Source organism: Paraburkholderia sp. BR13439 (assembly GCF_040948805.1).
In the GTDB taxonomy this organism is placed as follows: Bacteria; Pseudomonadota; Gammaproteobacteria; order Burkholderiales; family Burkholderiaceae; genus Paraburkholderia; species Paraburkholderia youngii.
The window spans coordinates 57099-113915 of sequence record NZ_JBFPKN010000022.1; the positions used below are offsets into that span (position 1 = coordinate 57099).

50 protein-coding genes and 11 pseudogenes (2 of these 61 running past the window's edge) are annotated in these 56817 nt (G+C 63.2%); 43 read left to right on the top strand and 18 right to left on the bottom strand.

Features of this window, described 5'->3' with window-relative positions; translation table 11 throughout:
- The 4 genes from AB3X96_RS32960 to AB3X96_RS32975 all read right to left on the bottom strand — a co-directional run.
- On the bottom strand, positions 1 to 260 hold the 5' end (the start) of the coding sequence (locus AB3X96_RS32960; protein ID WP_368592949.1) for an NAD-dependent succinate-semialdehyde dehydrogenase. The gene continues 1219 nt to the left of window position 1, outside the view; only the first 260 of its 1479 coding nucleotides appear in the window; the start codon lies at positions 258 to 260; its stop codon lies beyond the left edge, outside the window.
- A gap of 89 nt (positions 261 to 349) precedes the next feature.
- On the bottom strand, positions 350 to 1444 hold the full coding sequence (locus AB3X96_RS32965) for a tartrate dehydrogenase (protein WP_368592950.1): 1095 nt from the start codon (positions 1442 to 1444) through the stop codon (positions 350 to 352).
- 94 nt (positions 1445 to 1538) lie between these two features.
- Positions 1539 to 2462 (bottom strand): 2-hydroxyacid dehydrogenase, encoded by a 924-nt coding sequence (locus AB3X96_RS32970; protein WP_368592951.1) that lies wholly within the window; start codon positions 2460 to 2462, stop codon positions 1539 to 1541.
- A 6-nt stretch (positions 2463 to 2468) separates the two neighbouring features.
- Complete coding sequence (locus tag AB3X96_RS32975; RefSeq protein WP_368592952.1) at positions 2469 to 3350, bottom strand: GNAT family N-acetyltransferase; 882 nt, start codon at positions 3348 to 3350, stop codon at positions 2469 to 2471.
- A 290-nt stretch (positions 3351 to 3640) separates the two neighbouring features.
- Here AB3X96_RS32975 and AB3X96_RS32980 point away from each other — a divergent pair, with 290 nt between their 5' ends.
- The 11 genes from AB3X96_RS32980 (at position 3641) to AB3X96_RS33030 (ending at position 14046) form a co-directional block, all read left to right on the top strand.
- Positions 3641 to 4255 (top strand): cupin domain-containing protein, encoded by a 615-nt coding sequence (locus AB3X96_RS32980; RefSeq protein WP_368592953.1) that lies wholly within the window; start codon positions 3641 to 3643, stop codon positions 4253 to 4255.
- Positions 4256 to 4716: 461 nt separating this feature from the next.
- Positions 4717 to 6210, top strand: coding sequence for an aldehyde dehydrogenase (locus tag AB3X96_RS32985; protein WP_368592954.1), 1494 nt, complete (start codon positions 4717 to 4719; stop codon positions 6208 to 6210).
- 106 nt (positions 6211 to 6316) lie between these two features.
- Positions 6317 to 6985 carry a haloacid dehalogenase type II gene (locus AB3X96_RS32990; RefSeq protein WP_176381843.1) on the top strand — a complete coding sequence of 223 codons (669 nt, stop codon included), beginning with the start codon at positions 6317 to 6319 and terminating at the stop codon, positions 6983 to 6985.
- 79 nt (positions 6986 to 7064) lie between these two features.
- A complete protein-coding gene (locus tag AB3X96_RS32995) occupies positions 7065 to 8342 on the top strand; it encodes an NAD(P)/FAD-dependent oxidoreductase (protein WP_368592955.1) in 1278 nt (425 codons plus the stop codon).
- A 77-nt stretch (positions 8343 to 8419) separates the two neighbouring features.
- Complete coding sequence (locus AB3X96_RS33000; protein WP_368592956.1) at positions 8420 to 9232, top strand: ABC transporter substrate-binding protein; 813 nt, start codon at positions 8420 to 8422, stop codon at positions 9230 to 9232.
- A 114-nt stretch (positions 9233 to 9346) separates the two neighbouring features.
- Positions 9347 to 10003, top strand: a complete 657-nt coding sequence (locus AB3X96_RS33005; protein WP_129958560.1) for an amino acid ABC transporter permease — start codon at positions 9347 to 9349, stop codon at positions 10001 to 10003.
- Positions 10004 to 10021: 18 nt separating this feature from the next.
- Positions 10022 to 10798 carry an amino acid ABC transporter ATP-binding protein gene (locus AB3X96_RS33010; protein WP_368592957.1) on the top strand — a complete coding sequence of 259 codons (777 nt, stop codon included), beginning with the start codon at positions 10022 to 10024 and terminating at the stop codon, positions 10796 to 10798.
- Positions 10795 to 11106, top strand: coding sequence for a (2Fe-2S)-binding protein (locus AB3X96_RS33015; RefSeq protein ID WP_176381850.1), 312 nt, complete (start codon positions 10795 to 10797; stop codon positions 11104 to 11106). The genes AB3X96_RS33010 and AB3X96_RS33015 overlap by 4 nt, the downstream gene beginning before the upstream one ends.
- Entirely contained in the window at positions 11085 to 12461 is a 1377-nt protein-coding gene (locus tag AB3X96_RS33020) for an FAD-dependent oxidoreductase (protein ID WP_368592958.1), read from the top strand. The genes AB3X96_RS33015 and AB3X96_RS33020 overlap by 22 nt, the downstream gene beginning before the upstream one ends.
- Complete coding sequence (locus AB3X96_RS33025; protein ID WP_368592959.1) at positions 12458 to 13630, top strand: NAD(P)/FAD-dependent oxidoreductase; 1173 nt, start codon at positions 12458 to 12460, stop codon at positions 13628 to 13630. The genes AB3X96_RS33020 and AB3X96_RS33025 overlap by 4 nt, the downstream gene beginning before the upstream one ends.
- A gap of 11 nt (positions 13631 to 13641) precedes the next feature.
- Entirely contained in the window at positions 13642 to 14046 is a 405-nt protein-coding gene (locus AB3X96_RS33030; RefSeq protein WP_368592960.1) for a helix-turn-helix domain-containing protein, read from the top strand.
- A 35-nt stretch (positions 14047 to 14081) separates the two neighbouring features.
- Here AB3X96_RS33030 and AB3X96_RS33035 read toward each other — a convergent pair whose 3' ends face one another.
- The 3 genes from AB3X96_RS33035 to AB3X96_RS33045 form a co-directional block, all read right to left on the bottom strand.
- Entirely contained in the window at positions 14082 to 14585 is a 504-nt protein-coding gene (locus tag AB3X96_RS33035) for an Lrp/AsnC family transcriptional regulator (protein ID WP_176110758.1), read from the bottom strand.
- An 88-nt stretch (positions 14586 to 14673) separates the two neighbouring features.
- Positions 14674 to 16074, bottom strand: coding sequence for an aspartate aminotransferase family protein (locus tag AB3X96_RS33040; protein ID WP_368592961.1), 1401 nt, complete (start codon positions 16072 to 16074; stop codon positions 14674 to 14676).
- A 196-nt stretch (positions 16075 to 16270) separates the two neighbouring features.
- Positions 16271 to 17161, bottom strand: coding sequence for a GNAT family N-acetyltransferase (locus AB3X96_RS33045; RefSeq protein WP_368592962.1), 891 nt, complete (start codon positions 17159 to 17161; stop codon positions 16271 to 16273).
- Positions 17162 to 17656: 495 nt separating this feature from the next.
- Between AB3X96_RS33045 and AB3X96_RS33050 the strand changes: the two genes are divergently transcribed.
- The 6 genes from AB3X96_RS33050 (at position 17657) to AB3X96_RS33075 (ending at position 24796) form a co-directional block, all read left to right on the top strand.
- Positions 17657 to 19237 carry an ABC transporter substrate-binding protein gene (locus tag AB3X96_RS33050; RefSeq protein ID WP_368592963.1) on the top strand — a complete coding sequence of 527 codons (1581 nt, stop codon included), beginning with the start codon at positions 17657 to 17659 and terminating at the stop codon, positions 19235 to 19237.
- 73 nt (positions 19238 to 19310) lie between these two features.
- Positions 19311 to 20264 (top strand): ABC transporter permease, encoded by a 954-nt coding sequence (locus AB3X96_RS33055; RefSeq protein ID WP_368592964.1) that lies wholly within the window; start codon positions 19311 to 19313, stop codon positions 20262 to 20264.
- A complete protein-coding gene (locus tag AB3X96_RS33060) occupies positions 20261 to 21250 on the top strand; it encodes an ABC transporter permease (RefSeq protein ID WP_368592965.1) in 990 nt (329 codons plus the stop codon). Before AB3X96_RS33055 ends, AB3X96_RS33060 begins: the two co-directional genes overlap by 4 nt.
- Positions 21250 to 23199, top strand: a complete 1950-nt coding sequence (locus AB3X96_RS33065; protein ID WP_368592966.1) for an ABC transporter ATP-binding protein — start codon at positions 21250 to 21252, stop codon at positions 23197 to 23199. The genes AB3X96_RS33060 and AB3X96_RS33065 overlap by 1 nt, the downstream gene beginning before the upstream one ends.
- Positions 23200 to 23293: 94 nt before the next feature.
- The gene (locus AB3X96_RS33070; RefSeq protein WP_176381870.1) at positions 23294 to 23674 is read left to right on the top strand and encodes a helix-turn-helix transcriptional regulator; all 381 of its coding nucleotides are present in this window, start codon (positions 23294 to 23296) and stop codon (positions 23672 to 23674) included.
- Between the two features lie 501 nt (positions 23675 to 24175).
- Positions 24176 to 24796 (top strand): glycine zipper 2TM domain-containing protein, encoded by a 621-nt coding sequence (locus AB3X96_RS33075; protein ID WP_368592967.1) that lies wholly within the window; start codon positions 24176 to 24178, stop codon positions 24794 to 24796.
- Between the two features lie 126 nt (positions 24797 to 24922).
- Here the strand turns inward: AB3X96_RS33075 and hcaR are convergent, their stop codons facing one another.
- Complete coding sequence (gene hcaR / locus AB3X96_RS33080) at positions 24923 to 25834, bottom strand: DNA-binding transcriptional regulator HcaR (protein WP_368592968.1); 912 nt, start codon at positions 25832 to 25834, stop codon at positions 24923 to 24925.
- Positions 25835 to 25958: 124 nt separating this feature from the next.
- On the opposite strand from hcaR, the gene hcaE reads away from it, so the two are divergent.
- The 12 genes and pseudogenes from hcaE to AB3X96_RS33140 all read left to right on the top strand — a co-directional run bounded on the left by hcaE (position 25959) and on the right by AB3X96_RS33140 (position 35748).
- The gene (gene hcaE, locus AB3X96_RS33085) at positions 25959 to 27323 is read left to right on the top strand and encodes a 3-phenylpropionate/cinnamic acid dioxygenase subunit alpha (protein WP_368592969.1); all 1365 of its coding nucleotides are present in this window, start codon (positions 25959 to 25961) and stop codon (positions 27321 to 27323) included.
- Positions 27316 to 27858 (top strand): 3-phenylpropionate/cinnamic acid dioxygenase subunit beta, encoded by a 543-nt coding sequence (gene hcaF, locus AB3X96_RS33090; RefSeq protein WP_368592970.1) that lies wholly within the window; start codon positions 27316 to 27318, stop codon positions 27856 to 27858. The genes hcaE and hcaF overlap by 8 nt, the downstream gene beginning before the upstream one ends.
- Before the next feature lie 10 nt (positions 27859 to 27868).
- Complete coding sequence (gene hcaC / locus AB3X96_RS33095) at positions 27869 to 28189, top strand: 3-phenylpropionate/cinnamic acid dioxygenase ferredoxin subunit (protein WP_176110767.1); 321 nt, start codon at positions 27869 to 27871, stop codon at positions 28187 to 28189.
- The gene (hcaB, locus tag AB3X96_RS33100; protein WP_368592971.1) at positions 28186 to 29022 is read left to right on the top strand and encodes a 3-phenylpropionate-dihydrodiol/cinnamic acid-dihydrodiol dehydrogenase; all 837 of its coding nucleotides are present in this window, start codon (positions 28186 to 28188) and stop codon (positions 29020 to 29022) included. The genes hcaC and hcaB overlap by 4 nt, the downstream gene beginning before the upstream one ends.
- Before the next feature lie 17 nt (positions 29023 to 29039).
- The gene (gene hcaD, locus AB3X96_RS33105) at positions 29040 to 30266 is read left to right on the top strand and encodes a 3-phenylpropionate/cinnamic acid dioxygenase ferredoxin--NAD(+) reductase subunit (protein WP_368592972.1); all 1227 of its coding nucleotides are present in this window, start codon (positions 29040 to 29042) and stop codon (positions 30264 to 30266) included.
- Between the two features lie 694 nt (positions 30267 to 30960).
- Positions 30961 to 31236, top strand: a complete 276-nt coding sequence (locus AB3X96_RS33110) for a transposase (protein WP_368592973.1) — start codon at positions 30961 to 30963, stop codon at positions 31234 to 31236.
- 165 nt (positions 31237 to 31401) lie between these two features.
- Positions 31402 to 32484 carry a purine nucleoside permease gene (locus AB3X96_RS33115; protein WP_368592974.1) on the top strand — a complete coding sequence of 361 codons (1083 nt, stop codon included), beginning with the start codon at positions 31402 to 31404 and terminating at the stop codon, positions 32482 to 32484.
- A 13-nt stretch (positions 32485 to 32497) separates the two neighbouring features.
- Positions 32498 to 32710 (top strand): annotated as a pseudogene (locus AB3X96_RS33120) (integrase); the annotation flags it as partial.
- Positions 32711 to 33375: 665 nt separating this feature from the next.
- Positions 33376 to 34518, top strand: a complete 1143-nt coding sequence (locus tag AB3X96_RS33125; protein WP_368592975.1) for an ATP-binding protein — start codon at positions 33376 to 33378, stop codon at positions 34516 to 34518.
- Between the two features lie 60 nt (positions 34519 to 34578).
- Complete coding sequence (locus AB3X96_RS33130) at positions 34579 to 34998, top strand: sensor histidine kinase (RefSeq protein ID WP_368592976.1); 420 nt, start codon at positions 34579 to 34581, stop codon at positions 34996 to 34998.
- Positions 34929 to 35234, top strand: a pseudogene (locus AB3X96_RS33135) (sensor histidine kinase); the annotation flags it as partial. The gene AB3X96_RS33130 and the pseudogene AB3X96_RS33135, both read left to right, overlap by 70 nt.
- A 247-nt stretch (positions 35235 to 35481) precedes the next feature.
- Positions 35482 to 35748, top strand: coding sequence for a response regulator (locus AB3X96_RS33140; RefSeq protein WP_368592977.1), 267 nt, complete (start codon positions 35482 to 35484; stop codon positions 35746 to 35748).
- A 130-nt stretch (positions 35749 to 35878) separates the two neighbouring features.
- On the opposite strand, the gene AB3X96_RS33145 is transcribed toward AB3X96_RS33140, so the two are convergent.
- On the bottom strand, positions 35879 to 36346 hold the full coding sequence (locus AB3X96_RS33145; RefSeq protein ID WP_176111069.1) for a response regulator: 468 nt from the start codon (positions 36344 to 36346) through the stop codon (positions 35879 to 35881).
- Between the two features lie 852 nt (positions 36347 to 37198).
- Between AB3X96_RS33145 and AB3X96_RS33150 the strand changes: the two are divergent.
- The 3 genes and pseudogenes from AB3X96_RS33150 to AB3X96_RS33160 all read left to right on the top strand — a co-directional run.
- Positions 37199 to 38116, top strand: a pseudogene (locus tag AB3X96_RS33150) (MFS transporter); the annotation flags it as partial.
- Between the two features lie 513 nt (positions 38117 to 38629).
- Entirely contained in the window at positions 38630 to 39097 is a 468-nt protein-coding gene (locus AB3X96_RS33155) for a PRC-barrel domain-containing protein (RefSeq protein ID WP_368593028.1), read from the top strand.
- A 384-nt stretch (positions 39098 to 39481) separates the two neighbouring features.
- Positions 39482 to 39709, top strand: a pseudogene (locus AB3X96_RS33160) (response regulator); the annotation flags it as partial.
- Between the two features lie 165 nt (positions 39710 to 39874).
- Here the strand turns inward: AB3X96_RS33160 and AB3X96_RS33165 are convergent.
- From AB3X96_RS33165 to AB3X96_RS33175, 3 genes are all read right to left on the bottom strand, one after another.
- Entirely contained in the window at positions 39875 to 40000 is a 126-nt protein-coding gene (locus AB3X96_RS33165; RefSeq protein WP_368592978.1) for a hypothetical protein, read from the bottom strand.
- Positions 39984 to 40919 carry a hypothetical protein gene (locus AB3X96_RS33170; protein WP_368592979.1) on the bottom strand — a complete coding sequence of 312 codons (936 nt, stop codon included), beginning with the start codon at positions 40917 to 40919 and terminating at the stop codon, positions 39984 to 39986. The genes AB3X96_RS33165 and AB3X96_RS33170 overlap by 17 nt, the downstream gene beginning before the upstream one ends.
- A 505-nt stretch (positions 40920 to 41424) precedes the next feature.
- Entirely contained in the window at positions 41425 to 41799 is a 375-nt protein-coding gene (locus tag AB3X96_RS33175) for a phage holin family protein (protein WP_368592980.1), read from the bottom strand.
- Positions 41800 to 42218: 419 nt separating this feature from the next.
- Here AB3X96_RS33175 and AB3X96_RS33180 point away from each other — a divergent pair, with 419 nt between their 5' ends.
- From AB3X96_RS33180 to AB3X96_RS33215, 8 genes and pseudogenes are all read left to right on the top strand, one after another.
- Positions 42219 to 42629: a hypothetical protein gene (locus tag AB3X96_RS33180; protein ID WP_368592981.1), complete on the top strand. Its 411-nt coding sequence runs from the start codon at positions 42219 to 42221 to the stop codon at positions 42627 to 42629.
- A pseudogene (locus AB3X96_RS33185) lies at positions 42630 to 42882 on the top strand (DUF892 family protein); the annotation flags it as partial.
- A 646-nt stretch (positions 42883 to 43528) separates the two neighbouring features.
- A complete protein-coding gene (locus AB3X96_RS33190; RefSeq protein WP_368593029.1) occupies positions 43529 to 43954 on the top strand; it encodes a CopG family transcriptional regulator in 426 nt (141 codons plus the stop codon).
- 38 nt (positions 43955 to 43992) lie between these two features.
- Positions 43993 to 45096 carry a PHB depolymerase family esterase gene (locus tag AB3X96_RS33195; RefSeq protein WP_368592982.1) on the top strand — a complete coding sequence of 368 codons (1104 nt, stop codon included), beginning with the start codon at positions 43993 to 43995 and terminating at the stop codon, positions 45094 to 45096.
- Positions 45097 to 45384: 288 nt separating this feature from the next.
- A pseudogene (locus tag AB3X96_RS33200) lies at positions 45385 to 45713 on the top strand (helix-turn-helix domain-containing protein); the annotation flags it as partial.
- A 263-nt stretch (positions 45714 to 45976) separates the two neighbouring features.
- Positions 45977 to 47167: a sigma-70 family RNA polymerase sigma factor gene (locus AB3X96_RS33205; protein ID WP_368592983.1), complete on the top strand. Its 1191-nt coding sequence runs from the start codon at positions 45977 to 45979 to the stop codon at positions 47165 to 47167.
- 125 nt (positions 47168 to 47292) lie between these two features.
- Positions 47293 to 47646 (top strand): annotated as a pseudogene (locus AB3X96_RS33210) (isochorismatase family protein); the annotation flags it as partial.
- A 263-nt stretch (positions 47647 to 47909) separates the two neighbouring features.
- Positions 47910 to 48089, top strand: a pseudogene (locus AB3X96_RS33215) (sigma factor-like helix-turn-helix DNA-binding protein); the annotation flags it as partial.
- 156 nt (positions 48090 to 48245) lie between these two features.
- Here AB3X96_RS33215 and AB3X96_RS33220 read toward each other — a convergent pair.
- The gene (locus AB3X96_RS33220) at positions 48246 to 49628 is read right to left on the bottom strand and encodes a hypothetical protein (protein WP_368592984.1); all 1383 of its coding nucleotides are present in this window, start codon (positions 49626 to 49628) and stop codon (positions 48246 to 48248) included.
- A 365-nt stretch (positions 49629 to 49993) separates the two neighbouring features.
- On the opposite strand from AB3X96_RS33220, the gene phaP reads away from it, so the two are divergent.
- On the top strand, positions 49994 to 50506 hold the full coding sequence (phaP, locus tag AB3X96_RS33225; RefSeq protein WP_368592985.1) for a TIGR01841 family phasin: 513 nt from the start codon (positions 49994 to 49996) through the stop codon (positions 50504 to 50506).
- Positions 50507 to 50756: 250 nt separating this feature from the next.
- On the opposite strand, the pseudogene AB3X96_RS33230 reads toward phaP, so the two are convergent.
- From AB3X96_RS33230 to AB3X96_RS33245, 4 genes and pseudogenes are all read right to left on the bottom strand, one after another.
- Positions 50757 to 50997 (bottom strand): annotated as a pseudogene (locus AB3X96_RS33230) (sodium:calcium antiporter); the annotation flags it as partial.
- A 192-nt stretch (positions 50998 to 51189) separates the two neighbouring features.
- Positions 51190 to 52326, bottom strand: a complete 1137-nt coding sequence (locus AB3X96_RS33235) for a diguanylate cyclase (RefSeq protein ID WP_368592986.1) — start codon at positions 52324 to 52326, stop codon at positions 51190 to 51192.
- Positions 52327 to 52940: 614 nt separating this feature from the next.
- On the bottom strand, positions 52941 to 53210 hold the full coding sequence (locus AB3X96_RS33240) for a DUF1488 family protein (RefSeq protein ID WP_368592987.1): 270 nt from the start codon (positions 53208 to 53210) through the stop codon (positions 52941 to 52943).
- A 130-nt stretch (positions 53211 to 53340) separates the two neighbouring features.
- A pseudogene (locus AB3X96_RS33245) lies at positions 53341 to 53754 on the bottom strand (tyrosine-type recombinase/integrase); the annotation flags it as partial.
- 149 nt (positions 53755 to 53903) lie between these two features.
- On the opposite strand from AB3X96_RS33245, the gene AB3X96_RS33250 reads away from it, so the two are divergent.
- Together AB3X96_RS33250 and AB3X96_RS33255 are read left to right on the top strand one after the other, a co-directional pair.
- Positions 53904 to 54680, top strand: a complete 777-nt coding sequence (locus AB3X96_RS33250; RefSeq protein ID WP_368592988.1) for an arylmalonate decarboxylase — start codon at positions 53904 to 53906, stop codon at positions 54678 to 54680.
- Between the two features lie 243 nt (positions 54681 to 54923).
- Positions 54924 to 55097 (top strand): annotated as a pseudogene (locus AB3X96_RS33255) (IS5/IS1182 family transposase); the annotation flags it as partial.
- 6 nt (positions 55098 to 55103) lie between these two features.
- On the opposite strand, the gene AB3X96_RS33260 reads toward AB3X96_RS33255, so the two are convergent.
- Positions 55104 to 56817, bottom strand: the 3' portion of a protein-coding gene (locus AB3X96_RS33260) for a penicillin acylase family protein (RefSeq protein WP_368592989.1). Its footprint extends 821 nt past the window's final position; only the last 1714 of its 2535 coding nucleotides appear in the window; the start codon falls outside the window, past its right edge; the stop codon is at positions 55104 to 55106.

The window sequence follows — 56817 nt, forward strand, 5'->3', positions numbered from 1 at the left end:
ATCAGCGCGTGCCAGCGGTGCAGCACGGCCGCGCGTTCGTTCGCGAGCCTTGCACGCCATGCGGGCAGCGCTTTGGCGGCGGCGTCGGTGGCCGCGCGCGCGTCGCTGGGACCGCTGTCGGCCACCTCGGCGATCAGCTTGCCGGTTGCCGGATCGGTGACTGCGAAGCGGCGGCCGCTCGCGGCCGCGACCCACTCGCCGTTGATGAAGTTGTCCGTGCGGATCAGCGCGCGGGCCTGTTGTTCGAGATTCGTGCTCATCTGGGATCTCCAGTGCGGTTGGCATGCGGCGGCGGAGCGCCCGACACGCGCCGGGCAGGCATGCGGTCTGCGCTGTCAGTGATCGGTGCCTATCGACGGCTCGCGCTGGCGACGCGCGCCGCGATCGCCGCGCCGACTTCCGTGGTCGATGCGCTGCCGCCCAGGTCGCCCGTGCGCGGGCCGTCCTTCAGCACTTGCGTAATCGCGGCGACGATGGCGTCGTGCGCATCGCGCTCGACACCGGTGCTGTTGCCGAGAAAGTCGAGCATCATCGCGGCCGACCAGATCATCGCGACCGGATTGGCGATGCCTTTGCCGGCGATGTCGGGCGCCGAGCCGTGGACCGGCTCGAACAGCGACGGAAAGCGCCGGTCGGGGTTCAGGTTGCCTGACGGCGCAATGCCGATCGTTCCGGTGCACGCCGGACCGAGGTCGGAGAGGATGTCGCCGAACAGGTTCGACGCAACCACCACGTCGAAACGATCGGGGTTCAGCACGAAGCGCGCGCACAGAATGTCGATATGCTGACGGTCCATTTTCACGTCGGGGTAGCGTGCGGCCATTTCATCGGCGCGCGCATCCCACCACGGCATGCTGATCGCGATACCGTTGCTCTTCGTCGCAACCGTGATCTTCTTCGCACGGCGCTGCGCCAGCTCGAACGCGAACTTCATCACGCGCTCGGTGCCGTGGCGCGTGAAGATCGACTGCTGCATCACCACTTCGCGCTCGGTGCCCTCGAACATCGTGCCGCCCACCGACGAATACTCGCCTTCGGTGTTCTCGCGCACGATCATGAAGTCGATATCGCCGGGCTTGCGGTTGGCGAGCGGGCTGGGCACGCCCTCGAACAGGCGAGCGGGGCGCAGGTTCACGTACTGGTCGAATTCGCGGCGGAACTTCAGCAGCGACCCCCACAGCGAAATATGGTCGGGCACCTTGTCGGGCCAGCCGACCGCGCCGAACAGAATCGCATCGCAGTCCTGCAACTGCTGCTTCCAGTCGTCGGGCATCATCTGGCCATATTGCGCGTAGTAGTCGCACGACGCCCATTCGATATGGCGGTAGTCGATGCCGATGTCGAAGCGCTCGCAGGCGGCGTCCAGCACGCGCAGGCCTTCGGGCATCACTTCGGTGCCGATGCCGTCGCCGGGAATGACGGCAATGCGGTATTTGCGGGTCATACGTGTCTCTCCTTGCGTTGATCGCGCGCTGTCTGCCGACGCCGCGCGGATCGCCAATTGAGGGTGCGTTCTGGTGTCGGGCCGTGCATCGGTATCAGTAGCCGCGAGTCCGGTCGATCAGGCCGTTCATGCGCTCACCGGCGCGATGCAGACGCAGGTTTTCCAGCACCGCATCGACAGCCGATTCGGGCCGCGTCGCGCTCGCGATATGCGGCGTGATGCGCACGCGCGGCTGCGTCCACAGCGGATGGTCCGCGGGCAGCGGCTCGGGGTCGGTGACGTCGAGCACCGCGCTATGAATCTGCCCGCTTCGCAGCGCATCGAGCAGATCGCCGCTGACGAGTTGCGCTCCGCGCCCAACGTGCACCAGCGACGCGCCTCGTGGCAGCACGTCGAATAGCCGGCGGCACAGCAGCCCGCGCGTCGCGTCCGTCAGCGGCAGCAGGCAGATCAGCACGTCGGTGCGGGCCAGCATCGCATCGAGCCCGGGCTCGCCCGCATAGCAGGCGACACCATCGATGTCGTGCTGCGAGCGGCTCCAGCCCGCGCAGGCAAAGCCGAACAGCCGCAAACGCTCGAGTACCGCGGTGCCGAGCATGCCGAGGCCGAGCACACCGACGCGGCGCGACGCGGCGGCGCAGAGCGGCAACGGCTGCCAGGCGCGCGCCTGCTGTTGCAACGCGTAGTCGAACAGATCGCGGTGAATCGCCAGCACCGCCTCGGTCACATACTCGACCATGCCTTCGACGATGCCCGGTTCGAGCATGCGCACCACCGGCAGATGCGCTGGAATCTGCGACAGATCGAGTTGATCGACGCCTGCGCCGACCGAGAACACGACTTCGAGATTCGGCAGCGTGAGCGCGAGGTCGCCCGGCTGCCACGCGACCAGATAGCGCACGGCCGCGCGATCGCCGAGGTCCGGCCAGACCCGGAACCGGATCTCGGGCGCGAGCTGCGCGAAGCGCTCGGCCCATAGCGCTCCACGCACCGGATCGGCCTTGTAGAGGACCGTCATCGCCGTTTATGCCATCGCCTGATTGATGATGCCGTACGCGCGCCAGGTCGCGTCGGGGGCCGCCTCGCGCGCGTCGGCAGAAGCGTTGCGCACCATCTTTTCGACCGAATCGACGCGCGTCAGGCCGAGGCTCGTCAGCCAGTCGTTGATGCCGGCGTCACCCGGCACGTCGATCCGCACCAAATCGCCGGCATGCTGCGCGAGCCAGTACGAGATCAGCGCGCGGGCGCGCAGGTCGTCGGCGGAGCGTTGCGCGACGACCGGCCCGATCGAGTAGCCGCGTCCGAACGGGCGGAACAGCGAGAAACCGAGCACTTCGCCGTCGCGTTCGAGCACCACGGCTTGCGAGAATGCGAGCAGCGACGGGATCGTCGCGCTGCGCTCGAGGCCGCTCGCACGCGACGCGATTTCGATCAGGCGGGGCGTGTCCGCGGGCGTCGCCGCGCGCAGATGCTCGCCGGGCGGCGGCGCGACGGCGGCCACGCTGCCAGGCGTTCCCTGATGCTGGGTGAGTCCGCCGCAGGCGACGAAGCCCAGCTTTTCGTAAAGCGGCTTGCCGGCGACCGTTGCATGCAGGAAGGTCACGCGGTTGCCGAGTTCTTCGAGCACCAGTTCCATCAGCTTGCGGCCGATGCCGCGTCCCTGTTCGTCCGGCGACACGATCACGAGGCCCAGCGTGCCCCGGTCGGCGCCGAATTTCCAGCACAGCGCGGTGCCGATCACGGTGCCGTTGTCTTCGGCGACGAAGCCGCATCCGGCGTCGAACATGAAACGCCAGTCCTCGGCGCGGTGCGGCCAACGCACCGCAACGGAGAGGCCATGCGCGGCCGCGATGTCATCGGAGGTGAAACGGCGGTAGCCTGGTGATTTCTTCACTATTTTGGACACTGCAAACTCCTGCTGGCGGCGTGGTCAGCCTAGACTTTCGCATTCCCAGCGCCCGCTTCATAGGACGATCTTTTTGTTATTGGGGCGCGCGCGTGGTCGGGCTCGACTCGCGGCGGCCAGTCACGCGCAACGCAACCGCGCAGGTATTTTGTCGTTCACTCCGATGGTGCTATATTCAATATAATGATGGAAATTGTACGACCGTTCGGTGTGGTGAAGTGGTTGAAGCCTCTTCGCATGCCACGGGGCGTGCCCGGCACAACAACCGTAACGTCATCGACAGGACACCCATGCAGCGAACACAGATCAACAGGAAGCGCGCGGCCGACCCGGCTCATGGCGACGTCGGCACTCGTCTGCGCGCGCTGCGCGTCGCGCAGGGGCTGTCGATCAACGAGCTGGCGATGCGCGCAGGCGTATCGGTAGGCACGGTCAGCCAGGTCGAGCGCAACAAGGCCAATCCGTCGGTGCGGATTCTCGAACGCCTGCGCCAGGCGTTGGAGGTTCCGCTCACCGCGCTGCTCGAAGAAGACGACGCGGTCTCGGACCCGGTCACCGGCGATTTCGTGCGCAAGGCGGCCGAGCGGCCGCTGTTCGAAGTCGGCACGAACGGCATGCAGAAAGAATTGTTGTCGCCGCACGGCGATCACGATTTGCAGATGATGATCATCATGCTGCCGGCCGGTTCCGGTTCGGAGGAAGTGCTGGTCGGCATCGGCGAGAAGGCGGGGCTGGTGCTGGAAGGCACTGTCGTGCTGAACGTCGGCGACCGGCGCTCCGAACTGCGCGCGGGCGACAGCTTCCAGTTCAAGAGCACGGTGCCGCACAGTGTGCGCAACGAAAGCAAGAAGACCGCGCGTTTGCTATGGATCATGAATACGCAGCCGCCCGTGATTCATCTTTGATCCGTCCGTAGTTCGAGCCGCGTGCCGTGTGGCGCGCGGCTCTGTCCTTCCTCTGTTTCCTCCGATCGTTCCGATGCGTCGCGTCCGGTTCACCTGGACCTCGGCTGACGTCGACGCCTTTCCTTCCCTGTTGTCCTTTTCGCTTTTGCGTTGCACGAACGGGTGGACGTGACGCATGGCCTTGCTCGCCCGCCGCGCTCAGGCGGGCCTGCCGCTTGTGTGCGCCGGTGCCGCAGCGCCTTCTGCGCGGCAGGCAACGTATCGCAGCGCACAACGAACTTTTCACAAAGTTTATTTTTGACCACTAGTATTTCATTTGATGTTCATTAAAATGAACTTCATCCGATGTTCGTTCATTCGGTGGTCGCGATGGCGAACAGCAGTGCCGGGTGGTGCCCGGGAATCATCAGTGCGTTGACGCACGCGGCACCACACACTTGAACCTACTGATCAGGCCAGGCATGTCCACTCCGTCACTCGATTTCGATCCTTCAGCCGTTCCGTTGCCGCAGGGGCATTTCATTGGCGGTGCGTACTATTCGGCGGACGAGGCGCAGATCGCCGTTCACCGGCCCTCGGATGGCGCTCTGCTCGGCCATGTGCCGGATGCGTCGGACGCGACCGTCGATTACGCAGTGAGCAATGCGCTTGCCGCATGGAAGACGAGCGGCTGGGGCACGCGTTCTCCGCGTGAACGCGCGAAGGTGCTGAGCCGCTGGGCCGAGCTGATCGATCGCGATGCGGTGAGCCTCGCCCAACTCGAGACGGTCAGCTCGACGCGCCCGGTGGCGGAAAGCTACGCGTCCGACGTGCCGTTCACCGCCGAGGCGATCCGCTTTTTCGCGGAGCTGGCCGACAAGCTCGGTGGCGATATCGCGGCGACGCGCCGCGACAGTCTCGGCTTCATTGCATCGGAGCCGTACGGGGTGATCGGTGCGATCACGCCTTGGAATTTCCCGCTGTCGATGTGTTCATGGAAGTGCGGCCCCGCGCTCGCGGCGGGCAACGCGGTCGTGATGAAACCGTCGGAAATGACGCCTTATTCGACCCTGCGAATTGCGGAACTCGCGATCGAAGCCGGCATGCCGCCCGGCATCTTCAACGTAGTGAACGGCCGGGGCGCGACGGCGGGCGCCGCGCTGACGCGTCACCCGGGCATCTCGAAGATGAGCTTCACGGGTTCGACCCGCACGGGCGCCGCGATCATGAGCGACGCCGCGATGCACGGCACCAAGCCCGTCACGCTGGAACTCGGCGGCAAGAGTCCGCAACTGGTGTTCGAGCACGTGCGGGATCTCGAACATACGGCGCGCTGCGTCGCCCGCGGCTTTACGGCCAACGGCGGCCAGGCCTGCGTGGCCGGTACGCGGCTGATCGTGCATGAGCGCATCGCGGAGCCTCTGATCGCCGCGATTGAACGGCAACTGCAGCCGATCAAGCCTGGTCCGCTGTGGGACAGCCGCACCGCTTATTCGCCGATCATCAGTGCGCCCCAGGCGCGGCGCATCGAAGCGCTGGTCGAGCAGAGCCGCGAGGGCGGCGCGGAAGTGATCTTTGGCGGCGGCTTTTTCGAAGGCACCGCAGAAGGCTATTTCCACCGCCCCACACTGATCGCCAATGTGACTGCGGAGACACCCGCCGTGCGCGAGGAGCTGTTCGGCCCGGTGTTGACGGTACAGACATTCAAAGACGAGGAAGAGGGCATCGCGCTCGCCGCACATCCGATCTACGGTCTCGCGGCGGGTGTCCATAGCAGCGACATCGGCCAGGCGCTGCGGGCGATGCGCCGCATCGCGGCGGGCACGATCTGGATCAACCGCTACGGCCGCAGCGGCGACATGATCATTCCGACCGGCGGCTTCGGCCAATCCGGTATCGGCAAGGATCTCGGCCGCGAGGCAATGGTGGCCAGCATGCGGCACAAGAGTGTGCTGATCGATTTCGAAACGTTGTGAACAATCGCGCTACACCGGCTTTACGCAAGCAGCAACCGCATTGATTCAACCCGAAACTGAACCTCGAACCTGCGAACAGGTTCGCCACGACGACAGGATGTTGACCATGATCGATTTCGAACCGAAGTACATCACTTTCGACTGCTATGGCACGCTGACCAACTTCCAGATGGGCCAGACCGCGCGGCAGCTTTACGGCGACAAGCTGGACAAGGCGAAGATGGATGAGTTCGTCGAATTCTTCCGTGGCTACCGCCTCGACGAAGTATTGGGCGCATGGAAGCCCTACCGCGACGTGGTCGTGAACTCGGTGCGCCGCACCTGCGAACGCACCGGCGTGCCGTTCGACGAAGCGACCGCGCAGAAAATCTACGAAGCCGTGCCAACTTGGGGCCCGCACGCGGACGTGCCCGAAGGGCTGTCGCGACTGGCCAAAAAGTACAAGCTGGTGATCCTTTCGAACGCGTCGAACGACCAGATCCACAGCAACGTCGACAAACTCGGCGCGCCGTTCCACAAGGTTTACACCGCCCAGCAGGCGCAGGCGTACAAGCCGCTGCAGAAAGCCTTCGAGTACATGTTCTCGCAACTGGACTGCAATCCCGAAGACGTGCTGCACGTATCGTCGAGCTTCCGCTATGACCTGATGACCGCGTACGACATGGGCATCAAGCACAAGGCGTTCGTCAACCGTAACCACGAGCCGCTGAACCCGTACTACGGCGTCAACGAAGTGTCGGGCATTCCGCAACTGGCTTCGCTGCTCGGTCTCTGATCCACAGCTTCGGCCCTTTGACGACATCGCTTCCCGTGCGCCGCCGAGCGGCGCAACCAACCGACAGGAATGCATCACGATGAAGCTCGACTCGTACTGGCTCGACACCGCGCCACGCTTTAGCCGGGGCGCCCAGGGTCCATTGCCCCAGCGGGTGGACGTGGCCGTGGTCGGCGGCGGCTTCACCGGGCTGTCGGCGGCGTTGGAGCTTGCCAAACGCGGCAAGTCGGTGGTCGTATTCGAAGCGGGCAGGCTCGCGGCGCAGGCATCGGGCCGTAACGGCGGCCATTGCAATACGGGCGTCGCGCAGGACTACGCCGCGTTGTCCGCGCGCATCGGCAGCGAGCGCGCGGCGGAGTTCTACCGCGCGTATGCCGGCGCCGTCGAGACGGTGAAATCGATCATCGCGGAAGAGAGAATCGATTGCGATCTGCGCCACTCCGGGAAGATCAAGCTCGCGGCGAAGCCGCAGCATTTCGCGTCGCTCGCGAAGTCCTACGAGGTGTTGCGGCGCGAAGTCGATCCCGATGTCGAACTGGTGCCGCCCGAGCAGATTCACAAGGAGATCGCGTCTGACAGCTTCTTCGGCGGGCTCGTGCAGCGCAACGGCATGCAGATGCACATGGGCAAATTCGGCGTGGGTCTTGGCACGGCGGCGGCACACCGCGGCGCGCAGATCTACGAGAACGCGCCGGTGACGGACCTGAAGCCGCTCGGCGGCAACGCGTTCGACGTGCAGTGTCCGCTCGGCACGGTCCGCGCCGGGCGCGTGCTGATCGCCACGGGCGCGTCGCAGGTAGGTCCGCTGCAATGGTTCCGGCGTCGCATCGCACCGGTCGGCAGCTTCATCGTCGCGACCGAGCCGCTCGGCAAGGACCGCCTGGATGCGTTGTTGCCGACGCGCCGCTCGTATGTGACGACGCTGAACATCGGCAACTATTTTCGGGCCACGCCCGACGAGCGTTTGCTGTTCGGCGGCCGCGCGCGCTTTGCGATGTCGAACCCGCGTTCGGACGAAAAGAGCGGGCGGATTCTGCGTGACGGGCTCGCCCGCTATTTCCCGCAACTGGCCGATGTGCGCATCGATTACTGCTGGGGCGGCCTCGTCGATATGACGGCCGACCGCCTGCCGCGTGCGGGGCAGCATGAAGGACTGTTTTATTCAATGGGCTACAGCGGTCACGGTGTGCAGATGTCCGTGCACATGGGTCGACTGATGGCCGACGTGATGTTCGGCGCCGCCGCGCGCAATCCGTGGCGAACGCTCGAATGGCCCGCGATTCCAGGACACTTCGGACGCGCGTGGTTTCTGCCGCTGGTTGGCGCGTATTACAGGTTGCAGGATGTACTGCATTGAACGGATCGACTGATCGCCACTGTCAGATGCCAGGGCAGCGCGCAGATTGAAAATCACTATTCCCAAAGGAAATCCCCATGTTGCGTTTCATGTTCCAGCCTGCTTCCGCCGTCCGTTTCAACACCGTGCAGCGCTTTGCCGCTGGCGCGGGCCTCGCGATGACGATGATGTTCGGCGCCGCCCACGCCGCCCACGCGGCCGAAGGGGCGACGCTGACCGCAGGCTCGCCGCCGTCGAGCGCGCCGACTACATTCATGGACGTGAAGACCCAGAAGATCGAAGGTCTGATGCCGGACGTCGTGAAAGAGATCGGCAAGCGCGAGGGCTTTAACGTGTCGTACGACGCGGTGCCGTTCTCGGCGCTGATCCAGTCGGTGGTATCGGGCAAGATCGACATCATCGTGGCCGGCATGACGCCGACGCCGAAGCGCGCCGAAGTGGTCGATTTCTCGCAGCCGGTTACGGCGTTCGGCGAAGGCATCATCGTGAAGGACTCGAACAAGGCCGTCTATCGCTCGGTGCAGGACATGAAGGGCATGACGGTCGGTGCGCCGACCGGCACCGACTATGGCGATCAGTTGAAGAAGCTCGGGATCTTCACCGAAGTGAAGATGTACGACAGCCCGGCCGACATGACGCGTGACGTCGCGCTTGGCCGCATCGTCGCGGGCTTCAACGACTATCCGATCCTGAAGGCCCAGGAGGCGGCGGGCGCGATGGCGGGAACGCGGGTCGAAGATGCCTATGTGCCGATGGAAAAGTTCGACATCGCGATCGCAGTGAAGAAGGGCAACAGCGCGCTGATGGCGAAGATCAACGACGCGCTGACGAAGATGAAGGCCGACGGCACGCTCGACACGATCCTGAAGAAGTGGCACCTCACGAGCTGATTCGCTTCTCGTGACAAGAGGCGGGCCCGCCACGACGCGGGACCCGCCCTGCGATGTTCGCCGCCCAGCGGAGCGGCGGACTGAACGAATGCAAAGAGCAAGGGAAGGCACGACATGCGCTGGCAAGATATAGCCGACTTTGTACCGATTCTGCTGCAAGGCGCGATGATGAGCATCATCATCACGCTGGGTTGTCTGCTGTTGAGCACCGTGCTCGGCCTGACCTGGGCGCTGTTGAAGATGTCGCGCTATCCGCACGTGGTACGCGGTGTGAGCGCGATGATCAACGTCGTGCGCGGTCTGCCAATGATCGTGCTGCTGTTCTACATCTACTTCGTGCTGCCGGATATCCACATCCAGGTGTCGGCGTTGCAGGCCAGCATCATCGGGCTGGGTTTCGGTTACTCGACTTACGTCGCGGAAATCTTCCGCGCGGGTATCGAGGCGGTCGATCCGGGCCAGTACGAAGCCGCGCAGTCGATCGGCATGGGTCGCGTGAAGACGATGGTACGGGTGATCCTGCCACAGGCGATCAAGGTCGCGCTGCCACCGTACAGCAACACGCTCGTGATGATGCTGAAGGACTCATCGCTTGCATCGACGATCACGGTCGCCGAAATGACTCGCGAAGGCCAGCTGATCGCGTCGTCGACGTTTCAGAATCTGACGGTGTACACACTCGTCGCGCTCGGCTACCTGGCGATGAGCCTGCCGCTGATGAGCATGACCCGCAATCTGGAACGACGATTCGGTCGACACAGGGCCAGGTAAGTGCGAAGTGAGGATGCGATGATCGAAATCACGAATGTGCACAAGAGTTTTGGCTCCGTACCTGTTCTCAAGGGCATTTCGCTCAACGTGAACCAGGGCGAAGTGGTCTGCCTGATCGGTGCGTCGGGCTCGGGAAAATCAACCCTGCTGCGCTGCATTAACGCGCTGGAGTCCTACGACGAAGGCGAAATCCGCCTGCTCGGCGAGCGCGTCGAGCAGCGCGCGCGCAACATCAACCAGTTGCGCACCCAGGTCGGCATGGTGTTTCAGCGCTTCAATCTGTTTCCGCATCGCACCGCGCTCGAGAACGTGATGGAAGGGCCCGTGCACGTCAAACGCCTTGCGCGTGCGCAAGCGCAACGCGAAGCGTCCGAACTGCTCGACAAGGTCGGGCTCGGCCACAAGCTGCACGCCTATCCTCATCAGCTTTCGGGAGGGCAGCAGCAACGGGTGGCGATTGCCCGTTCGCTCGCGATGAAGCCAAAGGCGATCCTGTTCGACGAGCCGACCTCGGCGCTCGATCCCGAACTGGTCGGCGAAGTGCTCGGCGTGATGCGCACCCTTGCGCGCGAAGGCATGACGATGCTGGTCGTCACGCATGAAATGGGCTTTGCGCGTGAAGTGGCAGACCGGGTGTGCTTTCTGCACGCGGGACTCATCATCGAGGAGGGCACCGCGCATCAGGTGCTGGGTTCGCCGCGCGAGGCGCGTACCCGCGAATTCCTGCGGCACGTGCTGAGCAATCGCAGCGACGCTCACGTGTCACCGGACGGCATGGCGGGAGCTGCGGCATGAACGGCAGATTCGTACGCTTGGGCGAGACGGCTCGCGCCAAAGTCGAGCTGACGATCGACGGTGACACCGTCGAAGCGCTGGCCGGCGACACGTTGCTCACCGCGATGCTGTGCTCGGTGCGGCATGTGCGGCAGTCCGAATTCGGTGCTGAAAAGCGCGCCGGCTTTTGCCTGATGGGCGCGTGCCAGGATTGCTGGGTATGGACCGCGGACGGCGAGAGGCTGCGCGCCTGCACCACCGTGGTCGAAGCAGGCATGCGCGTCGTCACGACGCAACCGGAGGGCCAATGGGCGAACCTCGCATCGTAATCGTCGGCGCAGGACCCGCAGGGGTACGCTGCGCGGAAACATTGCTGGCGGCCGGCATCCGCCCGATCGTCGTCGATGAAGGACGGCGCGATGGCGGGCAGATCTACCGGCGCCAGCCCGACGGCTTCACGCGGCCGTACGCGAAGCTGTACGGCACCGAAGCCGCGCGCGCGGAGGACCTGCATCGCAGCTTCGAGCGACTGCGCCCGCAGATCGATTACCGTCCTCAGACGCTCGCGTGGAACGTCGCGCAAGGCAAGCTGCATATCGTGCATGAAGGACACGCGAGCGCGTTGCGCTATGACGCGCTGATCCTCTGCCCCGGCGCGACCGACCGGCTGATGCCGGTCAAGGGCTGGCAGTTCGCCGGGACCTACAGCCTCGGCGCCGCGCAGATCGCGCTGAAGTCGCAGGCCTGCGCGATTGGCCGCCAGGTCGTATTCATCGGGACCGGCCCACTGCTGTATCTGGTCGCGAACCAGTATGTGCAGGCGGGCGCCAAGGTAGCGGCAGTACTCGACACGTCGACGACCGGTGCGCGGCTGCGTGCGCTGCCCAAATTGCTGGCGCGCGTCGACGTCCTGCGCAAGGGCCGCGCGCTCGTGGCGGCGTTGAAGCGCTCGGGCGTGCGGGTAGAAAACGGCATCGAGCCGCTCGAAATTCTCGGCACGCCGGACGACGGCGTGCTTGGCGTACGCTTTCGCGATGCGCGCGGCAAGGTCGCACAGATCGATTGCGACGCGGTGGGTCTCGGCTATCACCTGCGCCCGGAAACTCAGCTGGCCGACCTCGCGCGCTGCGCGTTCCATTTCGATGCGCTGACGCGGCAATGGGTGCCGCAAATCGATCAACTCGGCCGCGCGACCGAAAAGGGCGTCTATATCGCCGGTGACGGTGCGCGCGTGCTCGGCGCGGATGGCGCGGAGATCGCCGGACGGCTCGCGGCCTATGCTGCGTTGAGCGATCTGGGGCGTGCGGTGCCGGCCGCGACGCTGGCCACGTTGACGCGCGAACAGCGCAAAATGGATCGCTTCCGGCTCGGTCTCGCTGAAGCGTTTGCGTGGCCTGCCGGGCAGGCGGCCCGGCTGTCGGACGATACGATCGTTTGCCGGTGCGAAGGCATCACCGCGGGCGAACTGCGCCGCGTGGTGCGCGACGAAGGCGCGCAGGAAGCGAACCGCGCCAAAGCGTTCAGCCGCGTCGGCATGGGGCGCTGCCAGGGACGCTACTGCGGCCATGCGGGCGCCGAGGTGATCGCGGCGGCCGCGCACGTGCCGCTCGAGCAGGTTGGCAGGCTTCGCGGGCAGGCACCCGTGAAGCCGCTGGCCATCGCAACCGTGGAGGATACCGAATGAACCGCGCACAAGCCGATGTGCTGATCGTGGGCGGCGGGTTCATGGGTGCTTCCGCCGCATTTTTTCTGAGGCAACGGGGCCGCTCGGTGATCCTGCTCGAGCGCCAGCTCGTTGGTCAGCAAGCGAGCGGTACCAACTTCGGCAACGTGCGCCGGCAAGGGCGCTTTCTGCCGCAACTGCCGCTTGCGAACCGTTCGCGCGAAATCTGGGGGCGTCTGCCCGAACTGATCCAGCACGACGCCGAGTTTCTGATGTCCGGCCATGTGCGCGTCTGTTATCGCGAAGAGCAGGCCGACCAGTTCGAAACCTACGCGAAGGAGGCCGCGCACTATGGTCTCAAGCTCGATCTGCTGCGCGGCGACGCGCTGCGCGCACGGTTTCCGTTTCTCGGTGCCGAGGTGCTGGCGGGCTCGTACTCGCAAATGGACGGACACGCGAATCCGCGGCTCGCTGCGCCCGCGTTTGCTCGCGCGGCGGCGCGGCTCGGCGCGCAGATCGTCGAAAACTGCGATGTCGTGACAGTGGAAAAAGAGGGCGCCGAGTTTCGCGCGACGAGCGCCGACGGCCGTACCTTCCATGCCCCGGTGCTGCTGATCACCGCGGGTGCGTGGGGCAATCTGCTCTCGGAGCAGTTTGGCGAAGCGGTGCCGATCGCCGTCAACGGCCCGCAAATGGCTGTGACCGAACCCGTGCCGTATGCGATCCAGCCGGTGGTCGGCGTGTCGTCGCCGCAGATCGAGGAGGTCGTGTACTTCCGCCAGGTCGCGCGCGGCAATATCGTGATCGGCGGCTGCGCGCGTGCGCCGGCGTATCTCGACGAACGCCGTGCGAAGGTCCTGCCGCAAAGCACGTTGCTGCAGTTCAGGCAATTGCAGCGCGTCGCGCCGATGCTGCGCAGGCTGAACATCATCCGGGTATGGAGCGGCGTCGAAGGCTATATGCCCGACGACCGGCCGATCATGGGCGCGAGCGGCACGACGAGCGGCCTGTTCTATGCGTTCGGTTTTTGTGGCCATGGCTTCCAGTTGGGTCCGGGAGTCGGCGACACGATGGCCGAACTGATCGACACGGGCGCGACCAGCACGCCGCTCGAGCCGTTCGATATCCGCCGCTTCGCGGCCAGCCGGGGTGCGGCGCCTGCGGCTGCGGCCAGCTCGCGTGTTGCTTAAGCGAAGCGTCGATGCTGAGCCTGACTCCAACCTCGTCGTCATCATCCGCGCCCGATCTCGCGGGCGCGAACCGTCATGCGGCACGCGTGCCGGATCGAGTGAGCCGCGCCGTCGAGCGCGCGGTCAACTTCATCGATGCATGTTTCGCCGAGCCGATCAGCCTATCCGAACTGGCCGCCGTCGCGGAGCTGAGCATTTCGAGGTTTGCGGTGCGCTTCAGCGCGGAGATTGGCGTGTCGCCGCAGCAATACGTGAGGCTGGTGCGCGTACGGCATGCGCAACGCCTGCTGCGGCGAGGCATGCCGCCGTCGATCGTCGCGGCCGAGGTGGGCTTCTTCGATCAAAGCCATCTATGCCGGCATTTCAAGCGCGTGCTCGGCATAACGCCGGGTGAGTGGCTGAGCACCAACGGCTGATTGCGACCTGAAGGCTCATCGGGCCCGCGACCGCTTCATTGATGCCGTTGCGAGAACAGTGTTTCCAGCGGGTATTCGGATTTCACGAATGGCGTCTTGATGATCACGTAGCTGAAATACTTCTCGATGCCGATGTCGCGCTCCAACAGTCCTTCGATCACACTCTGATAGTGATTGACGCTGCGCGTGACGAACTTCAGCAGATAATCGTATCCGCCGCTCGCCAGATGGCATTCGATGATCTCCTCCACGGGGCGGATCGCCGCCTCGAACTTGGCGAAGTCTTCGCGGCGATGGTCGGCAAGTGTGACCTCGGTGAACACGATCTGCACGTCGCCGAGTTTCTGCAGCTGGATGTGTGCGCCGTAGCCGACGATATAGCCGGCCTTTTCGAGCCGTTTCACGCGGATGAGACAGGGGCTCGGCGAGAGCCCCACGGCGTCAGCAAGCTCGACGTTCGTGATGCGGCCTTTTTTCTGCAGTTGCGAAAGAATACGCAGGTCGATCCGGTCCAGCTTCGTGTCGCCGCTTGTCGTCATGTATCGGTCTGCCCGTCGAAGGTTCTGCTTTTCGCTGCATGGCGCAACGCCAAAGTCAAGCGACGCGCAGGCCGATGTTATCACGCGCTCAGGCGGCTGCGCGGCTTGCGCCGCGCAACGCGGCACGCACCTCCGCATGGTCGAGCACTTCGTCGAGCGTGCGCCGCAAACGGCCGAACAGCTGGTCGAATTCCGCCTCGCCGAAGCAAAGCGCGGGCGCGAAACCGAGGATGCTGTCGCCGAACGCGCGGAACACGAGCCGGTTGCGGTAGGCCGCTTCGGCGATCCGGTCCGGCAGCTTCAGCGACGCATCGAAGCGTGCGCGCGAATCCTTGTCGGCGACGAGTTCGAGCGCGCCGAGCAGGCCCCGATGACGCGAGTCGCCGACCAACGGATGATCGAGCAGCGCGTCGAGTCCGGCGGCAAAACGCGGCGCCTGCGCAATACCGTTAGCGAGCAGACCACCCTCCTGATAGAGACGCAGCACTTCGAGGCCGATCGCGGCGCTGACTGGATGCGCGGAGTAGGTCTGGCCGTGACCGACGACCGCGGTATCGTGCGCATCGCCCGCGATGCCCTGGTAGATTTCGTCGGACATCAGCACCGCGCCCATCGGCGCATAGCCCGAGGTCAACCCCTTCGCCACCGTCATCAGATCCGGCTCGACCTGTTCCGCCTCGCATGCGAACAGCGGACCGGTACGACCGAAGCCCGTGATGACTTCGTCGGCGACGAACAGGATGTCGAGACGGCGGCACGCGTCGCGCATCGCCTTCAACCAGCCGACCGGCGGCACGATCACGCCGCCCGACCCCTGGATCGGCTCGCAGAAGAACGCGGCGACGTTCTCCGCGCCGAGTGAGGCCACCTTCGCTTCGAGCGCGGCGACCGACGCGGCGATCAGCGCTTGCGCGTTGTCGCCGTGCGGCTGACGGTATGCATAGGGCGACGCCAGGTGGTGCTGGTGCGGCAGCGGCAGATCGAAGTTGCGGTGAAACGCGGGCAGCGCGGTGAGCCCCGCGCCGACGCTCGACGATCCGTGATAACCGCGCTCGAGCGCGATCATCTGCTTTTTCGCCGGACGCCCCGTCGCGTTGAAGTAATGCGTGATGAAGCGTACCGCCGAGTCGATCGCATCGGAGCCGCCGAGCGTGAAGTAGACGTGCTGCAGCGAAGCGGGGGAGAGCGCAACCAGCTTTTCGGCCAGTTCGATGGCAGGTTCCGACGAGAAGTGGAAGTATGTGGTCGCGTAGGGGAGCTTCGTCATCTGCCGCGTCGCCGCTTCGACGATGCTCTGCTGGCCGTAGCCGACGTTCACGCACCACAGGCCCGCGAACGCGTCGAGCAGTTCGTTGCCGTCGATGTCGCGCAGATACGCGCCGTGTCCGGACTCGAGTACGGTGGTGCCCCGCGCTTCGTGCGCGCGGTAGTTGATGACCGGGTGAATCAGATGCTTGCGGTCGGCGTCGATGAGCGATGTTCTTGACATGGTGGTATTTCCCCGCAGGTTGCGATCAGGTGAGCGTCACCCCTTGATAGTAGCGAGAGCCGCATGCGAGCCGTTCCGCCAAAAAAATGCTCAAAGAGCGCAGGCGCAGCGTTTTCTACCCCACAGACAGCATTTTCTGCCGCGCGTGCTTAATAGCGGCGCGAACGGGAGTTCAGCCCGAGCGTTCGTGGCCGCGTCAGGTCAACGACTGCGCGATCACCGCGTACTGATGCAGCGAGCCGTCGGCGCGCGTCGGCTCGGAACGGGTTTGCGCGGATGCGATCCGCCGCATCCTGACGACCGTCTCCGTGGGTGCGAGGCCGAGGCCGGTTAGCCACGTTCGCAGGCCTTGCCCGTGCGGCACGTCGATGCGCACCAGCGCGCCTTCGTTCAGCGCGAGCCAATGACGGATCAGCGCTTTGGCGTGCACGGCGTCCGGGCTCGCGCCGGCGACCACGGGGCCGATCAGGAAACCGCGTCCGAAGCGGCGGAACAACGAGAAGCCGAGGAGTTCGCCGTCGCGATCGAGCGCGATACCGTCGGCCAGATCGAGCAGCGGTGGCAGCACGTGGCTGCGGTCGAGACCGCTCGCGCGCGATGCGAGCTCGACGAGCTGCACGGCGTCGCTCGCGCCGAGCGGGCGCAGCCGCTCGTTGGCGGCCAGCGCGACGAGCGGCGGGCGGAACGCCGCGCCCTGCATCTGGTCGAGTGTGCCGCAGGCCTCGAAGCCGAGCGCGTCGCACATGGGCTGGGCAGCGTCGGTCGCATAGAGCGTGATGTCGCGCTTGCCGATCTCGTCGAGCGCGCAAGCGAGCAGCGTGCGGCCGATACCCAGGCCGCGATGCTCCGGCGCGACGAGCAGCATCCCGAGCGTCGCCTGATCCGCGCCGAACTTCCAGCAAACGACGGTGCCGACCAATGCGCCTGCCGTCTCGGCGACGAAACCGATTCCCGTGTGCGCGGAGAACCCCCAGTCTTCACGGCGGTGCGGCCAGCCGATCGCGGCGGACAGGCGTTGTGCGGCGGGCAGGTCGTTGGCGGTCAGGCGTCGGTAGGTGAAAAGTGCGTGCTTGGTTGAATCGGGCACGGGGTGCTCCGTGATTTGTCGGCCGTGCCGCGACTGTTGCACGTTGCTCGCGCGTTGACTAGTACGAACTTCTCATCGTCGTGCGTGCCGCGCCCGGCGAGGCGCCGCTGCGCCCGTGCCGGGCATGCCACGCGAAATGTGTGGTTCGGTCGTGCAGATTGCGTGCGGCGTGCTGAAACGGCCAATTTTGTCGGTGCAATCCGCGGTGCGCTCGCCGCTACGATGATGTGCATGCGCCGACGCCTCGCTTCGAAGATCGCGCACGGCGCCGGGCTCGCGCGTCAGGGTCAATGCCAGGGGCGGCAAATCATGCTGTTTGGACCACTCAAAACCATGTTTTCGAATGGTCGAATCCAGCGATACGCGATCAAAGCCATTTTTGGCAGTGCTTAAATCGATTCATGCAGTGCCGCCGCGCCGCGACCAGCACGCGGAGCGCCGTCGAACACCAATGCTGGATATCCCACGTTCAATCACCAGTGAGGAGCAGTTCGCATGTACGACGACGAAATCAAAACGGGCGGTTTCAGCCGCCGCGACATGATGCGTTTGCTGGCTGCCGGCGGCATGCTCGCCACCGGCGCGGGAGGCTTGCTGGCGGGCGCTCGCCCCGCGCTTGCGGCGACCGCGCCGAAGAAAGGCGGCAAGATCCGGGTCGCCTACGACTCATCGTCGACCGCGGATACGCTCGACCCGGCCAAGGGATCGGCAGGCGCCGACTACATCCGCTTCTTCATGTTTTACAGCGGCCTGACGCAACTCGACAGGTCGCTGACGCCGCGGATGAATCTCGCCGAAGCGGTGGACACGAGCGATGCGAAGGTGTGGGTGATCAAGCTGCGCAAGGGTGCGACCTTCCACGATGGCAAGCCGCTTGCGCCCCCCGATGTCGTCTACTCGCTGATGCGTCATAAGAATCCGGCCACTGCTTCGAAGGTGAAGACGCTGGCCGATCAGTTCGTGGAAGCGAAGCAGACCGGCCCCAACGAAGTCACACTGACGCTCGCGTCGCCCAACGCGGACTTGCCGGTGATTCTCGCCACGCCGCAATTCGTGATCATCAAGGACGGCACGACGGACTTCACGACGGCCGTCGGTACCGGCCCGTACAAGGTGAAGACGTTCAAGCCCGGCGTCTCGACAGTCGGCGTGCGCAATGACAACTTCTGGAAGACGGGCGGCGGCCCCTACCTCGACCAGATCGAGCTGATCGGTATCGGCGACGACGCGGCGCGCATCAATGCGCTGCTGTCCGGCGATGTCCAACTGATCAGCGCCGTCGATCCGCGCTCGACGCAGCGCATTGCCGCGACGCCGGGCTATGAGGTGCGCGAGACCAAGTCGGGTCTCTATACCGATCTGATCATGCGACGCGACAATCCGCTGACCGGTAACGCCGATTTCGTACAGGGCATGAAGTATCTGTTCGATCGTGACCAGGTCCGCACGGCGGTGTTTCGCGGCTATGCGGTGGTCGGCAACGATCAGCCGATTCCGCCCAGCCACCGTTACTTCAATGCGTCGCTGCCGCAGCGGCCGCACGATCCGGACAAGGCGAAGTTCTACTTCCAGAAAGCCGGAGCGATCGGGACGGCGTTGCCGCCGATCTATGCGACGACCGACGCGAACGGCTCGATCGAAATGGGCGTGCTGCTGCAGCAGTCCGCCGCGAAGATCGGCGTGAACCTGAACATCAACCGCGTGCCGGCCGACGGTTACTGGTCGAACCACTGGATGAAGCATCCGCTCGGGTTCGGCAGCGTCAATCCGCGCTCGAGCGCCGATGTGCTGTTCACGCAGTTCTTCAAGTCGGACGCGCCGTGGAACGAGTCGGGCTGGAACAACCCGAAGTTCGACCAGCTGCTGGTCGCCGCGCGCTCGGAAACCGACGATGCGAAGCGCAAGCAGATGTACGGCGACATGCAGGTGCTGGTAGCGGAGCAGGGCAGCATCGGCATTCCGGCCTTCCTGAGCCTGCTCGATGCGAACGACAAGCGCCTGCAAGGGCTTCAACCCATACCTACCGGCGCGATGATGGGCTTCAACTTCGCCGAGTACGTGTGGTGGAACGCGTAACACGCTGAAGCGCGCGCACGCGCCGGGCGCGCCCGGCGCGTGCCCCAAAGCCTCAACCGAGGAGGTCATGCCTATGAACGGGAATATCGCCCAGTTGATCGGCCGGCGCATCGCCGTCACCGCGCTGACGCTGGTGATCGTCTCGATCATCATCTTCGTGATCACCAATCTGTTGCCCGGCGATGCCGCGCAGGCCGCACTCGGCCAGTCGGCGACGCCCGAAACGGTCGCGGCGCTGCGCCAGCAGTTCGGTCTCGACCAGCCGGCTTACCTGCGGTACTTCCATTGGCTCGTCGGTCTGCTGCACGCGAACTTCGGCGTGTCGCTATCGAATAATCTGCCGGTCTCCGAGCTGATCGAAGGGCGCTTGCCGAAGTCGCTGACCCTCGCGGCGATCACCACCGCGGTGTCGGTGCCGATCGCGGTGTCGGCGGGCATCCTGGCGGCGGTCAAGCGCGACTCGCTGATCGACCGCATCGTGAGCCTCGGTACGCTGTCGCTGGTCGCCACGCCCGAGTTCCTGATCGCGACGCTCGCGGTGCTGGTGCTGGCCGTCAAGCTGCACTGGCTGTCCGCGCTGTCGTACAGCGGCGACATTGAGAGCCTGCACGACTTTCTGCGCGCGTATGCAATGCCGGTCGTAACCCTCTGCGCAGTCGTGATTGCGCAGATGGCCCGCATGACCCGCGCCGCGGTGATCGAGCAGCTCAGTTCGTCGTACGTGGAAATGGCGATGCTGAAGGGTGCGAGCCCCGCGCGCGTGGTACTGCGCCACGCACTGCCGAATGCAATCGGCCCGATTGCCAACGCGATCGCGCTGAGCCTGTCTTATCTGCTGGGCGGCGTGATCGTCGTCGAGACCATCTTCAACTATCCGGGCCTCGCGAGCCTGATGGTCGACGCGGTGAGCAACCGCGACTTCCCGCTCGTGCAGGCCTGCACGCTGCTGTTCTGCCTCGGCTATCTGATGCTCGTGCTGCTAGCCGACCTGTGCGCCATCATCTCGAACCCGAGGCTGCGGACATGACGACTCTTCGACCTTCCGATTCGTCTCACCAACTCGGCGCGCTCGAGCCGGTGCAGCGCAGCAGCATGCTGCCGCAGGGCGCGGAGCCACCACGGTCATGGCGTGGCGGCGGCGCTCCGGCGCCGCGGCCGGTGCGCCGTCGCAGCGTCGCGCAGCGCATGAATCTGTCGACCGGCGGCTGGATCGGTCTCGCGATGGTGAGTTGCGCGCTGTTCGTCGCGGCGTTCGCGCCGTGGATCGCGCCGCACGCGGTGGGCGCGATCATCACGCCCGACGTCTTCGCCGGCTTCAGCGCGAAGCTGCCGCTCGGCTCCGACTACCTGGGCCGCGACATGCTGACCCGCATCATCTACGGCATGCGGCTGACGGTGGTGCTGGCGCTCGCCGCGGCGCTGCTCGCCGCGCTCACGGGGACGATGCTGGGCTTGCTCGCGGCCGTCGCCGGCCGCCATATCGACGAAACCATGAGCCGGCTGCTCGATGCGGTCACCTCGATTCCGTCGAAGATGTTCGCGCTGATGATCGTCGCCGCGTTCGGCTCGTCGCTGCCGTTGCTGATCGCGACAGCGGCCATCAGCTACATGCCGGGCTCGTACCGGATCGCCCGCTCGCTCGCGGTCAATATCGGCACGCTCGAATATGTGCAGGTCGCCCGGGCGCGCGGAGAAAGCGCGCTTTACATCGCGTGCTTCGAGATGCTGCCGAACATGATCCACCCGATGCTCGCCGACACCGGGCTGCGTTTCACGTTCGTCGTGCTGCTGCTGAGCAGCCTGAGCTTTCTCGGCCTGGGCGTGCAGCCGCCGTATGCCGATCTCGGTTCGCTGGTGCGCGAGAACATCGCCGGTCTCGGTGAAGGCGTGCCCGTGGTGATCCTGCCCGCGATCGCAATCGCGGTGCTGACGGTCGGCGTGAACCTGCTGATCGACGGACTGCCGCATCGTGGGCGGCGCAAGAACATGCCCGATGCCGATGGAGGTCATTGATGAAGGGACACCTGTTCAGACGTGATCACGCGGACTTTACGGCCGTCTCGCAGACCACGTCGTCACCGTCGTCCAACCTGGTCGAAGTGCGGGGCCTGCGCGTGGTGGGAAGCCGCCCCGGCGAGCCTGATACCACGATCGTGCATGACATCGACTTCGAGATTGCGCGCGGCGAGGTGCTCGCCTTGATCGGCGAATCGGGCTCGGGCAAGACCACGATCGCGCTGTCGCTGATGGGCCATGCTCGCAGCGGCTGCCGCATCGCGGGCGGCTCGATCCGGGTCGGCGACACCGACGTGCTCGGACTCTCGCCGAAACAGCTCGAGGGATTGCGTGGCCGCAAGGTTGCCTATATCGCGCAAAGCGCGGCGGCCGCGTTCAACCCGGCGCGCTCGATCATGGACCAGGTGATCGAAAGCGCGCTGATTCACGGCACGCTCAGCAAGCGCGCCGCGCAGGCAAAAGCGGTCGAACTGTTCCGGGCGCTCGCGCTGCCGGACCCGCAGAAGATCGGCCAGCGTTACCCGCACCAGGTGTCGGGCGGCCAGTTGCAGCGGCTGATGGCGGCGATGGCGCTGATCACCGACCCCGCCCTCGTGATCCTCGACGAACCGACCACGGCGCTCGACGTCACGACGCAGATCGACGTGCTGCAAGCGTTTCGCGGCGTGATCCGGCAATGCGGAATGACCGCCGTCTATGTGTCGCACGATCTGGCGGTGGTCGCGCAGATGGCCGATCGGATCGTGGTGCTCAGTAACGGTGAGATTCGTGAAACGGGCCGCACCGAGCAGATTCTGCATGCGCCGGCCCATCCATATACGCAGAGCCTGATTGCCGCGGTGACGCCCGTTGCACCCGCTGCGGCCGCGCTGGACGCGTCGCAATGCAACGCGGCGCCGCTGCTCGAACTGCGCGGGCTGACGGCCGGCTACGGCGGCACCGACGCGCACGGCTGGCCGCACAAGGTCATTCTGCGCGACGTCGACCTCGCAATCGGCCGTGGCCAGACGGTGGGCGTGATCGGCGAGTCGGGTTCGGGCAAGACGACGCTCGCGAAGGTGATCGCGGGGCTCGTGCCGATGGCGCGCGGCAAGCTGCTGCTCGATGGTGAGCCGCTTGCCGCCAACCTGAACCGTCGCAGCCGCGAACAGTTTCGCTGTATCCAGATCGTGTTCCAGAACGCCGACACCGCGCTCAACCCGACGCATACCGTCGAGCGCACGCTGGCGCGCCCGTTGAAGTTCTATCACGGTATGAAGGGCGAGGCCGCGCGGCGCCGCGTCGCCGAACTGCTTGGCCTGGTGCGCCTGCCTGCCGAACTGGCGCAGCGTCGCACCGGGGAGTTGTCGGGCGGGCAAAAACAGCGCGTGAATCTGGCGCGGGCGCTGGCCGCCGAACCCAAGCTGATCCTTTGCGACGAAGTCACCTCCGCGCTCGATACGGTGGTCGGCGCAGCCATTCTCGAACTGCTGCGCGATCTGCAGAAAAAGCTCGGCGTGTCGTATCTGTTCATTACGCACGACATCGCCAAGGTGCGCGCGATCAGCGACGACATCGTCGTGCTGTACGCGGGGCACCGCGTCGAGGCGGGTAACCGCGACGCGTTGTCGGCGCCGCCGTACCACCCGTATTCGCATCTGCTGGTGTCGTCCGCGCCGGAGCTTCGCGCCGGCTGGCTCGAAGAAGCGGGCGAGCGCTGTCATCAGACGCTGCCGCCGATCGCCGAGCCGGCCGATGAGCCGCAGCTATGCACGTTTCTCGCGCGCTGCCCGCTGCGCATCGATGGGGTCTGCAACCGCACACCGCCGGCCGCGCGCACGCTCGCGAGCGGCGCTCAGGTGCTGTGCCATCGCAGCGAAGCGGAACTGGAGCAATACCAGAACGGACCGCCGGACGGCGCTACTGCGGCTGGTGGGCTCGCGCAGTCTGTCACGCTGCGCGTCTGATGGCGAACTCGCGCGACGCGATGACGGCATCGGCCTTGCCGAATCGGTGTCGTCCGAGCGGCGCGCATGATTTTGTGGCCCGAAGGGATACGACATGACTGGAGTCTTCGACTACACCGCCAGCGGCACGACCGTGGTGATGTCGCGTGCGATCAGGCGGGCCGTGGCCTTTATCGACAGCTCGTTCGCGCAGCCGGTCAGTCTTGCGACGCTCGCGGCGACGGCGGGCTTGAGTGTGTCACGTTTTGCGACGCTGTTCCGCAAAGAAGTTGGAATCTCGCCGCATCGTTATGTGTGTTTGGTGCGGATCCAACACGCCAAGCGGCTATTGCGCGACGGCGTCCCGCCGTCTGAGGTCGCGACCGAGGTCGGGTTTTTCGATCAGAGTCACCTTGGCCGACATTTCCGGCGCGCGGTCGGCGTGACGCCGGGGCATTTCGTCGCTTCGCCGGAGGCGGTCAGCGCATGCCGATAAAGCGGTCGCGCAACGGCAATGCTGTCGATCAATGGAATCGCGGGCGGTCTCGAACGCGCGCAACCTACGACGTCACAAGGCAGAGCCGACCCAGATAGACCGGTTGAGCATCGGCGTCTCAGGGCGCGAGAAATCTGCCGGCGTCAGGGCATTGTGATGACGGAAGGCTCGATGCGCGCTTCGGCAAGGCGCTCTGTAGCGAATGCTAACGTGCAGCGCACTCCTCGTGCCGAGTGCGGCACCAGCAGACGTCCCGTCAGGCCGGGGGATAGCGGGAGTCGTCGATCACATCACAAGCGCATTCCAACAACCGCCAGAGTGTTCGCAATGCCGTCGTGATCCGGATATGCCGTCCGCCCGTCGCCATTCACCCGGCAACGGACTTTACACGTTGTTACCGTCGCGCAGCGGACGTTTGGGCGGGCTTTCCTTATACTGCCGCGCAACCGCCTTCCTCTTTATGCTCGCCGTGCCCGGCGCGGCGGAAATGCCAACCATACCTTGATGCCCATGCTCTCTACCAGGTTCGCCCTGACCGCTGCGCTTGTCGTTGCAGCAAGTCTTTCGTTGTCGGCGTGCGTTGCCCCGGGCTACGCGCCGTACGGCTCGCAGCAAGGCTACCAGGGCCAGTATGCAGCGCCCGCGTATAGCCAGCCCGTCTACGCGCAACCGGGCAACGTGCAGCAACCCGGCTACGCGCCGCAGCCTGCGCCGCAACAGCCGTATGACACGCAAAACGGCGGCCAGTACGGGTCGCAGTACAACCCGCAATACGGCAATCAATATGGCACGCAGTACGGCACGATCTCAAGCATCCGGCCCTTGAGTACTGCCACGGGTACTTCGGGTATCGCGGGAACCGTCGTCGGCGCGCTGGTTGGCGGCGTTCTCGGTAATCAGATCGGGGGCGGCCACGGTCGCGACGCAGCGACCGTCATCGGCGCGCTCGGTGGAGCCTACGCGGGCAACCAGATCGGCCAGCAGATGGGTCGGCCCGCCGGCTACCAGATCGACGTGCAGCTGAGCGACGGCTCAACGCGCGCGTTCGACGTGCCGACGCCCGGCGACCTGCGTCCGGGCGAGCGCGTGCAGGTCAACGGCAGCCAACTCTCCCGTTACTGATTGCGGGGACTGTCGGCTGGCGTCACGACCCGCGGAGCGGCCAGGCGAGAGACCACGCCAACACGGGCGCTCTACGCCATAGCTGGCCATCTTGTTGCGACTAAACCCGCTTTACTGTTGCGCCGCTTAGCTGGCGTTGCGGGATTCCCCCGGATTACTGTCCGAGTGGTGCGCCACCAGCTCCAGCAGTGCATCAAGCTGGGGCGAGCGGTTGCCGGCGCGCCATGCCATCAACAGTTCGATCTCGGGCACCGGTCCCACGAGCGGCCTCGTGCAGATCGATGGATTCGTCAGCGATGCGGTATAGGCGGGCAGCAGTCCGTAACCGAGTCCCATGCCGATCAGGTTCAGGTTCAGCAGGATATTGGTCGCCACCTGAATGACCTTGGGTTGCAGCCCATGTTGTTTGAAGTAGCCGTCCACGACGTCATACACATCGCCCGAATAAAGCGGATGCGTGCTGATGAACGCTTCGCCGTCCAGCTGCGCCGGCTTGATCCGCTTGTATCGCGCGAGCGGATGAGCGACCGGCAGTACGACCAGAATAGGTTCTCGGAGCACGACTTCAGAGAGGATGTCGGGCGAGCGAATCGGCTTGCGCATGAAGGCGACGTCGATTTCGTTGTCGAGCAGCATCTGCTCCTGCTCGGAAGTGGGAATGCTGCGCAGATCGACGTTCAGTTCGGGAAAGCGTAGCCGCAGCCGCGGCAGTATGCCCGGGAAAATCCGCACTTCGGCGGCCGGCACGAAGCCGATGGTGACAGTCGAGCTGCTTTTGCGCCCTATGTGACGCGCCCGCGTCACTGCGCGTTCGGCCTGCGCCAGCGTCAGGCGCGCTTCGATCAGAAAGACTTTGCCGGCTTCGGTCAACTCCACCTTGCGGCGCGTGCGCTCGAACAGCGGCGTGCCGACCTGCTCTTCGAGATCGCGAATCTGCTGGCTCAGCGAGGGCTGAGCCGTGCGAAGCCGCTCGGCCGCACGTGTGAAGCTCAGCTCCTCCGCCACGGCAATGAAGTAGCGCAAGTGTCGAAGTTCCATGGCGAGGGGGTCTCCAGTTATCGTTTAAACGTCTTAAACCAAACAAACAAAATATTTTACAGCGTGACTGGCGCCGTCGATCATTTGCCCCATCCCCAAAAACCTCCATTGGAGGAGACGCCAAATGTCTCAGAAAGAGATCGACTTCGACGCGCTGGTCGATGCCCGCAATGGCCGCGTTGCATCCTCGATTTACTCGGACCCCGACCTGTACGAGCTTGAACTCGAACGCATCTTCGGCCGCTGCTGGCTGTTCCTCGCGCACGTCAGCCAGATTCCGAAAGCCGGCGATTACTTCAACACCTACATGGGCGAGGACCCGATCATCGTGGTCCGCCAGAAAGACGGCTCCGTCAAGGCATTCCTGAACCAGTGCCGGCATCGCTCGATGCGCGTGAGTTACGCCGATTGCGGCAATACCCGCTCGTTTACGTGCCCCTATCACGGCTGGTCCTATGGGACCGACGGCGCGCTCGTCGACGTGCCGCTGGAGCAGCGCGCTTACCCGCATGGCCTGTGCAAGGAGAAGCTCGGCTTGCAGGAAGTGACGCGCGTCGCCGAATACAAGGGCCTCATATTCGGTAACTGGGACGCGAGCGCGCCCGACCTCGAGGCGTACATGGGCGACATCGCGTGGTATCTGGACGGCGTGCTAGACCGCCGTCCCGGCGGCACCGAAATCATCGGCGGCGTACATAAGTGGGTGATCGACTGCAACTGGAAGTTTCCGGCAGAACAGTTCGCGAGCGATCAGTATCACGCGCTGTATTCGCATGCGTCGGCCGTGCAGGTACTGGGCGCGAAGGCAGGCGAGGACGACAAGGCGCTCGGCGCGGGACAGACCGCGCGCCCGGTGTGGGAGACCGCGAAAGATGCGCTGCAATACGGCCAGGCCGGCCACGGCAGCGGCTTTTTCTTCACAGAGAATCCGGACGCGAACGTGTGGGTGGACGGCGTCGTGTCGCAATACTTTCGCGATACGTATTCCGAAGTCGAGGCGCGTCTCGGCAAGGTGCGCGCACTGCGGCTCGCCGGCCACAACAATATGTTCCCGACGATGTCGTGGTTGAACGGCACCGCCACGTTGCGCGTATGGCACCCACGCGGCCCGAACCAGGTCGAGGTGTGGGCCTTCTGCATTGCCGATAGGGATGCCTCCGACGAAGTCAAACAGGCCTTCGAACGCAGCGCGACACGCGCATTCGGGCCGGCGGGCTTTCTGGAGCAGGACGACTCGGAGAACTGGGTGGAGATCCAGAAAGTGCTGCGCGGCAAGCGCGCGCGGCAGACGAAGCTGGTCGTCGAAATGGGACTCGGCAACGAGAAAGTCCGCGAGGACGGCATTCCGGGCATGACCAACTACATCTTCTCGGAGACGGCTGCGCGCGGCATGTATCGCCGTTGGGCCGATCTGCTCGCCTGCGATAGCTGGGACGAAGTACTGGAGCGCACGCGCGCCTACGAACAGGAGGTGCTCGAACATGACTGAAACCACGCTGAACCGTCCGGCAACCGTGCCGCTGGCTTTGCATCACGAGATCGAACAGTTTCTCTATCACGAGGCCGAACTGCTCGATGACTGGCGCTTTCGCGACTGGCTCGCGCTGATGTCGCAGGACGTGCATTACTCGATGCGCACGACCGTCAACGCGCAGACGCGCGATCGCCGCCGTAGCGTCCAGCCGCCGACCACCTGGATCTTCAACGATAACCATGCCCAGCTGGAACGCCGCATCGCGCGCCTAGAAACGGGCATGGCCTGGGCGGAAGAGCCGCCTTCGCGAACGCGACACCTGGTGAGCAACGTCGTGGTGACGGCCACCCAGGACCCCGGCGAATTCGATGTGCGGCTCAACTACCTGTTGTATCGCTCGCAGAAAGAGCGCGACGAATCGATCTATGCCGGCAAACGCCTCGACCGCGTGCGCCGCGCGGATACGTCCGCGGCCTGGCAGATTTGCCGCCGCGAGATCACGCTCGATCAGGCGACCCTGAACTCTCATAACCTCAGCGTACTTTTCTGAAGCGAATATCATGGCACGCATTCTTGTTTGTGAAGACACCGCCTTATCCGACGGCGAGGCTATCAAGGTGGACGCCCCTGGCGAGGCCGTCGCGGTGTTCCGTTCGAATGGCGAGGTCTATGCGCTCGCCGACCGTTGCAGTCACGGCAATGCTTCGATGTCTGACGGATACGTGGAAGACGACGGCACTGTCGAATGTCCACTGCATGCGGCGCGCTTTTGCCTGAAGACGGGCGCGGCGCTGTGCCAGCCCGCGACCGAACCGCTCAGAACGTTTCCGATCGCTGTGGTCGAGGGGAAGATCTACGTCGACATGCCGGAGGTTGCATGAGCGCGGCGAAGATCGAGGGTAGCGGTTGGCTGCGCGACCAGGTCGCGCTGATTACAGGCGGCGGCTCGGGACTTGGGCTCGCGCTTGTCGAACGGTTTCTGGGTGAAGGTTGCCGGGTTGGCGTGCTGGAGCGGTCGGCGGAAAAAGTGGCCGCGCTTCACGAGCGCTTCGGCGCGCAGGTCGTGGCCGTGCAGGGCGACGTCCGCTCGCACGAGGACAATGCGCGCGCCGTCGCGGCCACGCTGGAGCGGTTCGGCTCACTCGACACGTTCATCGGCAACGCGGCGATCTGGGATCATGCGTCGGGCCTGCTCGATCTGAGCTCCGAACAACTGGACCATGGATTCGACGAACTGTTCGCGATCAACGTGAAGGGTTACCTGCTCGGCGCGAAGGCCTCGGCGCCCGCGTTGATCGCAAGCGAAGGCAGCATGATCTTCACGCTGTCGAATTCGTCGTTCTATCCGGGCGGCGGCGGCCCGCTCTACACCGCCAGCAAGCATGCGGCCGTCGGCCTGATCCGCGAGCTTGCTTACGAACTCGCACCGAAGGTGCGCGTCAACGGCGTCGGCCCGTGCGGGATGGCGAGCGATTTGCGCGGTCCGACCGCACTCGGCCAGGAGGACAAACGCATCATGGATTCGCGCTCTCCCGAGGCGATCGCCAGCATCCTGCCGCTGCAGTTCTTCCCCGAGCCCGCCGATTTCACCGGCCCTTACGTAATGCTGGCTTCGCGCGCGAACAACCGCGTACTGAGCGGCGTGATGATTAATGCTGATGCCGGTCTCGGCATTCGCGGCATTCGTCACGTCGCGGGTGGTCTTCATCTTTGATTCGCGAGAAGGGATTCATGAATCGTCCCGTTTATGTGATCGTCGGCGCAGGGCAGGCTGGCGCAAATGCGGCCGCCGAACTACGCCGGCAAGGTTTCGAGGGGCGTGTCTTGCTGGTGGGTGACGAAGCGCATCCGCCTTACGAGCGTCCGCCACTTTCGAAGGACGTGCTGTTGCGTCCCGAGCAAACGCGCTGTGCCGTGCATGCGGATGATTTCTACGCCCAGCACGATATCGAATTGCAGATCGGCGTGGCTGTCAGCACGCTCGATCGGCAAACGCGCAAGCTGACACTGGCGAACGGCACATCGATCGCATATGACAAGCTGCTGCTCGCGACCGGTGCGCAGGCGCGCCGGTTGCCGCTACTCGATGCTTTAGGCGAGAACGTGCATACGCTGCGCACACTCGACGATGCGCGCAAGCTCGCGAGCGAATTGCGCCCCGGCAGGCGCATTCTGCTGGTCGGCGCGGGCGTGATCGGACTCGAACTCGCGTCGAGTGCGGTCGATCTCCGCGCGCAAGTCACCGTGATCGAAGCTGCGCCATTGGCCATGAGGAGATGCGCGCCTGTGCTGCTCAGTCAGTTCCTGTGCGATGTTCATCGCCGGCGAGGGGTGACGTTCCACTTTGGCGCGACGCTCGCGAACGCCACGCGCGAAAACGGCGAGATCGTTCTGAATCTTCAGGACGGCACGCGAATTGCCGGCGACGCGGTGATCTACGGTGTCGGCGCGCAACCCGACATCGCACTGGCGCGGTCCGCTGGGCTCGCGATCGATAACGGCATCGTGATCGATGCGGCGTGCCGTACTTCTGACGTGCATATCTACGCGGCGGGCGATGTCGCGAGCCGGCACGACGCGAGCAGCGGGACTTATCGACGCCACGAAACCTGGGACAACGCGCAAAAGCAGGGCATTGCGGCAGCGCGCGCCATGCTCGGCCTCGCGCCCGACGCGCAAACCGCGCCGTGGTTCTGGACCGATCAGTGCGGCCTGAACGTGCAGTTCGTCGGCGACATGTCCGCGCCGGACTGGATCGTGCGCGGGCAACTCAACGAGCCACCTTGCATGTTGTTCGGGCTTGACGAAGCGGGCGCGCTGGTTGGCGCGATCACCGTGAACTTCGGCCGTGAAATGCGCAGCGTGCGGCAGTTGGTGGAGCGTCGCGCGAAGCTGGCGCGCGAGGTACTGCTCGATCCAGGGCGGACGATGCGCGAGATCGCCAAAGAAGTTGTTTGAAGGGGATTTGTCGAAGTAGGTCTGCTACGCTCAAAGGCTCAAGACGAACAGTGTGATCGATGAAGGCGAGCCTGGATGCCGCGTTGCGGCAGTCGAACATTGTGTTTGAGCCACTCGATCGGCAGCTCGTGCCAACTGCGCATTCGACGCTTGCATCGGCACAGCAGGTGTCTCGCGTGGCGAACGAGATTCTGGACCGTGGGTTCTCCATTGCAGAGTGACGCTCATTGGGCGGCGTCCGAGCATCGACGCACGCTGACCAGCCTGCGTTCGCTCTCCGATTATCTCGAACGTCACCCGGAGGCCTTTTAGTCGGGGAAAAGGCAGCGATCGACGATGATGAAGGTCCGATGGGAATTGCTCGACGAAAAAGCGGCCAACAAGCGCAAGCACGTCGTTTGACTCCGAAGGAAATCCTGACAAGCAGGCCAGCCATTTCCGACGGCATAATCGGCCAGCACCGATGGAAGTCGGATTTACGGTTGCCTACGATGTTTTCGACCGAGTTGCGGAGGCAATGGCGGAACCCCCGAGGGCGAGATATAACTCCGTGGTTGCATCGGCCGTTGGCATGAACACGCCGTGGCAGAGGGACTGGTGCGTCGCACCCGATTCGGAAAAAGGAGGTCGATGATGCGATCAATATTTGACGGGACGGAGTTGGAGCCCGCAGCAAAGAAGACGATTCAATGATATGTCCGCATCCATACCACTGAGCGACGCGGACTGGGCCCGTATCGCCAGTCTTTTCCGGTTCGACGAAGCAAGGCGGTATGGAAAGACACCCAGGCATCCGCGCGAAATATTGAACGCGATACTATGGGTCTCGACACACCAAAAGGCATGGAGCTATTTGCCGCCGGACATGCCACCCGCACGGACCTGCTACATAAAGTGCCTGCAATGGCGACGCGATGGGACCTTGAGACAGGTGGAAGCCCTCCTCGGACTGCGCATCGATTTCCGCTAACGCTTGCCAATTCATATCTTTCTCTGCTTATACTCATAGTCGCCTGAACGGCTCACGCCCAGGTCCCACGCTGCACGCCGATAAGAAACCACGACGTCAGTCGACAATACGGCACGCGATCCACGTTTTGGAACCGCAGTTCTTACATATCGGGTGGGACCACTTATGCGAAATCGTGCTTTTGGTGCTGCAATTTCATCGTTGCTGCTGGCAGGCGCAGCAGCTTCACCGGCCATCGGGCATGCCGACGACGGCTTCGCGCAGGACGACGGCGCATCGCATGGCCGTCCGGTCAAGGTGATGATCATTTCGATGTTCGGTCCGGAAGGCCAGGTGTGGCTCGATCATCTCGGACCGTGGCAGGACATCCCCGTCGCGGGCCTGTCTCCTGACTATCCCGCAGTGCACTGCAATCGCCAGGAGGTGTGCGTGATGACGACGGGCATGGGGCACGCGAATGCCGCCGCGTCGATCATGGCGCTGACGTTCTCGCCTCGTTTCGACTTGCGTCATACGTACTTCCTGGTGGCAGGCATCGCGGGTATCGATCCGCTGCAGGGAACCGTCGGTTCCGCTGCGTGGGCCAACTGGCTCGTCGACTTCGGGATTCAATGGGAGATCGACGGGCGCGAAATTCCGCCGGGCTGGAACACCGGCTATCTCGGCATCAACACGACGGGCCCGACGCAGAAGCCGCCGCTCGACTATCGCAGCGAAGTGTTCCAGCTCAATCAGGCGCTTTCGAACGCGGCATTCGCGCTGTCGCGCAACGTGACGCTCACCGACGACGCACAGGCGCAGGCTGCCCGCGCCAAATACAACTATGCGCCCGCGAACCGTCCGCCCACAGTGATCCAATGCGACACGCTGGCGGGCGACACCTGGTGGTCGGGCACCGATCTCGGCGAGCGCGCGCGGCAATGGACGAAAATCCTGACCGACGGCAAGGGCACCTATTGCACGACGCAGCAGGAAGACAACGCCACTTTCGAGGCGTTGACGCGCGCGGCGAGCGCGCATCGCGTTGACCTGGAGCGTGTAGCGGTGCTGCGCGCCGGCTCGGACTTCGACCGGCCTTACGCGGGCCAGTCGAGCGCGGACAATCTGCTCAACTACGCGTCACAGGGCGGCTTCACGATCGCGATCAACAATCTGTTCCTGACGGGCAATTCGCTCGTGCAGGACATCGTCACGCATTGGGGCGAGTGGCGCGACGGCGTACCGACACAATCGATCTTCCTTCGTTGAAGAGGAGGTTGATATGGAAACGCTTAATCCTTCGAGCGGTCGGCGGCCGCCGTGGAACAAAGGCAGGCTTACCGGCCAGAAGCCACCATTGAAGCTTCGTGAAATCTGGGCGATCCGTACGAGACTCCGGATGTCCAGCAACGTCCGCGAGCTGGCATTATTCAACCTCGCGATTGATAGCAAGCTGCGAGCGTGCGATTTGACGAGGCTGCAAGTGCAGGACATCGCTCGTTATGCTAGCCGACTGCTGCGGTGCGGCCCGTAAGAGGCTCGGCGGAGCGCACATTGAAAATGCCACACAAGTTGCAGGCGCCAGCAGGGGGCCCGGTACGGGGAGTGGTATTCGGGTCCAGCGAGCCAGACGAGTCCTGCTATCGCCGCAGTATTGATAGGCGTGATGTCGGTTGTGCATGCCGTTCGCAACGCGGGTCGTGGCAACACTGATGGTTGCGTCCGGCGAATGGTGCCGTGCCCTTCCCACATTGACAGCTTGGGGCAGAAAAAAAGCGCCGCCCGCGAAGCAGAGGGATCGTTCGGCGGGTCGGGTATACGTGGGATTCGAGGCATGGGCCACGCGCATGCCCTCCTTCAGGGGCGGTCAGCCTGCTTGCGTCGCGTAGCTTCGAACGGCCTGGTTGTGCTGAATTTCGACTGCCCGGCTCGGTATCCGAAACGCTGCTCGGCGCTGCATGACGAGCCGAACCGGAGCAAAAGCTCGATTCGCGCCGACTGTCGTGGAGCTCAAAGGCGCCCACGACGCGTTGATCGGCAACGCTGCCCGAAAGCCGCTGGCCGACGCAGCGTAAACCCGATGGAATCGCGTGACGAATCCGCGCGTAATATAAATTCGGTAAAAAGATCTCCATGATTTCTGTTCGAACAGGAGCGGGCATGCGACTGGCCGACTTTATCTCGCGGGACATCGAGCTCATTCTGGCGCAATGGGAGGCCTTCGCGGCGACGCTGCTGCCGGCTGCAGGTAAGATGGGGTCGCTCGCGTTGCGCGACCATGCGCAGCAGATTCTCGAAGCAATAGCCAGAGATTTGCGGACTTCGCAGACGAGGGAAGCGCAACGCGAAAAATCTTTGGGGCGGGCTCCCACGCTGATTGATGCGACGGAGACAGCGGCACAAACGCATGCCGTTCTACGCGCGCGAGGCGGCTTCAACATCAACCAGCTGGCTGCCGAGTACCGTGCGTTGCGCGCCAGTGTGTTACGTTTGTGGATGGACGATTGCCAGCCCGATGCGCCTCATCTGGATGACATCATCCGCTTTAACGAGGCCATCGATCAGGCGCTCGCCGAATCACTCGGCTTTTTCAGCACGCAAGTCGATCAGGCTCGCAATCTGTTGCTTGGGATGCTCGGGCACGACATGCGCAGCCCGCTTCAGACGATTCAGATGACAGCCTCATATCTGTCCGCGCTCAATGCGGGAGAGCGCGTATCGGAAGCGGCGGCGCGTCTGGTTCGCAGCGGCGCTCGCATGCAGGCGCTGCTCGATGACTTGTGCGATTTCAATCGGACGAGGCTTGGACTCGGTATCAACGTCACACCGGCCGACGTCGATCTGGCGGACATATTCACCGATGAGCTGGACCAGTTGCGCGCGATACATCCAGACCGGCAGATCGAGCTCGAATTGCATGGTGACACTCAGGGTGTCTGGGATGGTCCGCGTCTGCAGCAACTGTTGGGCAATCTTGTTCTGAATGCGATCAGATACGGTGCGCCAAACGCGCCGGTGCGTGTTGCGGTGACTGGCGAGAAGGCCGGGGTGCGCGTCGAGGTCAGGAACAGCGGACCGGCAATCGAAGGACAATTGCTTGAGCGCATCTTCGATCCTCTTCAGCGTGGCTCCGATCGTGAAAGCGGCCCAGAAGGCCACGGCAGCCTTGGGCTCGGTCTGTATATCGCGAGCGAAATCGCCAAGGCGCATGGCGGCGCGATTGAGGCGCGGTCCGACGAGGAAGAAACTGCTTTCTCTGTCCGCCTGCCGCGCCGTGTCCAGGTAGAAGGCGAGCGTGTGTAAAGGGCGCGCCAGGACTTCGCTGGGAGGCTACGCGCCAGCAGGGATTATTTCTGATGGCGCGTGAACATTCAAAAACGCAACAATGTGCATGTCAGCGGCGCGCATAAGGATGAATTCCTCGCCACGCTCGCCCATGAACTGCGTAATCCGCTGGCTCCCCTTCAGGCGGCCGTCCGCCTTTTGCGGCTTGGGAAAATCCCGGTTCATCGGCTTGGCTGGCTGCGGGATGTCCTTGAGCGCCAGGTGGCCCATCTGGTCAGGCTCGTCGATGATCTGCTCGACCTCTCCAGAATCGCAGAAGGCAAGTTCGAACTCCGTAAGGAGCACATCGATCTGTCATCCACGATCCGTCGCGCGATCGAGGGCGCAAAAGATCTGCAGGGCGGGGAGCGGCACGACCTCGCCGTGCAGTGCCGGTCTCACCGGCGTATGTCGATGTCGATCCGGTTCGGCTCGCGCAGATCGTCCAGAACCTTCTGAACAATGCAGCCAAGTACACACCGGCGGGTGGCAGGATAGCACTCGACGCTCGCTGCGAAGGTCAGGAGGCGGTCATCCGCGTCTGCGACACCGGGATCGGCATCGCACCGGAAAATCTTGCAGCAGTGTTCGGCATGTTCTCCCAGTTGCCGCCCGGGCGCGCCCGCTCGCAAGGTGGCCTGGGCGTCGGGCTGTCCCTCGTCCGGGCATTGACGGGAGCACATGGCGGTACCGTAACCGCGGCCAGCCCTGGGTTGGGGCAGGGCAGCGAGTTTACCGTCCGGCTTCCGCTTGCACCGATCCAGGATCCCTCAAAGAGCCTGGCCCTCCCGACGATATCTGAACCTGATCTTCGGCGCCGCATCCTGCTCGTAGACGACAGCGAGGACGCGGCCGTCAGCCTTTCGATGCTGCTTGAGAGCGACGGACACCAGACGAGAATCGCAACAACCGGCGCCGCCGCGCTCGTGATGGCATACGAATTTGAGGCCGAGGCGCTGCTCCTCGATATCGGCCCTGCCGGACATCTCGGGGTACGACGTCGCGCGCCGCCTGCGTCACGATCCTCGCGGCAAGCGCATGCTTCTTATCGTCGTCACTGGCTTGAGTCAGGAGCACGACAAAGGCGCGGCTTTCGAAGCCGGGTTTGACTATCATCTCGTCAAGCCGGTTGACTACGATCGGTTGGCGATGCTCCTGAACGGGATGCCGGGACACCGGCATGATCCGGGCAGCGCGGACGGTGGCTGAACCTGCACACAGCGTACGGATGAGCTCTCCGTACGCCTGATTCGGATGGTATGCCAGAAATAGCCTCGCATCCGGTCGACAGGCCAGCGGCGGTGATGCTCCGAAAACCCCTTTGCTCTAATGCAGCAGATCACGGCCAGCACCCGGAATGAACGGCCGGCAAGCGCGAGGCGGCGGGACAAAGGTATCTCAGGGCCGAGCTCACAGAGGCGCCAGACGAATAGTGAGCGCGCGCGGCGGTCAATCGGATCGCGACGTGAGCGTCGATAGCCTCTATGAGATCGCCCAGACTGACGGGCTTCCGAAGAAAACGGTTCCAGCATTGCGCGCCCCTCAGCGGCTCCGGCGCGGCCGACAGCATGAGCACTGGCATCTCATTACGTGCGGGATGCGCCCGTACCCAGCAGCTTAGTTGCGCTCCGTCGATGTCCGGCATCTCATAGTCCGTGATGAGGATCTCGATGGTATGGCGACGCAGGATATCCATTGCGCGCTGCGCATTGTCCGCCACGCTTACGCGGTGGCCGTGGCTCTCCAGCGCGATCTGCAGGGACCACAAGTTTTCCGGGTCGTCGTCGACCAGCAGTACATTTGCCACGATTCACCCTTCCACGCTTATTGCTTGTCGGCCGACCGCGCCCTCGCTCATCCGCTGCTTCTTCCGGTGCGTGGTAAGCCTTAATTGCCTTTGTCTTTCCTTCCGCTTCCGGCTCATCCTTCCTCTGCGACGATCTCTGCGGCCTGCCTGTCTGCCTGCGTGCATGCCGGGCCGGGCGGATCGTTCACTACCGTCAAGCCGGGGACATGCCATGTTTAGCAACGACCGTGCACGAAACGCAGAAACCGATACGTCCTGCCGAGCGGCGGTGGACATGAGCTTGAGTTGATTGCGACAAGAGGTCGTCGCGGCTCCTTCACAATGAAGCCCGCCGACCTGGCGATGGTTTATGCGTTGCCGCGTGCGTAATCGGCAGCGCAGCGTTGCCGGGGGAGAACGCTGTCTCGTGGACAGCAGCCCGGTCGCATCCAGGCCGGTACGCCTCGTCTCGACGTCCGGCGACTCCACGCCCGCGCGAGCTACTCGCGCCCGACTGCTCTGTGTACCTGCTGCGGCACGCTGGAGCAATAACTGCTTGACGCGCCCAGCACCTGCATTTCACCCTTGCGTATGCTCGTCATATGGCACCTACCGGAGTCCAACGCGAAACTGAGCGGTTCCTCGGTACGTTCTGTTTGATCGTCCGAGAAGCGATCGCAGCCAGGTGTCGCATTCGGCACGCGGCTTGCCATCAGCTTGCTCATTGCCGCACGTCGCTTCGAGATACGGGAACTAGCGCAACGCTCGTCGATTCCTGCTCGTGCGGTGTTCCCGGTATCCCGCTGGGACTCGCTCCAATCGAGCATGCTGCACCCCCATGCTGACGCCTCTTCGATCCGGATGGAGATCGCAATGATTCATGAGCGCCCCCGCGACTACGCCTTGTGGATTCTCACATCTGCCTACCTGTTGAGTCAGTTTTTCCGCAGCTACGTCGCAGTGATCGCGCCTCAGCTAATCGCGGACTATGGCTTCACGGAGAAGATGTTTGGGTGGTTCGCGGGAGCCTTCTTTCTTGCCTTCGCCCTTATGCAGATACCGCTCGGCCTTGCATTCGACCGCTTTGGCGTGGGCCGGCCAACGACGATCTGCATGGCTGTGGGAACGGCCGGCGCAGTGGCGCTTCCCGCTACGCACGACGCCACGGTCGCGCTCGTGTCGCAGGCCGCGTTGGGCTTCGGATGCGCACCGATCTTCATGGGACTGCTCAATCATGTCCTGGTCGCCGGCGGCGGGCAGCGGCAGGTAAGAGCGGTGACGATTGCAAGCGCCATCGGCATTTTTGGCGCACTGATCGCGGCGCTACCGTTGGCGTGGGCCACGTCGAAACTCGGCTGGAGGCCGGCGATGGGTATCGCTGCGGCCGCAATGGCCGTGATCACAGCGGCGGCGGCTGTTACCCTTCTGGGGGTTCCGCGCCCGGTGCCGAAAAGAGAAAGTCTTGAGCAAGGGCAGATCGGCGATGGCGGCTCGTCGCGCAACGGTGCATTCGTCACGCTGTTGCCGGTCTGCTTCGCAATGTCGGCCGGCGGGACGTTCAGAACTTCCTGGGGCGGTCCCTTTTTCGCGGAGGTATTTCATCTGAGTACCATTGCAATAGGGCGGGTGATGACCGCTGCGAGCGTGACGGCGCTATTCGTATCGGTCGTCATTCCGCTGCTCGTGCGGAAATTTCCGCTGAAGACGCTGGCGCTCGCCGGTATGTCGCTAGGCGTGCTGGCGGCGGCGCTGCTGGTCGCAATGCCGTCGTATAGCGCGCTTTTGAGCGCGTCTCTTGTGTGTGCTATTCAGTGTCGGCGCGATTCATCCGCTGGTGATGTCGCAGGCACGGGCCATTTCCGCCGCGCACAGTCTTGGATTGCGGCTCGGCATACTGAACAGCACGGTATTCCTCGGCGTCGCCGTGACGAGCAATTGCTTCGGCTGGCTCGCGCAGAGTGGGACCCGACAGGGGCTGTCAGCCCCCGACAATTTTTCGCGACTTTTTCTCTTCACGATGGTGGTCCTCGCGGTTGGCCTTGCGACGTACGTGTTCAGCCCTCGCGCGGCCGGCGAACAGCGCGGACCGAATGCGGCGAAGTTGTCCTGTTTCGACAATCGTGGATGAGCAACCGGCTAGCGGCGATTGCGGCTCATGCCCTGCGTAGCCAATGTCTGCCGGCTTTGCCGGGACGCCTTCATCGTAGCTTCGTCAGCACGCCTCCCGGCGCGCCGGCGCTGTGTCGCCTCGCGAGCGGGCACAGCTGTTGCGGCGCTCGTACCGCACAATCGTTGGAGGACATCATGAGCACACTAGACCCGCAAGGCGCCGCGTCCGGCGGAGGGGCCGAGATTGTCGGTGGCGGCAGGGGCGATGGCCCCGGTCCGGAGGTTATGGCCGCAGCGACGCTCAAAGGCACGCAGGTGATTTCATCGGACGGCGAGGACGTCGGTAAGATTTCACACATCATGCTCGACGTGCGCAGCGGCAGGATTGCATACGCGGTTCTATCCGAAGGCGGATTTCTTGGGATGGGCTCTAACCTGCATGCGATCCCGTGGAACGCACTTATGCTTGATACGGACGCGGAGTGTTTTCGCGTCAGCATTGCTGCCCAACGAATCAAGGATGATCCCGGCTTCGACAAGGATCACTGGCCGGCAATGGCGGATGCGTCGTGGGGCAACACGCTTCATGAGTACTACAACCGCGACCCATACTGGTCGCCGACGCGCCGCGGGGTTGACGAATTGCCGCCCACTGACATCTGAAAACGAGGCGTAAGGGAGCGAGCGCGCGCGCTGTGCCGCCACGATGCGTCGGTGCCCGCGGAAAGTTGCCCGCGGGTTTCCGGCGCTGTGGGTTGTACCGTTCGGCCCACAGTCCGACGTCGTTCGCGACCGCCAGCACGCGTTAGAACCGGCCGCGCCACGGCGCTGATTTCGAGCCATGAGTCGAAGCAGCTGTTCGCGCCGCTGTTGTAGCAGGCGCTCGCACGTCGACTGCATCGCTGAGGCCCCTGCCGTCCGACCGGCAACGAGCGAGTCGCAGCACTTCCCTTCTCCTATCCACCGCTCGGCAAGCGCGCCGAGGGGCGGCCGCGATCCTTCGGTCGCTGCCGTTGCGCTGAGACGCACATAACCGACCGCGTGCCTCGCTTCGAGCCGGACGTGGCGTTGCCCGATATCGGCTTGTCGGAGATCGACGGTTACGAACTCGCGAGACAGGTTCGCCGAAAAGGCAATACGCAGCCACTGCTCGTCGCGATTACCGGATACGGCCAGACGGAAGACCGGCTGCGCGCGCAATCGGCCGGTTTCGATTACCACTTCGTCAAGCCGGTCGACATCGACAGCCTGCTGAAGGTGCTTGCGTTGCTGTAGGATGCGGCTCATGTATCAAGCCGAGCGCTTCCAATCCTCATGTTTTATCCAGCGCCGCGGGAAGCCTCGCTTGCGACTTCGCTCCAGGCCATAACAACCTGGGGGTACCAGCACCGGGGCGCTGAAAATCGTCCGTCCCGAGCGCGACGGACGATCGCAACGCATTCAATGCCAGAACAATGCGATCAGGATGATGATCGGAATCGGCACACCGAGCAGGTAGAGAAGAATCGAGCGCATGAAAATCCCCTTGTTGAAGTGACGAAAGCTCGCATTAGAGCTGGCGCACACGGCCACCATAGGTTGCCGCGAGACTGGCCGAGAATGCACCCATCAGCAACGATACGAAGAGCCACAACGAAGCTCCGATAGCGGCCTTGCGAGCCCTGTCGGCGGCTTGTTTCGCAGCGGCATCGAATGCGCTGATTTTCTGCAATAGCCTTGCGTAGGTCGTCGTGACTCTCGCTTGTGCCGCTTCCGGCGCCATTCCTGTTTGTTGCGCGACCAGGCGGCTCAGGTATGCGGTGTCATCCGGCGACAACGGATCACCTGTCGCGGCGCTATTGAGAAAAATGCGCGCCGTTTCCGCGCGCGGTATCTCGCCGCGTGACGAGGCTCCCTCAGCTGGCGTGGCCTGCGCTCCGGCAGGCATACGGAACAAGGAGTCGATCAGGTAGCCGAGCGGCCACGTATTTATTGCGGCGGCCGCGTTCCCACGCTGCATCGTCTCGGTCGCGAGCGCGGAGCTTCCGGACGCTACCGGCGCAGCAGTTTGTGCGCCGGTTCGTGCGATGCCCGAGACCGCCGAAGTCAGGATGGCCGCGATGACGAGCGTCGCTATGGCCCAGCTAAGGAAGCCATGCGCAGTGTCGCGAAAGTGCATCTCGTCGACGTGGACGTCGAGCCATCGTCGGCGCAGCCGTCCGGCGAGATAGCCGCCAAGCCCGGACGTGAGAACGGATGTGACGCAGACCCAGATCACCGCAGCAAACCCGAACGCCTTCGCGTTAGCGGTGCCCGACGACCATGGCGAGAGGGACGTCAAACCGAGGCCCGTGCCCAGCGTCAACAGAATCAGTGCGAATGCTGCTGCGCCGACGCCGCCAGCGAATATCGCACCCCATGAAACTGCGCTTTCGTTTCGATGCTTTAGGGCGGCGGCATCGTTTGCTGCAAAGCTGTATTCCGTCGGGTTATTCACTGATTCCATATGCCGCCTCCCTGAACTTGTCTACGCTGAAATAAGCGCTTATCCGCTACGCTGGGCACGGCCGCCATGCGGGACGTGGCCGCCTCGTTCGTCGCATTTATTGTGCCGCGTCAGATGGCGTCTACCGGCTAGCGGATAAAGGCTTCGAAAGAGAGTGATAACGCATGTCGGGCCAGCGGCGATTGAGAGCGACGGCACGCTATTCGTCAGAAGCCGACTGACCTTCGCACATTGCGGGCGATCCAGGCGGTAGCACCGGCCCGGCCAGCGATCGTCACCTTGCGTCGTGACCTAAGCGCAATGGCGCCGACCACCAGAGCGAGCAGCAGGGCCACACGCGGCGCCTCGGCGAGCGCAGCGAGCACATTGCTGGAGGATGACCGCGGCCCCGTAGGCGCTGCCGGCAACGCGACAGTCCGGTTCGCCACGACCAATGCGGTCCGTGACACCTCCATGCGTTCCAGAACGATTGGCCGGGCAAGCTCATGTGCATGATGTCGCGGGTTCATTTGAGCGATTCGCTGAGAGCGTCGAGATCGCGATGTATCTCGGTCTGGAGGACGTAAAGCGATTGCGCCGGTTTCTGCAGGCGCAAGACGAGGAAGGAAACGATGCAGATCAGCAGCCACGCCGCAGCAACGCCCCAGACTACCGCAAGAAAGTAAGGCGTCGGCCATGCGGTGGCAATGATCGCGATGCAAAGGAACGACAGCGTGAAGAGTCCCGCGACGGCCAACGCCACGAGGGCGCTCAGCTCGCGCACCAGGCGCTTTCGGGTTTCCTCGATTTCCAACGTGATCAGCTCGCTGTAGTCCGTGACGCGCTCGACGCAGAATCGGCCAATGTTGTGCCACGTTGTGACCTTCGCATGGATCGACATTCGGTCCTCCTGCCGACGTTGTGCGGGCGGCAACGCTTTAGTCCAAATTTCTCGAGTCACGCCTGCGATGTTTTCTGACGCGACGGTTCGCTCCGCGCAGCGCGCCCCAAAACAAAGCCGACGCCAGCGGCAATGGCGAGCGTGGCAAGCGGCCGTTCCAGCGTCGCCTGCCGCAACAGTTCGGCGAAATCGGAGTAAAGCTTCTGTGCTTCTGCTGCCAGCTGGTTTGCATTCCCCTAAATTGGCTCGCTCGCGTCGCTGAGACGCGTGAGGCTGTCCGCTCAGGGTTCAAAGAGGGGAGCGCCCAAAGTTGTGTGCGTCTTTCCCGATTCCATTTTCTACTCCTCACCTCACACTGCACCCGTGCGCGATGGCTTTCCGTTGGGGCGAATATCGTCGCGAAGACGGCCGTGTGGCTCATGCGCACGGTCGCCGCATCGCAGCCGAATGCGGCGCAAAAGCCGGGCCCGCGCCAACTGAAAATATCGGCGGCTGATCCGCACAACTCGGCCTGGGGCGTATGCATTGCTCCGGAAGGAGGGACTTGCATAGTAAAAACGCGTGCGCTGCGCAAAAAGTACAAGCTCAAGCGAAGTAAGGTGGGAGCTGTCGATCTTCGCATCTCTGCGCCCACGTCGGTCTCTCTCGAGACATTGTCGCTGCCGATCATGCTCGTCTCGATCAATGTATTGCGCTACCTGCCGACCGGCTCCCGGAATGCTTTGACTTCCCCTACTCAGATCGGTGACGCAGCCGGCGGGCAACGTGCGAATTGGGCCGTGCCGATGCGCGGCAAGGAGGCGGATCACAACATGAGCACATCCGGATGAGTCGAATCCCGCGGTATCAAACTGAAGCGAATCAAATGCGCCGCGATGGAAGAACTTGTCGAGGAGGGCGGCGAGCAGATTGGGAAATTGAGAAGGGGCCTGTCCTCGACCTCGCCCTTATCGGAGCCGCTCAAAAGGTGGATCTGCCGCTCAGAAGCTCCTGCTCGATACGCTGGAGGAAGCGAAGTCCGCCGATGAAAAGCTGACGGTGTTGGGACAAGGAACCAGCGTCGAAGAGGCAGCGACTCAATAACCGTTGCGACATCTAAAAGCGTCGGTACCATCGGACAGGGGCTGCGTCCCAATAGTCGACATAAAGCCCACCGGGCGTAACACCGCTTATCCTCAGGCCCGGCCTCCTGGGCCTGAGGACTCCTTGGACCTGAAGTCCGCCTACGACTCAATTTCTATCATCAGCTTCCACCCGAGGCAGGGTTGGTAGCTGACGAAGGCGTGGCGGGTCCGGCCTTCTTATGCATCTTGTTGTGAGAACTGGTCGTCGCCGGTGCCATGGTGTTAGCCCCTGACGCGCCTGAGACCGTATCGGTCGACCCGCTAGAGTTTGGCTTGCTCATTCCAGTACCGCCTTGTCCTCCAGCGGCACCGCCGCCCGCGCCTTGGGCGAAAACGCTGCCCGATGTTCCAACTAAAAGCGCCGAAATCAAAACCCCTATCGTCGCAACTCGCATGGCAGTCTCCTCAAGTACGAACCGGTCAACACCGGACGGCGTTAATCCGTAGGTCCGTGACCGCAATTCGCATACCGTGCCGGCGGCAAAGCAGCTTGGAACCAGGAAACGACGAGCCCCACTGTTGCAGTCGCCTGAAGCGAAAATTATGTTGCGGTGCAGCGAAAATACGCCTATAACCATCCAAATGGATGTCCACCGGATGGAAAAATGGAAAACCCTGCATCCCGCGGCACGAGTCGCCCGAAGGGCGGCGAGTCGGAAAAAATCACGATCAACCTCGGCCCTGTCGACCTCGGCCAGATCGATCTGCTGGTGGAAGAAGGCTTTTATTCGAACCGGACGGACCTGATCAGAACCGCCATTCGCAATCAGTTGGCGCTGCATGCACAGGTCGTTCAGGAAACGGTGACACGCCGTGCGCTTGTGCTCGGCCTACAGCATTTTTCGCGGCAGGATCTGGAAGCGGTTCGTGCCGCTCATCAGCGCCTCACCATCCAGGTGCTGGGACTCGCCAGCATCGCTGGCGACGTCACCCCGGAACTCGCACTCGCGACCATCGAAAGCGTCGTGGTGTTGGGTGCCTTTCACGCATCGACTGCCGTCAAGACAGCGCTCGCCGACAGAATCCGCTAGCAGCGCGTCCGACGCTCAATCCTTAACGGACCACCACTATGAAACTCGAACAAGGTTTTCTGAACTCCATGCGCGAAGCAATGACTTTGCTGCGCACCCGCGGCCCCGCCGAAGCTACGCAGGCGATACAACGCGCCCTGCGCGGGGAGACCGGAGGTGTCGTGAACGGGGCGGTGCCACGCGAGGTGACCCCGGAAGCCGCTACCGTTGTATTCGAGGCGCCGGCGAAAAGGAACGCCGAAACGCTCAAACCGCGAGAAGCCCGCGTTGACGTCGAGAACCGGGGACATTTCAGCACGCATATGTATTCGAATGCCGTGGGCCGCCGGCAATATCGACTGTATGTGCCGGCAGGCAATCACAGCGAGCCGCTGCCATTGATCGTGATGCTGCATGGCTGCACACAGAACGCCGACGATTTCGCGACGGGCACGCAGATGAATTCGTTGGCTGAGCAGCATCGATTTCTTGTCGCCTATCCCGAGCAGCCGCAGCAGGCAAATCCGTCGAAGTGCTGGAACTGGTTCAAACCCGATGATCAGCGTTGCGGACGCGGTGAACCGTCGTTGATCGCAGGCATAACACGCGAAATTATTGGAGCCCACAACGTCGATCCCGCGCGCGTGTACGTCGCGGGTCTGTCCGCCGGGGGAGCAATGGCGGCGATCATGATTGGCGCGTATCCAGAGCTGTACGCGGCGGCAGGTGTGCATTCTGGTCTTCCAGCAGGATGCGCACACGATCTTCCCTCGGCGCTCGCGGCCATGAAAGGCGGCAGGCCTCCCAGACACGCACGAGACGCCATGGACGGTACCGCCTCCTTACCGAAGCGGCCGGTCATCGTCTTTCACGGCGACGCGGACGCCACGGTTCACATGCGGAATGCCATGCGGCTCGTTCAGGGTTTCGACGCGCGACTGCATGACGGCCGCGAACCGCGTCGGACAATTGCAGGTCGACGTGCGTGTACCGTCTCCCATCTGGTCTCCACGAACGGCATGGACGCCGAACTGTGGACTATTCACGGGGCACCACACGCGTGGGCAGGCGGAAATGCGCGGGGCAGCTACACCGATCCCATGGGGCCAGATGCGAGTGCGGAAATGCTGAGATTTTTTCTTGAGCATCCGCTGCGGCGATAACGCGATGACGCGGGCCGAGTGATGGCGCTGGCTGTTAATGTGTGAAGGCAGCGGCGACCCACAAGTTGCGCCGCGTCAGGACCATCAGCAAGACGGTCAGCGTGTCATCGTCAGGACGAAGAACCCCGCGATACGCACGCAAGCCGCCGCGCGCCAGGCAGCAACAAACTTGGCGACGTCGCGCAGAAAGATGTCAAGGTTGCGACGTGCAATCGCGACGAAGCGAGTGCGGATTCAACCGGTCGACGCAACACAATCGAAGTTGCGTAAGCAGCGGGAGAGTTGCAGATGAAGTACAGAACCCAGACCTTTTATAACGAAAGCCAGAAAGCGTTAATGTGGGAGCGCTGGCAGAAAGGCGAGTCGCTTCAGCATATTGCGCAACTGTTCGATCGGAATCACTCGTCGGTGCAGGGAATCCTGGCGCAGACAGGTGGAATACGGCCGGCACTACGACGTCGTTCCAGACTGGCGTTGACGTTGGCCGAGCGCGAGGAGATTTCACGCTCACTGGTAACGGGGACTCGATCCGTTCGATGGCCAGCAGGCTTGGACGGGCACCGTCAACCATCAGCAGGGAAATCCAGCGAAATAGCGGATCTCCAGGCTATCGGGCAAACCACCCCGTTGCGACGCCTCGGGCCTGGTGTACGTCGGCGGCGCCAGTGATGTTGACCAGCGCCGCAATATCCGAAGCGCATCCTCCGATTCAACGTGCCGCCGAATCGTCTGGCAAACCGTACGAGTCCAGTAAGTCGACGCCCAATCGCAAGACTTCGACGGGCGCTTCCAGGCGTTCCGTGAGACCTTTCTGGTATGCCTTGAAGGCAGGAAGCTCGGTGACGGCTGCCGAATCGTCAGCGGCGAGATTCACGAAGAGGTGAATGAATTCTCGGCCGTTTCTGAACAGCGCATAGGCGGTGTGTTCGGGCGCCGTATTCCGGAGGCTATCGAACACAGCCCGCGACAGCGCTTCGTTTTCCGCGGTTTGTTCGGGTTTGATGGTGTAGCGCACCAGTGTCAGTCGTTGCATGATTTCTTCCTTTCACGGTTATCGGCGCCGGTGTGGTCCGATAACCGTAAAGACGACGGCGACAAGCTAAAGGATGCGCGCGAAATAAATTTTTCCGGACCGCATCCTTTGGGTGAGCGGGAACGTCTATTCGATATCGGGGTGCGGGATCAACCGGAGGATTCGGCTTTGGATGCGAATGAACTCACTCAACTGATGGCGGCGATGCGCCCGCGTCTGCATCGGTATTGCACGCGCATGATGGGCTCGGCTTTCGATGGAGAAGACGTCGTTCAGGAGACGCTGTCCAATGCGGTCGCGGCCTGTTCGGCAGCCGGCGAGATTTTGCACCCGGAAAGCTGGTTGCTGGCCATTGCTCATCACGCGGCGCTGGATGCACTGCGCCGCCGCAAGCGACAAGGCCACCAGGAGTCCGACGAGGCGCTGGAGAATCTGACGGACCACGGCGCCCAGGCCGATGCGAGAGTGGCGGCGACCGCGAGTCTCGCGATGTTTCTGCATCTGTCCGTCGTTCAGCGCTCTTGCGTGGTGCTTGCGGATGTACTTGGCTATTCGCTGACGGAAACGGCAGCGATCCTGAGTGTCAGCGTTCCATCAGTCAAGGCCGCGCTGCACCGGGGGCGCGGTCGGCTCAGGGAACTGGTCGGCGTATCCGACGCCGCGCTACCGCGCCTCGCCGAAGCCGACCTCGAGCGGCTGCGCGCTTACGCCGAGCGTTTCAACGCTCGCGACTTCGACGCGTTACGCGATCTGCTCGCCGAAGAAGTCCGTCTCGACCTCGTGAGTCGAGCGCGTCTGGCGGGCCGCAAAGACGTCTCAGTCTACTTCACGCGGTATGCGGAGTCGACCGGCTGTTCGCTGTCATTGGGCTGGGCCGAGCATCGCCCGGTGCTGCTGGCTACCGATCCGGTAGTGGCCGACGCGGGCGTGGCATATGTCATCCTGCTGGATTGGACCGACGACGACCGTATCATCGCGATCCGCGACTTCCGGTTCGCGCCTTACGTGATGGAAAGTCTCACGGTGCAGCGACTGTGATCGGCAAGGCGAGGCGGCGGCCGCTAACACTGTTGCGATAGGTACGACTGTCCGGTGAGTGCCGCATTCTGAGCAGGAGATCCCGCTGAGATACATTCTTTCTTCAATTTGCCGAACTCGTTCCGGCGCCAGGGGAGGCGATTGTCGAAAAGAGTTATCGCGACGCGTTCGAAGACACCGATCTGGAGCAGGTGCTGTCGAGGCTCGGCGTTGGTCAGCTCATTGTGACCGGTGCGCAGACGGACATGTGCGTTCGATCAACGCTGCATGGTGCACTCGCGCGCGGCTATGACGCGACGCTGGTCGGCGATGCCCATACGACAGAGGACATGACGCAAAGAGGCGCGCCGTCACCAGATGCGGTGATCAGCCATACCAATATGTACTGGAGCAATCAAAGGGCGCCGGGTCGCTTGGGTGGGGTCATCGAGAGTAAGGAGGTTGATTTCGCGCGCTCTGATTTACGCGCTGACTCATGATGATGAGAGCGTGACCAGTCTCCGAATCGTCCGAACCCTAAGGCGTTGTGGGCACCTGGACAAATGACGAATACGTTCGACCCGGGAACCAACGTATTTGCAAGTATCTCGCTGAATCAGATCGATACGTTGTTCGAGGGGAAGTTTCCCGATCCTACCTTTACGGCCACCGGCTACATTGGGTGGTGGACCTTCTACCTTCCGGATGGCACGGAGTCACCCCAACAGGACGGGAGCGGTTTTACCCAGAATAGTGCTTTGCTGAAGCGAAGGTGTTGCGGATGCGTTTCGGGATCGATACATCGACTGACTATACGCTTGAGGAGCTGGGCAAACAGTTCGACCTGACGCGCGAACGCATCCGGCAGATCGAAAGCAAGGCGATGCGAAAACTGATGCACCCGAGTCGCGCCGCCAGGCTTCGGCCATTTCTCGACCATTAACGCGTAGACTCGTGCATAAGCGGGTTGCGCTGTTTCAGGGACGGCAGGCGCTCCCGATCGTCGACCGCATAGGCCGTTGCGGAGCGCACCGGGCCCGGACGGCTCAATGCGCTTCACGCCTCATCGGACAGCGGATCGTCGTACGCTACCGCCGACTCACAGCAGGACTGCCTGCTGCAGAAGTTCCAGAGCCTTCAATTCGTCCAGTCGGCCCGTGCGTGCCTTACCTGCCAGCGTCTTGATCAACGCTTCCGCGATTGGCGCGATACCGACAAGGTTGTCCAGGCTGGTGACGGAAGCGGGGAGCGACACGGGGTTTTGCTGCGGAATTGCTGCGGCTGGAAGCAATTCAGCGGTGGGCGGTGTGACCGCCGGCAGCTTGCCATCACTGCCTTCAGAGGAGCGAGCGGCGGCCTCGGCGCAGGCACCGCTTATGTGATCTTGCTGGCTGACCACGATTGCCTCTGTCGCTTCTCCGACATCCGCTGAAGCAGGCGAGGCGCTTTCTGGCTCAACCGGGACGCCCGTCCGCGCGCGCCGCGTGTGCACCTTCGAATTTACGGGTCTTCCTGACGCATCGTCGTTCGCGGTGGCCGCAATCGGCTCGTGTTGATCCGCGGACGCACGTCCGCGCGAAGCAGGAGTGAGCAGCCGTGACACCGACTCGGGAATCTCCGCTTCCGAGCGCGGCGCGTCCAACCAGCCAGTCGGCAAACCAAGTCGCTCCGTGAAACGGTTCGCCTCGACATCGTCCATGCGCTTCTTGCCATATAGCCGATGCGCCATGTTTGACTTGGTCATGGATAGGACCACACCAAGTCGCGCTTTGGATCCGTTGCGACCCGTAAGGACGTGGAGGTTCTGCCGTCGAATGTTTTCGACCGTAGCGCTGTCGTCTAACGCCAGCGGGTGCTGCCGGGTCGCTTCAGAAGAGGCTCTGGATTTCGAAGATGAATCTTTTCCTGGTGCATGGGTGCCAGTCGGTCTGGCCATCTGGCTTCGACTCTTTTTGACGGTCACCGGCGACCCGCCCGTTGCTTTCTTTGGCATTTCCGTTTCCTCGGACAGGTTATCTTCCAGCATGGGTTGTTGGCCGCCGTTCGGGGCGGAAGTCGGTACGGGCGTTTCAGACTCCACCTCGGGCTCGTCGTCTGGTTTGACAAAGTCGAGCGGTGACTTCAGACGGGCGATGGTTTCGGGCGCGAGCGCAGGATGGGGCTGGTCAAAGAAACCGTGCGGAAGCCCAAGCGTGGTTTCCATATGAAAAGCGGTCTCGGGCGTGAATCTTTCGCCCTTCATCAGTTCGGCCACTCGCGTCATGTTCGAGTCGAGTCCGAGCGCGATATTCTCTGCGCCCACGGCATCGACGAGAAACTGAAATGATCGTGTTTTGAAAATCGACGCAGTCTGAGTGGAGTCTCGAGGCGGTGCCTTCACGTACGGTTGTCCCTGCCTGTTGGGCGGTGACTTTTTCATGTGACGGGGTTGGCGTTGGCCGCTGTCCCGAGGTCCCGCATGTCGTCCGCGGGGTTGACTCATAAAATAGGGCTCCGTGCGATCATTGATGTTCTGGCTCGTGAATTATAGACGAGGGTAAATTTCGAACATCCGATGCGTTAGCCTGTCCATCTAGCGAGAAATACCCCCACGCGGCGCACGAATGATGAAGAGCCCGAATCTATCATTGGCCGCGGCTTGTCATGCGACGCCAATATTGTGTTCGCGGATGTGACTGATGCCGGCTAACCCTCCGTTTCTGCTCGACGCACGCCAGCATATTTTCGTGCGAAACAGCTCGAGCACCGGTCGGCGGGAATGGTCTTTGCGGCGGGCTAGGCTGCATCATTTTCGCGCCGGTCCTTTGCGACCGGTACCTGCGGATCATCCCATTCGAGGAGACAGTTATGGCGAGCGAAACGCTTCTGGTACTTCCGGGTAAAGGAGGCGAGACCGAACGGGCTGCGGTGGGCAGTGCCGAGGGTCGCGCGGCAGTTAATCTTTTTGTCGATGTGGCGGAAAGGTTGTTCGAACTGAACCGCACGGCAGTAAAGACTTCAATTGACGAACAATTTGCGGTCGCATCGAAGGCGCTTGAAGAAAGGTCGCCGCTGGGCGCGTGGCGGCTGCAGGCGAGCTATGTCCTTGCCGGGTCGGCGAAAGCGGCTGCCTACTGGCGCCATGCGAGCGAAATCCTGCTGGACTCGTTTGCGGATGTCGTGAATGACGCCGAGCAACGCGTGAACCGGGGCTTCCTCGTGATGACAGGTGTGCTCGAAGATGCGACCGTTGGGTTCGGGTCCTCGATTCTCATGGGAGACCAGGGGCCCGCGACCCAAAGCATGCGGGAAACGGCGCAGATTATCTCGCAACCCGAGGACGAAACTCCTGCGCGGCGGCGCGGTAGGGCAGATGGATAGGGCGCGTCAAAGTAGTGCGGGTCCGACGCGGAGCAGTACGCACGGCCGCCCTCGCTTGGCCGGGGAAGTCGGATCAGACGAAAGAGCGGCGCGGGCGCACGCCGCGGCCGGCGTGCGCGAATCATTTGTGCCTTTACGTGTGCATCGGTACGTCGCGTCGAGAGCCGAACGCATCGGCCGCTCTAACGGAAACCTGGACGATGAACCTGAAACCTGTCGAGCAGAAACCATCGTGATCAGCGGTGCGACTGCCTTCAACACCGCGAATATGTCCTTTAGCCCCGCCGACAAGAAGCGCCAGACCAATCGCCAGTTGGAGGGTATTGGTCGCAAGATTGGTTGGCAGGCCCGTTCGGGAAAGGAACATGGTAACCAGCGCCTGTCGTTCCATGCCCTCCCTGGAGCGGTTGTTCCGATGCACGAAAAGTCACCACCATATAGATGACGTAGACGCCAACCAGTGCGAGGCTAAACAACGCCCGGACGTACCAAATTGGCGTAGCACAAACATGGCGGCGCTTCTCGGCCGCGATGATGGCGGACGCCATCATCACGAACGACAGCTCCGTCACCGGCAGATACACTTTCCAGTGGGATTCAGGTTGACGGAGACCCGCGTTAGCTTCACCGAACTCACATTTTCTGACCGTCATCGGCCCTTGGGAATTGCCCGAAGCGGTCGTTCAGCATAGCGGCTGCATGTCGGTTGCGTCGGCAAACTCTGTCTGCCCCTTACCCCGCGTTTTCGCCCGGTACATTGCGCTATCCGCGGCACGCATCAATGTTTGGGCGTCGAGAGAACTGCCTCCGGTGCCTTCCGTCAGCAGCATGCACACTCCAATGCTGGCCGAAACAGCAGTCGGATGTCCGCCAGCGGTTCGCACGTTGCTCAGGATGACGTGAATACTATCGGCAATTCTGAGCGCGCCTTCCTGGTCGCATACGTGGTGTGCAAGGACTACGAATTCATCTCCGCCCAATCGTGCGAGCGTGTCACCGCGGCGCATCCGGCTTACCAGGGCCATGGCAAAACTCCGCAGCAATTCGTCACCTACCGCATGTCCGTGTGCGTCGTTCACTTCTTTGAAACCATCCAGGTCTATCAGGAACAAGGCAGTCTGACCGACTTCGGTACCTCGACCGGTCAGCGTTCGCCCGATCACCTGCTCAAGTCGGAGGCGATTGCTTAGCCCCGTCAGGGGGTCAGTCGCAGCCCGCTTTTCGAGCCGATACACCAGCACCGCCAGGTAGAGGGATATTGCTGCAACGCTAAACGTCAAACCCAGTCCGGCCTCGATGTTTGTCCGCCACCACGGTTGCCAATACATCAGGCATACGAATCCAGCGAGCGCCACCGCACATGACAGCGCCAGCATTCGTCGGCCGTAACGGCAGCCGGCACCCACCAGTAACCAAAAAACCACCCAGAGCAGCGGAAGCGCGGCCCTGCCGCCAATTGCCAGAGCTGTCGTCACCGTTGCCTGGTCGACAACCGTGGTGAGAGTTAACCGGAGGTGTGAGCGCGCTGGTCCGACCTTCGTGGCGACGTACGTCACGATACCGAACACCACGTAAATCGCGACCGTCACCATCGTTGGGTAGGCGACTGTCGAATGACAAATCAAGGTGAAAGCCAGGTACGCGATCAGAACCACAGTTCCAAAAACCATGCGCAATATCGCTTGTTCCTTCTCGGGGTTCTTCGGAAACACACGCAACATCGCTTGGTCGCGCCAAGAATGAAGATCCGCCTCGGCCATCCCAACCACCCCGCTAGAGTCCAATAACTGCCGTCTCGGCAAAACTTCGTATTTGTTCACCTGGGGTCTCCACGACTGAGACCCGCCGTTGGAATCCATCTTAAGATAATTTATGCAATCGCCGTGAATGTTCTACCACGAAATATTTGTGGCTGTAGGAGTGTGCTGACAAGAAAAGATCCACCAAACGTTTGCTTGTCATTGAATTGGACCTTTCCAGCTCACCTTAATCGTTTGCGGAAAAAGGTGATGCCGCCACCTTCGAGAGGTGAATGCACGACAAGTTGCGTGGAAGTTGTGCATTGCCGTTTGACAGGCGGTCCTTCCCGTCAGTCTTACGGTGAGCCTGCGTGCGAAGCGTTGGGGTGTTGCGAGCATCTCGCCGCAGTCGCAGTCCCTCAATGTCTCCCGCTTAAGTGCAACTAACGGTCCAAGTCATCCATCACCATGCCGAGGCTTCGCCCAAAAGCCAGCTGCCAAAAGATGGCCAATCCGGACTGTCGTCGCGGCGGGATGCACCTGATTACCACCCGCTAGGAAGCTCCATCACGGCGCCTGCACTTGCGAGTCGCGAACAGATCGTTCGGCTACCTGCAGACGAATCACACGCACTGTCGGAGTTGATTCTGGGAATGTGAGCCGAAGGATGCATCACCGGCGAAAAAACCGGTGTCTCAGCGGCGCGAGAAATCTGCCAGTGTCAGTTCAAGTCGTGCAACGGGATGGGCGAGCAGTTTCCGTTCAGCGATCGCCCGTATGCGGCCGTAGCCATCGCGGAAGGTTTTGAGGATGCGCTCGTCGCCTGCGCGTGGCTCGAGCCAGAAATACGCTTCCAGCGTCGTGATCGTGATCATGCATTCGACCGAGCGGTTCTGGAAGACCAGAGAAAATGCCACGCCAAGACGATTGGCGAGCACCTGGGGTTCCAGTTCGACGGTTTCCATAGGTGGCAAGGACGGCGCTTCTGATCAGGTCACGATGATTTTTGCACAGGTTATGCATTTCGGTGCGGGCACAGTGGGCGGGTTGCAGGTCCTGGCGCGCAGCTTCGGACTGCGTGGAAGCCAGTGGTTCTCAATGCCGGTTGTGCCCTGACTGGCGGCGTATGTCAGTACCAAAAGCCTCCCCGATCTGCCGCGCCCGCTTCACCTCATCACTGTGCAGATAGATCGACGTCGTCGACACAGACGCGTGCCGCAGATTGTCCCGGACGGTGGTCAGTTCCGCACCGCGCCCGAGCGCATGCGTCGCGTGGGTGTGGCGCATCCAGTGGGGACTTGCGCGACGCAGTTTTTCGGCAAGCGGCGGATGATCGGCTTCGATCGCCTGTGCGGCGAGCAGGAAGAAAAGCCTGAGCACGCCCCAGAGCCGCGCGCTGCTGATCGCCGCCTCGCTGTCCGCCTCGAGGCGGCCGATGACCGGCGTTTCGGGCCCGGGTAGTGCACGAGGAACTGGCACGGCAAGCTGCCTGCCGGCACGCGCGCGTTCGCATCCGCGACCGGAAACGGGCGGCGCAGCATCGCCTGCTGCTCCACGCGGCAGCCGGCGAGGCTCGCGAGATCGGCCGCGGCCAGCGCCTGCAAGGGGCCGCCCGCCGCGATCGGCGATTCTAGATCGAACACCGTGTCGTAGTCGAGTTGCAGCGCGAAGATCGGCGACGGGCCGTCCTGCGTGTAGTAGTCATCGGCGGATTCTGGCGTGCAAAGGCGCGAGCGACGCAGCGCCGGTGTCGCCTCGACATCGGACATCTGTATCCGTCGGGTGGCCTGTGCGACTTCGAGATTCAGGTGATGGCGCCCGAGGGCGTGCAATTCGTCACGACGCGTCTGCCGTTTCGCGACACCTCGATTGAATCCGATCGCACGTTGATCGACGACATTGAACAGCACGTGCAACTGCTCGCCGACGCGAAGGTCGACCTGATCGCGACGAATTGCACGGCGGCGGGTGTCGTGAACGGTCCTGACGTCATCAATGCACGGGTGAAGGCGGCGACCGACATCGCGGCGGTCACGACGATCGAGGCCGTGCTCGCCGCGTGCGATGCGCTCGGCGTGAGGAAGCTCGGACTGGTGACCGCCTACAGCGAGCACGTGGTGGCTGCGGAGCTGGCGTTTTTCGAGCAACGCGGGCTGAGCGTCGTCGCCGAAGCGAGCCGCGCGTGCCGGACGCCGTTCGAGCAAGGCACGTTGGAGCCGGAGGTTTGGTCCGACATCGCGATGCGATTGCCGCGCGATTACGACGCGTTGCTGATCAGTTGCGCGGGAATTCGCGTGAGCAGTGTGATCGCGTCGATCGAAGTGGAAGTCGGGCGCCCGGTGATCACCAGCAATGCCGCGCTGTTGTGGTACTGCTTGAGGACGCTGAACATCGCCGCGAGGTCGCCGGGATATGGCGTGCTGTTGAGCGAATAGGGCGCCGGTCATTCAGAAGCCCGAGCACTTGCCGGAGCAGTGCGGCGTTGGCATCGTCGATCGCCAGCCTGACGCCGTTCTCCGCATCCTTGCCCAAGCGGTTATTCGTTATCGCGTCAAACCTCCGCGTCAGTGTCTGACCTGCACAATCCCGCCCGATGCCGAGGCCGGCGAGCTGGCCGGGTGCGGCCGCTTACCGCCAGCCGCCTGTCGAGCCATCAAGAGCATCTGACTAGTCGGTTTAAAGGCATTCGCAACGTATGTCGCCGCTTCGTCGTCCTGTGCCGTGAGCTGAAGCTGTTCTCGCAAGCGCTTGTTGCCATCGACGGCAGCAAGTTCAAGGCAGTCAACACACGCGATCGTAACTTCACCGAGGGCAAGGTCGACAAGCGCCAGAAGCAGATTGAGGAGAGCATCCATGAGTCAGCGAAGGTTATGAATGATCAAAGGTCCGCCCATAACGGATGCCTGATGGGCATCAGCCGCGTTGAGCTTAAGCGTATGCACGGCTGGGCCAGGCAGGAACGGCGCCGCATCGCCGCGTACCCACGTTTCATGTCCCGCGAGGAAATACGGCGACAGCGGATTGCCCGACTGTCCACCGGGCATCTCGAAGATGCCGTCCTGCTCACGCCCTGGCGAGACCGCAAAACGCTCGGATGCGCCGAACACAGGTGACTGCACGCGCGGCATATTGATGTCGCCCGGCAGCGGATCGCCCGGCGTGCTGAGCCAGCTGCGCACCCACGGCAGCCACGAGGGCACGATCCGCGCGAACGGATGCGCGATTGCCGAGCGGTTGTGCTCGCCCCAGCGTGCATCTTCAAGCTTCGTGCCCTTCGGCAATTGCGCGATCGAGCGGTCGATCCGATCGAGCACGAACGCGCGCCAGTCCGCGAAGCCTTCGGGTATCCACGCGTGCTGGCCGGCGAGTGTCTCCATTGTCGCCTCGTAACGCGAGTTCGCCGCGCGATAGCTGAGTTCGGGTGCCATCGCGGTCATTTGCCTGTCGAGCGCACCGAACCAGGCGTCGTACAGCGAGTAGTAGAACGCGCGCACCAGCCGGTAGCCGACTGCAGTCACATCCGCGTGACCATCCCAGGTTTCGACAAGCCGGCGGAATGCCGCGCGGTCGGGATGGCCGTTGAGAGCGGTCGCGTCGAGCGCGTCGAGCGCAGTACGTCGCCAGGGTTCGATCCAGAAAGCCCGGTCGTCGGTCTGCACCGCCAGCATGTCGCGCTCGGTCGCATGCGGCAAGGCGAGCAGATCGTCGCGAATCTGCGTCGCACGTGCGCCGAGATCGGCACCCGAATCGCCGATGCGTGCCGCCTCGTCCGGCGGCAACGTCCGGTTGTTCGCAGTCCAGATGCGGCCCGCCGGCGGATCGATGCGCAACGGATACGCATCGGGCGGCAGATATCCCTGCCAACCGCGATAGATATCGGACCGGAAGGGGAAGCTGGCGAGCGCCGTGGCATCCGCATCCGCATCGCCAAAGTGAGGCAGGGGACCGGCGAGCGTCCAGCCGATATGGCCCTGCGCATCGGCCGCCATGAAGTTCTGCGTTGGCACGCCGAAGGTCTGCGCAGCGTGCAAAGCGTCGGCGACGTTCGACACGCTTTCGAGTTGCACAAGATTCACGTTGATCGCCTGCGGATCCTGCGCAAGCCAATGCAAGGCATACGCATGCGGGCCAACAACGATCTGGGGCCCCCAGCGGGTTTGCACGACCGGAAGATCGACGCTCGCGCCGCCGTTCACGTCGAGGCGCTCATGGATTACCTGCGCCCTCTGCCAGCCGCCTTCGGGCACGTCATAGCGAAGCGGATCGTGCGGGTCGCGCAGCAATTCGACGAGATCGATGAACCGCCCGTAGCTGTTCGTGAACCCCCAGGCAATATGGCCGTTGCTGCCGGCCACGACGAGTGGCGTGCCCGGCAGGCTCACCCCCGTGATGCGCCGCGCGCCGCCATCCGGCGCGGGATAGATCAGCGATAACCGGTACCAGATGTTCGGCAGCGACAAGCCGAGGTGCATATCGCTCGCGAGCAGCGCGCGCCCGTCCACGCCGTGCGCACCGTCGACCGCGAATCCGTTGCTGCCGACCATCGAATTGACGGGGGCTCCAGCGTCGATG

What these genes read in the sequence shown, in the direction of transcription:
- AB3X96_RS32965 (WP_368592950.1), bottom strand. Translation starts at nt 1,444, where the DNA reads ATGACCCGCAAATACCGCATTGCCGTCATTCCCGGCGACGGCATCGGC.
- AB3X96_RS32970 (WP_368592951.1), bottom strand. Translation starts at nt 2,462, where the DNA reads ATGACGGTCCTCTACAAGGCCGATCCGGTGCGTGGAGCGCTATGGGCC.
- AB3X96_RS32980 (WP_368592953.1), top strand. Translation starts at nt 3,641, where the DNA reads ATGCAGCGAACACAGATCAACAGGAAGCGCGCGGCCGACCCGGCTCAT.
- AB3X96_RS32985 (WP_368592954.1), top strand. Translation starts at nt 4,717, where the DNA reads ATGTCCACTCCGTCACTCGATTTCGATCCTTCAGCCGTTCCGTTGCCG.
- AB3X96_RS32990 (WP_176381843.1), top strand. Translation starts at nt 6,317, where the DNA reads ATGATCGATTTCGAACCGAAGTACATCACTTTCGACTGCTATGGCACG.
- AB3X96_RS32995 (WP_368592955.1), top strand. Translation starts at nt 7,065, where the DNA reads ATGAAGCTCGACTCGTACTGGCTCGACACCGCGCCACGCTTTAGCCGG.
- AB3X96_RS33000 (WP_368592956.1), top strand. Translation starts at nt 8,420, where the DNA reads ATGTTGCGTTTCATGTTCCAGCCTGCTTCCGCCGTCCGTTTCAACACC.
- AB3X96_RS33005 (WP_129958560.1), top strand. Translation starts at nt 9,347, where the DNA reads ATGCGCTGGCAAGATATAGCCGACTTTGTACCGATTCTGCTGCAAGGC.
- AB3X96_RS33010 (WP_368592957.1), top strand. Translation starts at nt 10,022, where the DNA reads ATGATCGAAATCACGAATGTGCACAAGAGTTTTGGCTCCGTACCTGTT.
- AB3X96_RS33015 (WP_176381850.1), top strand. Translation starts at nt 10,795, where the DNA reads ATGAACGGCAGATTCGTACGCTTGGGCGAGACGGCTCGCGCCAAAGTC.
- AB3X96_RS33020 (WP_368592958.1), top strand. Translation starts at nt 11,085, where the DNA reads ATGGGCGAACCTCGCATCGTAATCGTCGGCGCAGGACCCGCAGGGGTA.
- AB3X96_RS33025 (WP_368592959.1), top strand. Translation starts at nt 12,458, where the DNA reads ATGAACCGCGCACAAGCCGATGTGCTGATCGTGGGCGGCGGGTTCATG.
- AB3X96_RS33030 (WP_368592960.1), top strand. Translation starts at nt 13,642, where the DNA reads ATGCTGAGCCTGACTCCAACCTCGTCGTCATCATCCGCGCCCGATCTC.
- AB3X96_RS33035 (WP_176110758.1), bottom strand. Translation starts at nt 14,585, where the DNA reads ATGACGACAAGCGGCGACACGAAGCTGGACCGGATCGACCTGCGTATT.
- AB3X96_RS33040 (WP_368592961.1), bottom strand. Translation starts at nt 16,074, where the DNA reads ATGTCAAGAACATCGCTCATCGACGCCGACCGCAAGCATCTGATTCAC.
- AB3X96_RS33050 (WP_368592963.1), top strand. Translation starts at nt 17,657, where the DNA reads ATGTACGACGACGAAATCAAAACGGGCGGTTTCAGCCGCCGCGACATG.
- AB3X96_RS33055 (WP_368592964.1), top strand. Translation starts at nt 19,311, where the DNA reads ATGAACGGGAATATCGCCCAGTTGATCGGCCGGCGCATCGCCGTCACC.
- AB3X96_RS33060 (WP_368592965.1), top strand. Translation starts at nt 20,261, where the DNA reads ATGACGACTCTTCGACCTTCCGATTCGTCTCACCAACTCGGCGCGCTC.
- AB3X96_RS33065 (WP_368592966.1), top strand. Translation starts at nt 21,250, where the DNA reads ATGAAGGGACACCTGTTCAGACGTGATCACGCGGACTTTACGGCCGTC.
- AB3X96_RS33070 (WP_176381870.1), top strand. Translation starts at nt 23,294, where the DNA reads ATGACTGGAGTCTTCGACTACACCGCCAGCGGCACGACCGTGGTGATG.
- hcaR (WP_368592968.1), bottom strand. Translation starts at nt 25,834, where the DNA reads ATGGAACTTCGACACTTGCGCTACTTCATTGCCGTGGCGGAGGAGCTG.
- hcaE (WP_368592969.1), top strand. Translation starts at nt 25,959, where the DNA reads ATGTCTCAGAAAGAGATCGACTTCGACGCGCTGGTCGATGCCCGCAAT.
- hcaF (WP_368592970.1), top strand. Translation starts at nt 27,316, where the DNA reads ATGACTGAAACCACGCTGAACCGTCCGGCAACCGTGCCGCTGGCTTTG.
- hcaC (WP_176110767.1), top strand. Translation starts at nt 27,869, where the DNA reads ATGGCACGCATTCTTGTTTGTGAAGACACCGCCTTATCCGACGGCGAG.
- hcaB (WP_368592971.1), top strand. Translation starts at nt 28,186, where the DNA reads ATGAGCGCGGCGAAGATCGAGGGTAGCGGTTGGCTGCGCGACCAGGTC.
- hcaD (WP_368592972.1), top strand. Translation starts at nt 29,040, where the DNA reads ATGAATCGTCCCGTTTATGTGATCGTCGGCGCAGGGCAGGCTGGCGCA.
- AB3X96_RS33110 (WP_368592973.1), top strand. Translation starts at nt 30,961, where the DNA reads ATGTCCGCATCCATACCACTGAGCGACGCGGACTGGGCCCGTATCGCC.
- AB3X96_RS33115 (WP_368592974.1), top strand. Translation starts at nt 31,402, where the DNA reads ATGCGAAATCGTGCTTTTGGTGCTGCAATTTCATCGTTGCTGCTGGCA.
- AB3X96_RS33125 (WP_368592975.1), top strand. Translation starts at nt 33,376, where the DNA reads ATGCGACTGGCCGACTTTATCTCGCGGGACATCGAGCTCATTCTGGCG.
- AB3X96_RS33155 (WP_368593028.1), top strand. Translation starts at nt 38,630, where the DNA reads ATGAGCACACTAGACCCGCAAGGCGCCGCGTCCGGCGGAGGGGCCGAG.
- AB3X96_RS33170 (WP_368592979.1), bottom strand. Translation starts at nt 40,919, where the DNA reads ATGGAATCAGTGAATAACCCGACGGAATACAGCTTTGCAGCAAACGAT.
- AB3X96_RS33175 (WP_368592980.1), bottom strand. Translation starts at nt 41,799, where the DNA reads ATGTCGATCCATGCGAAGGTCACAACGTGGCACAACATTGGCCGATTC.
- AB3X96_RS33180 (WP_368592981.1), top strand. Translation starts at nt 42,219, where the DNA reads ATGCGCACGGTCGCCGCATCGCAGCCGAATGCGGCGCAAAAGCCGGGC.
- AB3X96_RS33190 (WP_368593029.1), top strand. Translation starts at nt 43,529, where the DNA reads ATGGAAAACCCTGCATCCCGCGGCACGAGTCGCCCGAAGGGCGGCGAG.
- AB3X96_RS33195 (WP_368592982.1), top strand. Translation starts at nt 43,993, where the DNA reads ATGAAACTCGAACAAGGTTTTCTGAACTCCATGCGCGAAGCAATGACT.
- AB3X96_RS33220 (WP_368592984.1), bottom strand. Translation starts at nt 49,628, where the DNA reads ATGAGTCAACCCCGCGGACGACATGCGGGACCTCGGGACAGCGGCCAA.
- phaP (WP_368592985.1), top strand. Translation starts at nt 49,994, where the DNA reads ATGGCGAGCGAAACGCTTCTGGTACTTCCGGGTAAAGGAGGCGAGACC.
- AB3X96_RS33240 (WP_368592987.1), bottom strand. Translation starts at nt 53,210, where the DNA reads ATGGAAACCGTCGAACTGGAACCCCAGGTGCTCGCCAATCGTCTTGGC.